This is a genomic window from Pedobacter sp. KLB.chiD (assembly GCF_047040275.1).
In the GTDB taxonomy this organism is placed as follows: Bacteria; Bacteroidota; Bacteroidia; order Sphingobacteriales; family Sphingobacteriaceae; genus Pedobacter.
On sequence record NZ_CP178207.1, the window covers coordinates 4,093,457 to 4,151,127 of the forward strand.

Genomic DNA, 57,671 nt, shown 5'->3' on the forward strand with positions numbered 1-57,671 from the left:
TTCGTTGATAATTTTATAAACATCAGCTTTTTTCTTGCCAAAAAGTTTACTCAAGAATCCCCTTGATTTTTGTTCCTCTTCAGGTGCAACTGTAGTGGTTGATGTGGTCGTTTCGGTGGTTAATACCGCACTATCTGCTTGCCTGCTCCGTGTAGCCACCAATTCATTCAATTTACGAACCTCTTCAGAAAAAGATTTGGTATTCACCAATTTCTCCCTCACCTTAAGGTAGTTTACAAATTGTTTATCACGTTCTGACAGTAAACTTTTAATGGATTTTATCCTTGCCAACTGTGCAGAATCACCACGGTACAATTTACGCAAGGTATCTAAACTTGACCTTAACCTACGCGATTCTTTAAGAAAACTGTAGGAACCTTGCTTATTAAAAGCTTCATCACGCTGCAATTGATCTAATCTCGCTATCTTATGTGAGAGATCGTTTACGATCCTGAGGCGATCGTTAGGGGCAGAGATTTCTTCAACGGTATCCAGCATGCGCGTAAAGGCAAACTTACTGATACCCCATGCCAAAAGCAGCGCAAAACAGGCGAACAAAAAACCTATGATCACTTTGCTTTTGATTGCCCGGAAGAATCTTTTCTGAATAACAGCCGCCATTGATTTAGATTGTATAGGTTATCCATTATGATAACGGTTTAACCTTAAGAATTGATATGCATTTATCTTTTACAAATAACGTACCACAAGAAAAATTGATTAAAAAACTTTAATTTTAGTCGCCTCAAAAAACAAACCATGAACCGTATCGACCGCCTTTTCGGAATGTTAACCCTGCTTCAATCCAGAAAATATATTACTGCGGAAAAAATTGCGGAAAGGTTTGAGATAAGTATACGCACCGTTTATCGTGATATTAAAGCATTAGGCGAACAGGGAATACCGGTAAGTTTTGAGCAGCATAAAGGATATTATCTGGTACAGGGTTATTTTCTGCCTCCTGTTTCTTTTAACATGGACGAAGCAAATGCCTTGCTACTGGTGGAGAGTTTAGTAAATGGATTTGCAGATCATTCTATCCGAACACATTATGCTACGGCTTTGACAAAAGTAAAGGCGGTATTAAAAACCAGCCAGAAGGAAAAACTCGAAACCCTCAATCAACATATTAAACTACAGATTCCGGAAAGATTAAATTTTAATTTCGAATACCTCTCGGTTATTCAGCACGCGATTGCTGAAAAACACCTGGTTGAACTGAATTATAAGAACAATAAGGAAGAAGTAAGCAAACGGGAAGTTGAGCCGATCGGACTGATTTTCTACGCGTTTAGCTGGCATTTAATCGCCTGGTGCCACTATCGGAATGAATACCGCGATTTTAACCTTACGAGGATCATCTGTCTTAAAAACCTGGGCATTCCGTTCAGAAAAACACCGCATATGCCATTGAGCGATTACATGCATCTGCTACCCGTAAATTACTAAAAATATTTTTTCTACGCTGCCATAGGGCTGTCAGTGGGCATCATTTTCTTTGTGTAAACAAACATCAAAAATCATGAGCATCGCTGATTTATTACTTATGGAATTGCACACGGCAGAAAAAACAAACCGGAAAAATATGGAAATTATTAATTTATTATTGAAAGAATTAGAGGATGAACTTAACATCACGAAAAAATTCCTGGCTATTGTACCAGTAGAAAAATTTGATTGGGCACCCCATGAAAAAAGTATGAAAATGAAATCTCTTGTTGTTCATATTGCCGATTTACCAAGTTGGATTTCACTAGCCTTAACAACTAAGGGGCTGGATTTTGAAACTGCACCTTATACTGAGCCTCTGGCAGAAAATATAGATGACTTGCTTAAAATCCTGGAAAAAAATTATGAGCAGGGAAAAACTGAATTGGAGAAAGCAACAGAAACAGATTTAAATGACCGTTGGGTTTTAAGGATGGGGAAACAGGTTTTGGCCGATTATTCTAAATATGAAACGATCCGCCACACCATTAGCCAAATCATTCACCACAGGGCGCAATTAGGCGTTTATTTAAGATTACTTAATATCCCGATCCCGGGTAGTTATGGCCCGAGTGCCGATGATCCAAATTTTTAAATCTGATCATTCAGAACAGGTTATTGAAACTTGTTACGTTTGATAATCTGTTCGCTTAGAAAGCCTCGTTCATTCTTTTATTGCCGGTATGGAATAGAGAATGAATAACATAATTTATTTCCGTAAAATTGCAGTATGAACAATAATACTGCAACCCGTTTAAATAAATTTATTAGTGAAAGTGGATTGTGTTCACGCCGAGAAGCGGACCGCTATATTGAAAAGGGAACAGTTTTCATCAACGGAAAAAGGGCTAAAATTGGCGATCAGGTTTTCGCCGGTGATAAAGTAATGGTAAACGGCCATCATATCGAACCAAAAGAAGAAAGTAATTTCATCCTTCTCGCCTTTAACAAGCCTGTTGGGATTACCAGTACCACAGAAGGCAGTGTACGTGATAATATTGTTGATTATGTTAATTACAGTGAAAGAATATTTCCGATTGGCCGGTTGGACAAAGATTCATCTGGCCTGATCTTCCTTACAAACAATGGCGATATCGTTAACAAAATTTTAAGGGCTGGGAATAAACACGAAAAAGAATACGTAGTAACGGTAAACAAACCGATTACTGAAGATTTTATTTTCGAAATGAGTAACGGTGTTCCGATTTTAGGGGTGAACACCCGTAAATGTAAGGTAAGGCAGATCAGTACCTTTGTTTTCAATATTATCCTAATCCAGGGTTTGAATAGGCAAATTAGAAGGATGTGTGAGCATTTTGGTTACGAAGTAAATAAACTGGAGCGTATACGCATCATGAATATCAGCCTTAAAGGTATTCCAACGGGAGAATTTAGGGAACTTACCGATGAAGAGATGCAGGCCATTACGAAAAGTGTAGAAAATTCGTCTTCAGAAGCTAAAACAAAAAGCACTGCCAGGAAAAAAACAAATACCTGGGAGGAAATCCCGGAACTGAGAGAAGAACAGCCCAAAAAAGCGTTTAAACCTAAACCCTCTGCGCGAAAATCTACTGGCAAAAAAACAGCTGGTCATCCAGGCACAAAACCTACTGGCAAAGGTAACAGCGGCAACAGAAACTCGAGACCAGCAAAAGGTAAAACTGCAAGTAAGCCAGGCACAAGAGGCAGAGGAAGATAGCTAAAAAATTGTAAAATTTGACCTGATTTATCTAGCGTATACCTTACGCCTTTAACCTTCTACCTTTTTTAAGTACCTTTGCAACAAATGGTAACAGTTAAAAAAATCGATATCCGTGCATTAGATCTGCCACAATTGCAACAACACCTTACTGCAATGCAACAGCCTGCTTTCAGAGCCAGGCAGATTTACCAGTGGCTTTGGGAGAAATCGGTTACAAGTTTCGAGCAAATGAGTAATCTTTCTAAAGATCTCCGTAAAGTATTGGACGAAAATTTTGCCATAAATGCGGTGCAGGTTAACAACTCTCAGTTTAGTAACGACCATACCATTAAAAATACTTTCAGGTTAGCAGATGGTAATATTGTTGAAGGGGTACTAATACCGTTAGAAGATCGTATGACTGCCTGTGTAAGTTCACAGGTGGGCTGTAGTTTAACCTGTAAGTTTTGCGCCACTGGTTATATGGACCGCAAGCGTAATTTAAATGCTGATGAAATTTATGATCAGGTAGTATTGATTGATAAACAGGCAAAGCAGAATTATAACAATCCCCTCACCAATATCGTGTATATGGGAATGGGGGAACCGCTTCTAAATTATGCCAATGTATTAAAGTCTATCGAACGAATTACTGCGCCCGATGGCCTGAATATGAGCTACAAGCGTATTACCGTTTCTACTGCCGGTATTGCCAAAATGATTAAAAAACTGGGCGATGACGGGGCGAAATTTAACTTGGCACTATCTTTACACGCTGCTGATGACAAGAAGCGTAATGAAATTATGCCGATTAACGAGGCCAATTCGTTAAAGGCATTGGCAGAGGCCTTAAAATACTATTTTGCCAAAACCAAAAATCCGGTGACTTACGAATACATCGTTTTTAATCATTTTAATGATGAAATTTCTGATGCCATGGATTTGGCTAAATTTTGTAAACATATCCCCTGTAAAGTAAACCTGATTGAATATAACCCTATTTCTTTCGCCGATTTCACTAATGCAGAAGGAGATAAGATTGATGCCTTTTCTAATTATTTAAAAAGCCAGGGGATCAATACCAATATCCGCCGTAGCCGCGGTAAAGATATTGATGCCGCTTGTGGGCAATTGGCAGTTAAAGAAGAAGCGAACGCTTAAGCCATCTGTTACAACATTGTTAATACATTTTTCTTGTTATTTAAGAGCGCAGGTTTCTGTGCATTTGGGCCGGCTCCGGTCCTGCTGTACGCTGTATCCTTTTGGGAAATTTTATCTGTTGAACAATTTTTTCTTTGCCCAAAAGGGATGCCGCTCCCATCAGGGCTATCGTGAAGCGAGGTAAGATGGACGATGGAAAAGGGAGGGTGGAACTGATCTGTACCATCTGCGGGGCAATACTTTGAGTTTTTACTTCGTATGGTTAAAAGAGGATCTGCTTTTCCCGGAGCGCAGGTTGCTGTGCGTTTAGCTCGGCTCCGGTCCTGCTGTACGCTGTATCCTTTTGGGAAATTTTATCTGTTGAACAATTTTTTCTTTGCCCAAAAGGGATGCCGCTCCCATCAGGGCTATTGTGAAGCGAGGTAAGATGGACGGTGGAAAAGGGAGGATGGAACTGATCTGCGCCATCTGCGGGGCAATACTTTGAGTTTTTACTTCCTATGGTTAAAAGAGCATCTGCTTTTCCCGGAGCGCAGTTTCCTGTGCATTTAGTCCGGGTCCTGTCCTGCTGTACGCTGTATCCTTTTGGGAAACCTTATCTGTTGAACAATCTTTTCTTTGCCCAAAAGGGATGCCGCTCCCATCAGGGCTATCGTGATGAGAGGTAAGATGGAAAAGGGAGGATGGAACCAATCTGCAGAGATCAGCATTATGTGCGGGCTCAAAGCTTTCTCTGCCAGAGGGAAAAAGCGCTATAAACGAAGAAAGCCCTCCAACATTGCTGCTGAAGGGCTTCTCTTTAAGATCTGGCACCGACCTACTCTCCCACGTGTTACCGCAGTACCATCGGCTCTGGTGGGCTTAACTTCTCTGTTCGGAATGGGAAGAGGTGGACACCACCGATATAGGCACCTGAATATTTTTATTTAAGTCGAAAGGTGAAAGCCTAAGGACTAAAGCTGTCTATAATCCGCTTTGGTCTTTGCTCTTTTAGCTTTGCGCTTAAATGACATATTATTGAAAGAAGTTAGTTGGAAGAACAAACAACAGTCTGTCTTGCTTTGAAAGCTTCGGATGATTAGTACTACTCGACTGTGCTGTCGCCAGCTTTACATCTGTAGCCTATCAACGTAGTAGTCTGCTACGGTCCTATATGGAATTCTCATCTCGTGGCTAGTTTCGCACTTAGATGCTTTCAGCGCTTATCTATTCCCAGCGTAGCTACTCTGCAATGCCCCTGGCGGAACAACAGATTCACTAGAGGCTGGTCCAACCCGGTCCTCTCGTACTAAGGTCAGCCCCACTCAAAATTCCTACGCCCACAACAGATAGGGACCGAACTGTCTCGCGACGTTCTGAACCCAGCTCGCGTGCCACTTTAATCGGCGAACAGCCGAACCCTTGGGACCTTCTCCAGCCCCAGGATGTGACGAGCCGACATCGAGGTGCCAAACCTCCCCGTCGATATGAGCTCTTGGGGGAGATCAGCCTGTTATCCCCAGCGTACCTTTTATCCTTTGAGCGATGGCCCTTCCATGCAGAACCACCGGATCACTATATCCGTCTTTCGACCCTGATCGACCTGTATGTCTCACAGTCAAGCAAGCTTATGCTATTGCACTCCGCGTACGGTTACCAAGCGTACTGAGCTTACCTTTGAAAGCCTCCGTTACCTTTTTGGAGGCGACCACCCCAGTCAAACTACCCATCAAACAATGTCTCCCAAATGATGGGATTAGACACCGAATACAGAAAGGGTGGTATTTCAACGTTGGCTCCACGATGCCTGGCGACACCGCTTCATAGCCTCCCACCTATCCTACACATCCTGTACCCAATGTCAATGTTAAATTGTAGTGAAGGTGCATGGGGTCTTTCCGTCCCGTTGCGGGTACCCGGCGTCTTCACCGGGACCACAATTTCACCGAGCTCATGGCTGAGACAGCGCCCAGATCGTTACACCATTCGTGCAGGTCGGAACTTACCCGACAAGGAATTTCGCTACCTTAGGACCGTTATAGTTACGGCCGCCGTTTACTGGGGCTTCGATTCAATGCTTCTCTTGCGATGACATCCCCTCTTAACCTTCCAGCACCGGGCAGGTGTCAGGCCTTATACCTCATCTTTCGATTTTGCAAAGCCATGTGTTTTTGTTAAACAGTCGCCTGGGCCTTTTCACTGCGGCTGACATTGCTGCCAGCGCCCCTTCTCCCGAAGTTACAGGGCCATTTTGCCGAGTTCCTTAGCCATGATTCACTCGAGCACCTTAGAATCCTCTTCCCGGATACCTGTGTCGGTTTGCGGTACGGGTTTTTATAACCTGAAGCTTAGCGGTTTTTCTTGGAAGTCTGATTACCTGCACTATCCAGTCCCCCGAAGGTTCCCGGTACTATCAGCTCTCAGCATCAATCACGGATTTGCCTGTGTTTGATATACCTACAGCCTTTAACGATCTATTCCGTCAGATCGCGGCAGTGTCACTACTCCGTCCCCACATCGCAGTTATAAAAAGTACTGGAATATTAACCAGTTGTCCATCGAATTTCCCCTTCGGGTTCTCCTTAGGTCCCGACTGACCCTGATCCGATTAGCGTTGATCAGGAAACCTTATCCTTTCGGTGGGCGGGTTTCTCGCCCGCCTTATCGTTACTTATGCCTACATTTGCTTTTCCAATCGCTCCAGCACCCATTACCAGATACCTTCACCGCAATTGGAATGCTCCCCTACCGATATATTTCAATCCCATAGCTTCGGTGTACAGTTTAATGCCCGTTTATTATCCATGCCCGATCGCTCGACTAGTGAGCTGTTACGCACTCTTTAAATGAATGGCTGCTTCCAAGCCAACATCCTAGCTGTCTGTGCAATCGGACCTCGTTAGTTCAACTTAACTGTAACTTGGGGACCTTAGCTGATGGTCTGGGTTCTTTCCCTCTCGGCGCGTGACCTTAGCACCCCGCGCCTCACTGCCGGTTATATTATATAGCATTCGGAGTTTGTCTGGATTTGGTAGGATTTGACTCCCCCGCACCCAATCAGTAGCTCTACCTCTATATAACTAAACACCGACGCTGTTCCTAAAAACATTTCGGGGAGTACGAGCTATTTCCCAGTTTGATTAGCCTTTCACCCCTACCCACAGATCATCCGGAAACTTTTCAACGTTTATCGGTTCGGTCCTCCAGTACGTGTTACCGCACCTTCAACCTGTCCATGGGTAGATCACAAGGTTTCGCGTCTACCTCCTCTGACTATACGCCCTGTTCAGACTCGCTTTCGCTTCGGATCCGTGCCTGAAGCACTTAACCTTGCCAGAGAAGAGTAACTCGTAGGCTCATTATGCAAAAGGCACGCCGTCACGCCACCTGGACGCTCCGACCGCTTGTAAGTACACGGTTTCAGGTTCTATTTCACTCCCCTGTTCGGGGTTCTTTTCACCTTTCCCTCACGGTACTGGTTCACTATCGGTCTCTCAGGAGTATTTAGCCTTACCGGATGGTGCCGGCTGATTCCCACAAGGCGTCTCCGACCTCGCGGTACTCAGGATACTGCTAGGCTAGCATTCTATACGTGTACTGGGCTATCACCATGTATCGCCGGGCTTCCCATCCCGTTCCACTTCTGTTTGCTAATGCCACGTTGCAGTCCTACAACCCCCACTTTGCCGTAACAAGGTAGGTTTGGGCTCTTTCCCTTTCGCTCGCCACTACTCAGGAAATCATTGTTATTTTCTCTTCCTCTGCTTACTTAGATGTTTCAGTTCGGCAGGTTTGCTCATTATATGTGACATGTCTTCAACATGCCGGGTTGCCCCATTCGGAAATCTCCGGATCTAGTTCCTATTTGCAGATCCCCGGAGCTTATCGCAGCTTATCACGTCCTTCATCGCCTCTGAGAGCCAAGGCATCCCCCGTGTACTCTTTCTTACTTTCTTCTACTCGTGCGCCTTTTGCGCCGCACGGTATGCTTTTTTTTGCTCTTGTTATGATGTCTCATTCCCGACGTAAAGTCGGGAGAGCACAAACACAACAGTCGCCTATTGTTGTTTGCTCTTCTTTTTTAACTTCTTCCAATATGTCAAAGAACTTTACTGAGGCTGAAGGCCGAAGGTATAAAGGCGGAGGGTTTCATTCTCCCCAACCTAAGCTTCGTTTCAGCTTCGTTAGTAAAAAACTGCGGTCTCGAACCGTTTCATACCTTTTTTGATATGTGCCCCGTGGCGTTTCTTCTTTTTCTTAATCTTTATGTCAATGTAGATTACCGATCCAGGTAAAATCTGTATTATCCTGTTTTTTGAAAGCTTTCTGCTTTGGTCCTTAAGCTTTATGCTTATAGTGGAGAATAACGGAGTCGAACCGTTGACCTCCTGCGTGCAAGGCAGGCGCTCTAGCCAGCTGAGCTAATCCCCCAGAGTATCAGTTTTGAGTTCGGAGTTTTCAGTTTGGAGTATCCATCACTCCAGGCTCTTTTCTCCCAACTCCCAACTTCAATGGTAGTCCCGTCCAGATTTGAACTGGAGACCCCTACATTATCAGTGTAGTGCTCTAACCAGGCTGAGCTACGGGACTGTATTTTCAAGGCAGGCTTTAATTAGTCGCAGTACATAGTATCTTACCGCTACTGCTTCCCTTTTTTGGCTTACCCTTTTCGTCTCCGTTGCGCTATACCTCTATAGTATGCCCACCGTTGTCTTCTGGGTGTTTCTTTTTTCTCTTGTCTTTTTTTGTATAAAGTACCAGGTATTCAGTATCAAGACCTTAAGCCTTTTACCTCTTTACCCTCTACCTTATTCGAAATATCATGTTGCGTGGCGGGTAGGCGGTGCTACTCCAGAAAGGAGGTATTCCAGCCGCACCTTCCGGTACGGCTACCTTGTTACGACTTAGCCCCAGTTACCGGTTTTACCCTAGGACGCTCCTTGCGGTTACATACTTTAGGTACCCCCAGCTTCCATGGCTTGACGGGCGGTGTGTACAAGGCCCGGGAACGTATTCACCGCGTCATTGCTGATACGCGATTACTAGCGAATCCAACTTCATGGGGTCGAGTTGCAGACCCCAATCCGAACTGTGAACGGCTTTATGAGATTCGCATACTGTTGCCAGCTAGCTGCCCTCTGTACCGTCCATTGTAGCACGTGTGTAGCCCCGGACGTAAGGGCCATGATGACTTGACGTCGTCCCCTCCTTCCTCTCTGTTTGCACAGGCAGTCTGTTTAGAGTCCCCACCATTACATGCTGGCAACTAAACATAGGGGTTGCGCTCGTTGCGGGACTTAACCCAACACCTCACGGCACGAGCTGACGACAGCCATGCAGCACCTAGTTTCGTGTGATTGCTCACTGATCCATCTCTGGATCATTCACTAACTTTCAAGCCCGGGTAAGGTTCCTCGCGTATCATCGAATTAAACCACATGCTCCTCCGCTTGTGCGGGCCCCCGTCAATTCCTTTGAGTTTCACCCTTGCGGGCGTACTCCCCAGGTGGAACACTTAACGCTTTCGCTTAGCCGCTGACCGTGTATCGCCAACAGCGAGTGTTCATCGTTTAGGGCGTGGACTACCAGGGTATCTAATCCTGTTTGATCCCCACGCTTTCGTGCCTCAGCGTCAATAAGACCATAGTAAGCTGCCTTCGCAATCGGTGTTCTGAGACATATCTATGCATTTCACCGCTACTTGTCTCATTCCGCCTACCTCTAGTCCATTCAAGCCCATCAGTATCAAGGGCACTGCGATAGTTGAGCTACCGTCTTTCACCCCTGACTTAACAGGCCGCCTACGCACCCTTTAAACCCAATAAATCCGGATAACGCTTGGATCCTCCGTATTACCGCGGCTGCTGGCACGGAGTTAGCCGATCCTTATTCTTCCGGTACATTCAGCTATTTACTCGTAAATAGGTTTATTCCCGGATAAAAGCAGTTTACAACCCATAGGGCAGTCTTCCTGCACGCGGCATGGCTGGTTCAGAGTTGCCTCCATTGACCAATATTCCTTACTGCTGCCTCCCGTAGGAGTCTGGTCCGTGTCTCAGTACCAGTGTGGGGGGCCATCCTCTCAGATCCCCTAGTCATCGTCGCCTTGGTGGGCCGTTACCCCGCCAACTAGCTAATGACACGCATGCCCATCTCCATCCCATAAATGTTTGATCATTGGATAATGCCATCCTGTGATTTTATGCGGTATTAATCCGGATTTCTCCGGGCTATCCCCCTGATGAAGGTAGGTTGCATACGCGTTACGCACCCGTGCGCCACTTTCTCTCCCAGCAAGCTGGAAAATATCGTTCGACTTGCATGTATTAGGCCTGCCGCTAGCGTTCATCCTGAGCCAGGATCAAACTCTCCATTGTAAAATGTGTTGTTCAATTCTGACCAGTTTTTAACCATGTTAAAAATGGTCTTCTTTTTTTATGTTGTCTGTTAGACACCACCTCTAAAATAAAGCAGAATAATCATGTACTTTGATCAGTACTCCATTAACCCCGCTACGCTACATTGACATCTCTTTTAAGAACTTATCGACTGTTGTTGCCTCTCGGCCCGTCTTTATATATTGTGATTCGCTTTTTGGTTGGGGTCGTTTTCCTTCCCTTGTTTTCAAGCTCATTTCAATCTTTTTTTCTCTCTTCCCGGCATCCGCCGTTCCGGTCTTTTTTCCCCTTCGTTTCCGTTGGGAGTGCAAAGGTAAGCATCTTTTTTAAACTTCCAAATAAAATAATTTTTATTTTTTCGTTTTCTTTTTCCGCTATTTCTTTATTTCAATATGCCGATGTTACTCAGCTTTCCCTCCTTCCGGACAGGGCTGCAAAGGTAGCAATCTTTTCCGCTTCCGCAATATTTATTTTAAAATAAATCCTGCCATCCTTTCACCAAAACCCCTTCCTCCGAAGCGGGATGCAAAAGTAGAAAAAATATCTGCAACGGCAAAGGATATCCAGGGAATATTTATTGGCTTTGCGTAAGTAGATGGTTTTCAGCGGGAAAAATTTTAAGTCGAAACAAAACAATTATGCGTTTTTAGTGTTTTGGACTGCCCTAAACAGCTACAGTATCTGATGACGTCCGCTTGCTGATCTGTCGAAAAGATCCTTCGACTACGCTCAGGATGACCGACAGGCTGGATAAACCCGCTAAACTTCCGAAGTTCCTCTACGCTAAATCCTTTGAAACTCCGGAAGACTACCGCCACCTAAACCCGATAGCAGCGGAAAACCCGGAAGCGAGGAACGAGCTGAGGATTTGGAGCGGATAGCGGGAACATACCTATATAGCAGCACTGAACTTGCTTTGTTGAAAAAAGATAAATAAAACATATGTGCAAAGTATTCCTACGATACATCATATCTTCATAAAAATTGCATAAATTAGTTATATGCTACAGGTTAAACAATGGTGCAGTGATTTAATTGGTTTGCTATTTCCAAACCTCTGCAATGCCTGTGGTGTAAAGCTATACCGAAGCGAGCATTTGATCTGCACGAAATGCCGGTATGACCTGCCTTTTACCGATTACCACCAACATACAGAAAACAGAGTAGCCAAACAATTATGGGGCAGGGTACCACTACATGCTGCAATGGCCATGTTGTATTTTAGAAAAGGGGCAAAGGTTCAGAACCTGGTCCACAACCTGAAATACAATGGCAGAACCGATGTTGGCGTACTGCTGGGCAATATGCTGGGAGAACGGTTAAAAACCGTTAATCATTACCAAGATATTGATCTGGTTATACCGGTCCCGTTACATCGCAGAAAATATAAAACCAGAGGATATAATCAAAGTACTTTTATTGCAGAAGGAATTGCAGCACAGATGGGGATTGATATCAGCGAAAAGCACCTGATCCGGAGTACCTCCACCGAAAGCCAAACTAAAAAGAGCAGGTATAACCGTTATGAAAACATGAAGGATGTTTTCCAGGTATCTACTCCTGAAGATATCATCGGCAAACATCTTTTGCTGGTTGATGATGTAATTACCACCGGCGCAACTTTGGAGGCCTGCGCAAATGAACTGCTAAACAGCGGGGCGGCAAAAGTAAGTATCGCCGCACTGGCCTTCGCGGAATAACCTGGTTATATCCGGGCATAGTTGCAAGTACCCTGACATTTTTCTAAGTTTGATTTATGCGTTTCAATACTGGTTTAGTGCTACTCATCCTATTCATCGCTTCGGCTTGCCGGAAGGGTGAACACATTACCACAGATGCAGCAGCAAAACTGACCATTGCCGATACGGAATTGCGTTTCGATACCATTTTCACATCAATTGGTTCTGTAACTAAACGGCTGACCATTGTAAATAATAATAAGGACGCGGTAAAAGTTTCAGAGATTACACTGTCCGGAAGGGGCGGTTCTGCCTTCAACATTAATATTAACGGAGCAAATATCTTTAACCAAAACGACCTGGTTATAAACGGAAAGGATTCTATTAATATTTTTGTTAAGGTTACCATTAACCCCAATATGGAGAATCTGCCATTTTTAGTACAGGACTCTATTATATTAAATACCAATGGGAATAGACAGGTTGTCAATCTTATAGCTTATGGACAGAATGCAGTATTTATTAACGACCAAACTATTGCTTCCAGTACCACCTGGACAAAATCACTTCCCTATGTTATCGATGGCGCTTTAACGGTAAAAAATGGATCATCGCTAATCATCCAACCCGGCGCCAGAGTCTATTTTCATAAAGACGCCAGCTTAAACATAGAAGGAAATTTGGTAGCTAATGGAACGGTTACCGACCCGGTATTGTTTTGTAGCGACAGATTGGAAAAGCTATACACTGAAGAGCCGGGGCAATGGAAAGGAATCTTCTTAAAACGAACCGGATACGGAATGATTAAAAACGCAATCATTAAAAATGCATCAGTTGGCATCACCTCCGATTCTTTATCGGTTAACAACAGCCCCAAATTAATTTTGAGCAATAGCATCATCAAAAATATGCAGGTAGCAGCCTATATGGGTTATCACTCAGAGCTGTTTGCCTTTAATAATCTGATGTATAATTGTGGCAATTACCTTATACATACTGTTGGCGGAGGGAATTATGACCTTAAACAAAACACCTTTGCCGGTTACAACCTAAACTTTCCGCGTAAAACTGCCGCGCTAAGCTTTTCAGATTATCTATCAGCAAATGCTTATAATAAACTTCAAATCAATTTAACCAACAATATCATTTGGGGGACTTTAACCAATGAACTGGATATCCAAAAGAAAACTTCTGCAGCGCTGCAGCTCAATTTATCACATAATCTGATCCGATCTACCAATAATGCTTATAATATTAATGGTAACATTTTGAACATTGACCCATCCTTTATCAATCAGGAAAATAAAAATTTTGAACTTACAGCGAATAGTCTGGCCAGAAAGAAAGGTACCGATTTAAGTGCCGATCTTTATTTTAATGCTTATCTAAATAAAGATATACTGGAAAACAAAAGATTTTATCCCTCAACCTTAGGTAGTTACGAGAAATAATAAACTTTTTTATCTTTTCTCAAAACCAAACCGCATGAAGCTGCGTTTATATATCCGAGAGCGTTAATTTAGATGGTAAGGGTCGATTTCTTCTGAAGAATATCGGCCCTTTACTTTTTGGTTTTTACAGTCGGTCTTATTTTTTTAGAAAGTGAACATTAGTGCAAGTGGCGGCTACCTGCCCCGCTTTTCCTCCTGCCGTTTTAATGTGTCGATACGAAAAACTTGTAGCTAAAAACGGCATCCGTTCAATCGGGCTTAGTGAACAAAGGCAGTAATTAAATACTCCCGATCATCAAAAAAGCAGCTACACATTCGTGCAACTGCTTTCTCTGTTTATTTTGTTGTAAATTATTCTACGGTAACTGATTTGGCCAGATTTCTCGGTTGGTCTACGTTACAGCCACGCATTACCGCAATATGATACGATAACAACTGAAGGGGTATAGTTGCCAGGAGTGGTAAGAAAGCTTCATTGGCATCAGGAATTTCGATACAATAATCGGCCATTTTTTTCACCTCGGTATCGCCCTGGGTCACAATGGCAATTACCTTTCCTTTTCTTGCTTTTACCTCCTGTATGTTACTGATTACTTTTTCATAGGATGAATTTTGGGTAGCAATAAACACTACTGGCATTTCTTCATCAATTAGGGCAATAGGACCATGTTTCATTTCCGCAGCCGGATAACCTTCTGCATGGATGTAGGAAATTTCCTTCAGTTTTAATGCACCTTCCAGGGCTACAGGGAAACCGCTTCCTCTACCTAAAAACAAACAGTTGGTAGAAGCTTTAATTTTTTCAGAAACTTCTTTAATCAGATCGTTTGATTCCAAAGCAATCTCTATTTTCTCAGGTATATGATCCAGTTCGGTTAAAAGCTCTATTAATTTCGAAGTGGTGATGGTTCCTTTTTGTTGCGCCATGTAAAAGGCCATCAAAGTTAAAACGGTTACCTGTGCGGTAAATGCCTTTGTAGAAGCTACCCCGATTTCCGGACCGGCGTGGGTATAAACACCCGCATGCGTTAAACGAGGAATAGAAGCACCCGCAACGTTACAGATTCCGAAAATAGTTGCACCACGTTCTTTAGCCATCTCGATAGCCGCCATGGTATCAGCTGTTTCTCCCGACTGTGAAATGGCAATCACCACATCTTTTTCGGTAATAATCGGATTTCTATACCTGAATTCTGACGCATATTCAACTTCAACAGGAATGCGGGCATATTCTTCAATCAGGTATTCGCCAACCAAACCGGCATGCCACGATGTGCCGCAGGCCACAATGATGATACGATCGATATTTTTTAATTTCTCTGCAAATTCTTTGATCCCACCAAGCTGCACCTTACCCTCTTCAGGATAAATCCGGCCACGCATACAATCTTTAATCGAACGCGGTTGTTCGTAAATTTCTTTGAGCATAAAGTGATCGAAACCACCTTTCTCCAGCATTTCTAACTTTAACTGCAGCTCCTGGATTAATGGCGTTTGCACAACATTATCCAATCTTTTAACCAAAAGATCATCTTTGGTAATCAGTGCAATTTCATTATCGTTGAGATAGATTACATTTTTGGTATATTCTATAATCGGAGTAGCATCTGAAGCAATAAAGTACTCTCCCTGCCCCACGCCAATTACCATCGGACTGCCCTTTCTGGCCGCAATTAACCGATCGGGATGATCCTGATCCATAATCACGATGGCATAGGCACCGATTACTTCCTTCAAAGCCAAACGAACGGCTTCCAAAAGATCTATATTTTCAATTTTTTGGATTTCTTCAACCAGATGAATCAAGACCTCTGTATCGGTATCACTTTTAAATTCATGCCCACGGCTAATCAACTCTTCTTTTAGCGTGGCATAATTTTCGATGATTCCGTTATGGATAATGGAAAGTTTACCATTATTGGAGGTATGTGGGTGGGAGTTACGGTCAGAAGGAACTCCATGTGTAGCCCAACGGGTGTGGCCCATGGCAATCGTACCAGACTTATCCTGATCTTGAGCAAACTCTTCTAAAACGGCTACCTTTCCCGCTTTTTTATAAATATGCTTCCCGCTTTCATTCATTACTGCGATACCAGCACTATCATAACCACGGTATTCTAATCTTTTAAGTCCTTTAAGTACAATTGGCCAGGCTTCTCTATAGCCTATGTAGCCCACTATTCCACACATAATTTATATCTAATTAATTTGGGATAAATATATAAAACAAACGTTTGTTTTGCTGTATTAGGGAACAAAGAACTTTGTTAAATGAAAAAGCAGTTACCAATTTATGTAACTGCTTTTAATATGTTGATTACTAAATCGAATTAGTTAAATTCTATTTATAAAGCGGGAATGCACTTACCAAATTAATCACTTCGTTTTTCACTGCATTCAGGTTCGTTTCATCTTCCGGATTGGTTAAAACCCTATCAATTAACTCAACAATCTGTTCCATTTCGGCTTCTTTTAAACCGCGGGTGGTAACAGCTGCTGTACCTACCCGGATACCAGAAGTTACAAATGGTGATTTATCATCAAAAGGAACCATGTTTTTGTTTACTGTGATTTCAGCTTTTTCCAAAGCATTTTCGGCTACTTTACCGGTGATGTTTTTATTACGCAGGTCGATTAACATCAGGTGGTTATCGGTACCGCCAGAAATAATACCATATCCTTTTGCTACAAATGCTTTAGCCATGGCCTGTGCATTAGCCGCTACCTGTTTAATGTATGTTCCATACTCCTCACTTAACGCTTCGCCAAAAGCAATTGCTTTAGCTGCGATAATGTGTTCCAAAGGACCACCTTGCGTACCAGGAAAAACAGCCATATCTAATAAGTTGCTCATCATACGGATTTCGCCCTTCGGGGTTTTCAATCCCCACGGATTTTCAAAATCATGTCCCATCATAATCATACCGCCACGTGGTCCGCGTAAAGTTTTGTGGGTAGTAGTGGTTACAATATGGCAATGTGGAAGCGGATTGGCCAATAATCCTTTCGCGATTAAACCTGCCGGGTGAGAAATATCAGCTAAAACCAAAGCACCAATTTTATCAGCTACCGAACGGATAAAAGCATAATCCCACTCACGTGAATAGGCAGATGCACCACAGATAATCAATTTTGGTTTTTCTGCTAAAGCAACTTCCTCTAATTTTTTATAATCAATCCGTCCGGTTTCTTTCTCTACGCCATAGAATAAAGGCTGATATAATTTACCTGAAAAGTTAACAGGAGAACCATGGGTTAAGTGTCCACCATGAGAAAGGTCAAATCCTAATATTTTATCGCCTGGTTGCAGAATAGCGAGCATTACCGCCGCATTGGCCTGTGCGCCAGAGTGCGGCTGCACATTTACCCACGCTGCTCCAAATAATTCCTTAGCCCTATCGATCGCAATCTGCTCTACCACATCAACCACCTGGCAACCTCCATAGTAACGTTTTCCCGGTAAGCCTTCGGCGTATTTGTTGGTCAATACCGATCCGGCAGCTTCCATCACTTGTTTGCTTACAAAGTTTTCTGATGCAATAAGCTCTAAACCATGTTCTTGGCGGTTTAACTCTTTATCGATAAGTTCAAAAATTTGGTTGTCGCGTGTCATTGTCTATTTTAGGTTTGTATTTTTTTGCAAAAGTAAGGATTTCAAATTTAATTCGGGCCTGTTTAAGACAATGCTTTCACATTAAAGTTGTTAAAGCCGCTCCCAATGGTTATCTCTACGATTTGTTGCTGCAACATTTCTAAAATGGCCAGAAAATTATAAACGAAATGAACTTTATTTTCAGAATTTTTAAGCACCAGGGCAAAATCGATCTGTTTATTGATATCGAGCAAATTGGCAATAAAGTGTTTTTGCTGTTCAATGGTGTAGGGATATTGTACAACCGTATGTTTAACTTCTTCACTGCGCAGTTCATATTTCTGCATCGTGCGATGATAAACAGTTAAAAGTTTATACAAGTCCAGAGATAAAAGTTCATCCTGATGGGTAGAAGATTCCGCAGCAAGTGTGAGGTCAAATGCAATATTACCTCGATGGTTTTGCTTCAATCGCTCCTCTTCATAAACCTTCATTTCTTCGGCGGCAGATTTAAACTGTTTATAGGCAATCAGCCTGGCAATAAGGTCCTGCTCCGAGCTGATTTCGTTGCTGGTTTCATCCAGCTCAATCCTTGGCAACAACATTTTAGATTTAATCCGCATCAGGGTGGCCGCAACCAGGATAAATTCACTGGCAACTTCTACATTTAAAGCCAGGAGCTGGTGGATATAGGCCAAAAAGTCGTTGGTAATTTTCGAGATCTCCACATCCTGTATATTCAGTTCATCCCGCTCAATAAAAAACAGCAATAGGTCGAAAGGACCTTCAAATACGGGAAGTTTTATTTCAAAATTCTCTGCCTGCATGTGTAGCAACAAACATAATCAAAAAATTTAGTACATCAACCGCTAAACCCTTACGGCTCACCGCTAAACGACCGCCACTCATCCCGCTACAATAATGCACTATTTTTCTCTTCTATATTAAAACAAATTTCCCTTACTTTGTATCTTGTTTTTTACCACAAATTTCGAATGCAAGTAAAAGCTGGCCCCCTATTATCTAAAATCAACTATCCTGCTGACCTAAAGCAATATAGCGAATCTGACTTAGAACAAATAAGCCAGGAATTACGACAATATATTATTGATGTAGTAAGCGTAAATGGCGGCCATTTTGGTGCCAGCTTAGGTGTTGTTGAACTCACAGTAGCCTTACACTATGCCTTAAATACACCCTACGATAAGTTGGTTTGGGATGTAGGGCATCAGGCATATGGACATAAAATATTAACCGGTCGGCGGGATTTATTTCACACCAATCGTGTATATGGTGGCATCAGCGGTTTCCCAAAGATTTCAGAAAGTGAATATGATACCTTTGGTGTGGGCCATTCATCTACATCTATTTCGGCGGCTTTAGGTATGGCTGTGGCTTCGCAATTAAAAGGTGAAACCAACAGGCAGCATGTTGCCGTAATCGGCGATGGTGCCATGACAGCTGGTTTGGCTTTTGAAGGCTTAAACCATGCCGGCATTGAAAATAGCAATGTATTGGTGATTCTGAATGATAACTGCATGTCTATCGACCCTAATGTGGGTGCACTGAAAGAATATTTAACCAGCATCACCATTTCGAAATCGTACAACCGTTTCCGCGATGATATCTCTCATGTGCTCACCGGGCTATCTAAACTCGGCCCCAATGCACATAAGTACGTGAAGAAAATAGAGAAGAGCATTAAAGGTACTTTACTTAAACAAAGTAATTTATTTGAAGCTTTAAATTTCAGGTATTTCGGCCCGGTTGATGGACACGATGTAAAACGCCTGGCGCAGGTAATCAAAGATCTTTCTGCCATTCCGGGCCCGAAACTCTTACACTGTGTTACCGTTAAGGGTAAAGGTTTTGCTTTGGCAGAAAAAGACCAAACCAAATGGCATGCACCTGGTCTTTTTGATAAGATTACGGGCGAAATCAAAAAAAGTATTCCGGATAAACCTCAACCACCAAAATACCAGGATGTTTTCGGGCATACCATGGTTGAACTGGCAGAGGCCAACGATAAAATAGTCGGTATTACACCAGCAATGCCTTCCGGATCATCATTAAACATTATGATGAAAGCGATGCCAAAACGGGCATTTGATGTGGGTATTGCAGAACAACATGCGGTAACGTTCTCTGCCGGCCTGGCCACACAGGGATTGGTTCCATTTTGTAATATCTATTCCAGCTTTATGCAAAGGGCTTACGATCAGGTGATCCACGATGTTGCCATCCAGAAACTCAATGTGGTATTTTGTTTAGATAGGGCAGGACTTGCCGGAGCTGATGGGGCTACCCACCATGGCGCATATGATATTGCTTATATGCGCTGTATCCCAAATTTAATCGTTTCTTCGCCCATGAACGAAGAAGAACTTCGAAACTTAATGTTTACCGGACAGCAGGAAAATATGGGTCCATTTGTTATCCGTTATCCGCGTGGTAATGGAGTAATGCCCGATTGGAAGCGGCCTTTTAAAGCATTGGAAATTGGTAAAGGGCGTAAAATCTGTGATGGCGAGGATGTAGCCTTGCTAACCATTGGCCATGTGGGGAATTTTGCGGTTGAAGCCTGTATAGAATTAAATAGCGAAGGTTTCTACCCGGCGCATTACGACTTACGTTTTGTAAAACCGTTAGATGAAACTTTATTACATGAAGTTTTTGCTAAATATAAACATGTGATTACGGTTGAGGACGGTTCCCTGCCGGGAGGAGTAGGATCTGCAGTATTGGAGTTTATGGCTGATCATGGGTACAAGTCCAATGTAATCCGCCTGGGTATACCAGATCAGTTCATCGAACATGGCGAACAGGCAGAGTTATGGGCAGAATGCGGTTATGATAAAAATGCAATTATTGAAGCTGTAAGAAAGGTTGCAGTGAAAAGTACAACTAATAGTATGGCCGGGTAGAGGCCTGTCGTAATTGTTGTTATTCTGATGCATTCATTAAGATAAATCGTCATTTCGACCGCACAGTGGAGAGATCTTTTAACCTGGTACAAAGATCTCTCCACTACGCGTTGCTCCGGTCGAGATGACGCTGATTTTTGATAACGTTAAATGGTAGCACAGCGAAGAATCTTCAAAAAAAAAAGATCCTTCCTATCGTCAGAATGACAGATAAAAGGACTAAAAAGCCTCAGCTATAATCATAGCTGAGGCTTTAATTTTTTAGGAGGCCTTTTTTAAAAATCAGAATATAAATTCCTGAACGAACTACGCAAACCGAAAGTGATTAAACCGGTATTGTTTTTACCCAGGCTGTTGCTTTCACGTCTTAATATACCACCTAGTTCAAAACGTAAGTTATATTTCGGATTAATGACGTAAGCCACCCTGCCTTCTGCATAAAAAAGATCAGTACGGATACCCTGAGTGGTGTAATTTCCGGTAGGTTGTACCGCATCCGTATAAGGCTCGAAAATATTCTTGCCATAATTTTGTCCGGCAATGTCCAGGCCGTATTTGGCGTACATCAATTCTCCACTAAAATCGAAACGTTTGTAAGAGTAGTTTAACAAGCCTACCACTTCTCGAAAGTTTGCACCCATGGGGTGTGCTAAAGGCTCGTTATAATTGGCGTAATTGCCGATACGTGTTCTTGACGAAAAGGTATAGGGTTTCGCAGTGTTGTATTCTAACAAATAATTTAGACCATCAACTTTAAAAACATCTGCTCCTCTTACCCCTAACTGCCAGCCATATTTATTCCTGGAACTACCTGAACTCGAGAAGAAATTTTTAGCTTCAAACTCATCTAAGGAGAACTGTCCATAGGCAACCAGTTCTTTCATAAATTTATATTTACTTGTAAAACCGATTAAAGCATTATCAGGAGAGCCACTTGATGCTTCAACTGGTCTTAAAAAGATGATTGGATTAGCATATCCCCAGTCAAATCCCCGTCGGTTTCCAGCTTCATCGGTTTGGGCCCAAACGATGGAATCAAAAAAACCTATTGATAATCTATTATTTACATTCCAATCCAAATAGTGGAAAACACCGCCTTTTTTACGGTTACCTGCATCGTAAGATAATTTAGTTGCCCCAGGATCCTGCATAGATGTCCACATAGCCATGTACTGCACATTCCCTAAATTTCCTGTAAGTTTCAGAAAGGGTGTTGGAGAAGAAAAATCGGATAATAGTAATGATCGATATCCGTCACCGATAAAGGTTTTATCATAACCCGCCGTAATGTTTAAATATTTAATCGGTGTATAAGATATTGTAGCCGTTACATACGACCAATCCTTAGTGAGTTTACCAAAACTTCTATCATAAGATTGCCCCGGTACTACTTTGTTTTTATTGATATAATCATCATAGTAAGATGCAAAACGGCCCTGATTTTCAAAACCACTGGTATAAAAAGAAAATTTCTTTCCAATTGTACCACCAACCTGATAGCCGCGCGTATTTAAATAAGTAGTCTTTTTACCTGAAGCATCACGACCGATCTGAAAGTCCGGTAAAAAATCAGCATATACGGTATAATCTTCTTTCCTTATGTCTAGTAAATGTTCCTGGAATAACTTTCGAGATACCCATGATTGTCTAGTCGAATCTGCTCCCATACTTAAGAGTAAAGTACTTTTGTCGCGCAGCAAGCTATCATCAATAAAAAAAGGTTTTAAAGAACTGTGGATTCTGGTATTGGGGTTATAGACCTCGCCACTTAATTTCTGATAGAATTGATAAGAGTAGGGTTGATAGACAGCCTGAGCGCTCAGCTCATGAATAGATACGACTAAAAATAAAAGGAATAAGATTTTCTTCATCTGCTATATTTTAATTCAAAAGGCAAAGAACGTTAATAATTATGAATTAAACGATCCCGTTTTAAAGTTCAAAAAGAAAAGCCCTTTCGGGCTTCAGATTTTTATTCATTAAAAGGCATTCTCTTCACCCTTAACCATATTAATTACGGTCATAAAAATAATCTTGACGTCCAGCATGGCACTCCAGTTTTCCAGATACCAGATATCGTGCTCCACCCGCTTCACCATTTTGTAATCTTCCTTAGTTTCTCCACGATAGCCGTTTACCTGCGCCCAACCCGTAATGCCTGGTTTTAAAAAGTGTCGCACCATAAACTGATCTACAATGCCTTTGTATTGTTCGGTATGACTCAGCATATGCGGCCTCGGACCAACTACGCTCATATGTCCCATAAATACATTGAAAAACTGCGGAAGCTCGTCCAAACTCGATTTTCGAAGGAATTTTCCAATAGGTGTAATACGGTCATCATTTTTGCTCGCCTGTCTTTTATCACTATCTGCATTCATGCGCATACTCCTGAATTTAAAACACCAGAAAGGTTCATCATCCCTACCACTCCGCAGTTGTTTGAATAATACAGGGCCTTTACTCTGCATTTTGATCAATAATGCGATGATAGGATACAACCAGCTTAACACAAACAAAATCACAAAACCACTGAATAACACGTCAATTACTCTTTTCTTAAATCGGTTGTGTATTTTCTCCAAAGGCTCAGAACGTAACGAAATTACGGGGAATTCGTTCCCTAAATAACTTACCGTGTAAGGAGACAGTAGGGCTCCGCTAATATCCGGAATAAACTTAAGTCGTACACATTGACGTTCCGCTTCTTCTGTGAGTATAGCCATATCAGCCATACGCTCTGGTGCAATGGTGACATAAATATCTTTAATCCCCTTATCAACAGCCATTTTAAATTGACGACCGACCATATCTGAAATCTGGCCGTTCCGATCCAGGTAATCTTCAGGCACATCATTAATAAAGCCATGAAATTCAATATAACGTTGCTTTTCGAAATAACTGGCTAGTTGTAAGCCGGTTGCATTATTACCCATTATCGCTACCGATTTAACCCCCCTCAAATGGTTAAATAACAGAAATTGAAAGGAAGTACCTATAAAGCGATTTACTAAAAATAAAATGGCTAACATGCCATAAAAAATCACCAGGAACGATCTGGAGAAATCATTCTGTTTAGAGAAGAATAGATAAATGGAAAACAATACTGCATGTAAAACCACACTTTTCCAGGTTCCACGGTAAATCCGCTCTATTCTTCTTGAGCCATACTCACTATAAAGGCCGAAACTGGTGGTGCTCACAATCCAGATTAAATTGCACACCACTACATAATGCCATTGCAATTCAGAACTTACCGCCTTGCCCATGTATGCCGTAAATTCGTAGGCAAAAAAGTACACAATATTGACCATAATGAGGTCAGTGATTGGCAAAATATATTTCAGAATAAATAAGTAACGTGTTTGCATAGGCCTAAATAGCGGACATAAACATTTATATATCCTTTTTGTTTTAAATGAATCATTATGAGCAAAATTGATGCCCAAATATTGAGTTCAAAGTTAAATAATCGCTATCAATACAAAAACCAATAACAATGATGCAATATATCCCTAATATCTTCATTTAATAAATCGAGTATTTATATTCCAATAAATAGTCGAATAACGAACCAATTGAGTAGAAACAAAAAAAGTTTACATAAATGCAAACTTTCTCAACTTAGCAGTACTTAAGCATATTTGCTTCCATGTTCCTCAACTATCTCTTTAGCCACCTGTTTAATTTCCTGTTCTTCTGATTTAGGATAGATTAAGAGAACTTCGAGATCATCTACAACGATATAATTATCCAGTCCCCTGATCACAGCAACCTTATCTTTAGGCAGATGGATAATACAATTTGAGGTATCTTTTAGATTAATTTTATCTAAATTAACCATATTATTAGCCGCATCCTTTTCGCCAACAGCATGTAACGATGCCCACGTCCCCAAATCAGACCAGCCAATATCAGCAGGAATGGTGTACACATTATCTGCCTTTTCTAAAATGGCATAATCAATAGATATATTCGGACTGGTTGGATATTTTGTATTAATAAATTCACTTTCCTGATCGGTATTATAACAAGACAAACCGCTTCGAAATAAAGCAGCAATCTCTGGTGCATACTTTTCAAAAGCTCTTTTGAGCGACGCTGCCGACCAAATGAATATGCCTGCGTTCCAAACATAATTACCACTTGCTAAATACTCCTCAGCCTTCGCTAATACAGGTTTCTCCATAAAAGCATTTACCTTTTTCACTTCTTCAAATCCATCCTGGTACTCAATACTTGAATCCTGATACTTAATATACCCATATCCGGTATCAGGTCGGGTCGGGCTAATCCCTAAAGTTAACAAAGCCTCATTTGCTGTACTAAAACCTAAAGCCACCTGTATTTTATCCAAGAAAACGTCTTCTTTTAAAATTAAATGATCAGATGGGGCAACCACAATATTAGCATCTGGATTTAATTGTGCAATTTTATAGGTCGCATAAGCAATACAGGGCGCCGTGTTGTTACGGCTAGGCTCCAAAAGAATATTCTTTTTTAAAACCGCAGGCAATTGCGCAGAAACCAAATCAAAATAATTTTGATTAGTTAGTACGAAGATATTTTCATTGCTACAGATATTCAAAAAGCGTTCATAAGTGAGCTGTAACAAAGATTTACCAATTCCTAATATATCGATAAACTGTTTCGGACAATGATTTCTGCTTTTCGGCCAAAAGCGTGAACCTACACCTCCGGCCATAATTAATACATATGTATCTTTGTTCATGTAATTTAAGTAATTAGTAAAGCCCTATTTTCCCACAATCCTGATACCAGTCTTCTAGTGCCTCTTTTAATGAGAATTGTAATTTATAAGGTGATAAACTAAGTTTTTCACCTGAGATGTTAGTAGAAATCATTAACTTCTTTACACGGTCAGGGTGGATGCCACTAATATTTTTACCCAATACTCTGGCACCAAAATACGCTGAACCAGCTGCAGATTTTAAGGCCCAACCCGGAACCAAAATTTTAGGCGCTTTAGTATGGGTGGCTTCAGCCATAGTAGTGCAGATCTCCTCTATAGTAGGTGCAGGAAAATAAGTTAAATTATAAGTAACATGCCCCGGTTTTTCCTTTTGACCAGTTTCATACAGTATCCTGGCTACATCCTTTACATACACACTTGCCTTTATAGTGTCCTTTCTGCCTGGATAAAAGAAAAATCCTTTTTTTAGCGAATTATATAATCTGGTAAAGTTACCGCCTTCCTGTTTTCCAAAAACCACGCCAGGTCTAACTACAATAAGTTTTCTGTTTTCAGGATCTTCAGCCTGCCATAACTTATGAATATATTCTGCCGTTAATTTGGATATGCCATAAGGTGTATTGGGCATCGGCAAAGTTTCTTCCGTTTTAAATTCCTCAGACGCACCATAGGGAGCAATTGAGCTTGTAAAAACAATTGTTTGAATATTATTTTTCCTGGCAAAATCACAGATGTTTTGGGCACCAAAGATATTCGCTTCGAAATACTCATGATCAGGATGTCCAGGGGTCGTATGTACTGCAGCTAGATTATAAACAATACTATTGCTAACATTATCTAAATCTAAGAAAATCGGCTTACGGATATCAAGCTCGGTAAATCCATCACTAACCTTTTTACGGATGTCGTAGCTATTTACCTGGTCCGGAAGTCTTAAAGTCTCTGTTATGTACCTTTTTAGGTGGGTCCCTATAAAACCAGATCCACCGAATATTATATGATTCATTTATTTATTTTCTAATTTGTCCCAATATCTGCTATGCATCGAAAAATTCTTTTTATGTTTTAATGATATTTTATCATGGATCATTCCTAATTTATATCCTAAAAATTTTGCACCAATAGACATGATCATTTTAGGAAAAATCAAAGGGTTATGCTTAAACACATACTTTAGTTCAGATTTTAAGTATTTAAATCCTTCCCCCCCTGCGGACCCAAATTCCTTTAGTAGCCACTCATTTGTTGAGTGAAATACACCAATATCAAAATATCTTTTAAATTCCTCCTTCGTTGTATAATTGTGCGAATGATAAACTTCTGCATCTGCCACATAAGCAATCTTCCACCCTTTAATTAGGATTTGTCCACCAACAATAACATCTTCAGCAAAAATAGTATGGCTGGGAAACCCACCAACCTCTTCCAATGCAACTCTCCTATATGCGGCATAAGAGTTTGAACAAGATGCCGTTTTAATTCCTAATTCATCTTTATCACTTAATTGCTTAACCCTAGATACCGCATTATAATTAAATAACCGTGCATGGGTTTCTAGTGTTTTAGCACCCTTATGCGGCAACTGCCTTCCATAAGAAAGTCCAACGGTCGAATCATCAAATGCAGCGACAAGCCGATCAAAAGAATCTTTTCCTTTTAAAATGCAATCCTGAGTAAGGTAAATCAATATATCGCAATCTTGGGCAGCATTAGCTAACAATTGCCGCGCATATCCATGATCAAAATCTGTCTTCTTTATATTAATAATTTCAAAGCCGGAGGATTTAGCCTCCAACTTAGTATTATCAATAGACCCTGAGTCAAGAATTATTTTCCGGTCAATCTTTGTTGTTTGAAGATTAATTGAATCTAATACTTGATACCATAATTCTCCTGCGTTCAGTGTAGGGATTAACAACGCTATTTTATGCACGTTCATTAAATTAAATTTTATATGCTGATGAATGAGCTACAGCAAATTTATAAGAATTAACAAGCTCAAAAGTGTTAATAAATAATGCTGAAAATACTTTGGTAAAAATAAATTTTCTTTGCAGAAAACCAACCCCACTAGGGTATCTAGCTAAAACATTTATACCTACTCTCTTCTTTACCTCATCAAATGTTTCATTATGACTATGCTTAACATTAAACATATGAAAATAATAGATTCTTCCAAACTTTTCCACAGTCTCATCAGCCCAGAAAGCATCCTCACTTGCTATAACAGGTTTAAATTTAATTGTCTCCCAATGTGATCTGGAAACAATCGAAGCTGCGTTAGAAAATCGATGATTATCTACTTTCATTTCTGGCTCGGTACTGTTGCTCGCTGGAAAGTTGTATTTCAAAAACACTTTATCATATATAGAACATCCAACCTGTTCATTAGGTATTTGCCTAAAATATCCAGAAAGGGTTCCGATTTTATCAATAAATTTTTGAACCTCCTCGACTAAGTATTGACTTTCCAATTCGACATGGCCTGAAAAAAACAAAACATGATCTCCTTTGGTTAGCTCCATCATTAGATTACACGTCTCTCCAAAGGAAAATTCTGAACTAGCTATGCTATATAAATTACAATTTTCTTTTTCTAAGAACTCCAACGTACCATCTGTACTGCCACTATCCAAAAAAACGACATCTAAATATCGATAGTATGTCTGTGCCTTTAGTGAATCAAAAAAAAGCTTAATCCACTTGAACTCATTTTTGACGCGTGTTGCAATCGAGAATTTAATTTCTGATGTATTATCCTGCGATCTGATTTTTCTAAGAGTTTGAAACTGCTGCATTATATTTTTTTATAATTCATAAAAAACAAAATAAACCAAACATATTGGAATGCTACAGGTAAATAGAAAAAGTGATTGTAAAAAATTGAAAGTATTATACATTGAAACGTAATGGCGCGGAAAAAAAATCTTTTGGAACCAGTAGCCCACCAGGTTAAATTACTTATTAACCCTATCACAAAAGCAAATATACCTAATCCATATTTACCCATATCCATATATGAAGACATAAATGCACTGCTAACATTAAAAGCGGGTGTAACAAGATTACCAGATACAGTATCTTGTTGGCCGAAAACAATATCTCTAATAAAACTAGGTAATAGCAGTGATAGTGTATTGGGAAATAGGTAACTTAATTCTCGAACTTCAAACTGAAAGTTGAAGATTAAGTTATTAATTGGTGTAGTAAGATAAACGTAAACCCATAGAAAGCCTGAAGGCAGCCAATTAGGCCAATTATCACTTGGTTGTGCTAACTCATAAAATGCATCTGCCCCACTTCTCATGTCTCCAACTATTCCAAATAGAAAAATAACTATAAATCCATAAATAGCAACGGTCTTGATTAATGAGAGTTTATTTTTTGCCATAATGAAAAAGATAAAAGTTATCTCCATTAACATAACTATTATAACTTGGCGACTTATCACGATTACATACCAAAAAATTAAAAAAAGCATGTAATATAAATACTTTTTGTCTTTATATTTTTTGAATAAATAGAATGACAAAACACAAAGCATCATTCCTAATGCATTTAACAATCCATGAACAGATTGTATACCAAAATCAAAGTATGTTTTGCCATTTTTTAAAAGTAGCCAGACTAGAGGTACCCCTCCTGAAACGATAATTTCTATAATGGTTAAAAATACCCAGATCTTGATAAATAAAAAATATCGATTTTTTAGTTTTAAGCTTAGATCTACAACAGATACACCTATCTTTATTTTTTTCTTTGGGAGAAATCCAACTAAATACCCTGCAGTAAAACAGGCAAAGACCATTAAGAAAAAAGTTATTGCATCGTTTACTGATGATTCAAGCAAATTACTTAGCCTTAAAGACAGCAGGAAAATGACAAATATCCATGTGCCAGCAAATAAAAGCACTGGCTGGAAATATTTCATTATGACATTATCGGTAAGTCTTGGCATATATAATGATTTAGTTCGAGTCTAAAATATGATTGCTAACAAAGCACAGTTGCCTTTCAAAATCTTTCGATATATTTTCGTTCAACAATTGAGTTTGTGCATTTTTTAACTTTTCTAACTGCTCAAAATATTCTTGTTTTTTTCCCCCTTTAATTATTGACCTTATTAGTTCAGCCATATCATCTATACTTTCACACAGATATCCAATATTACCTAACTTATCAAAATAGTACTCTAAATAGCTATTTTTTATTGCAATTATTGGTTTAAGGTATTTTATCGCATCAAAAAAAGTACCACTTGGGCAAAGTTCATAGTATCCTCCTGTTTTAAAAAAGTATATAAAATAGTCTGATTTAGCTAAAGATTCTTCAAAAACTGAATTAGGAATAAAGCTTCCATCTCTTTTTAACACATCTACAAATTCATTTATAAATGGTTGAAGTTCGGTTGCTACACTTCCAATTTGAGTTAGCTTTAATTCATTATTGGAAATATTAGTTCTAAGTATTTGAGCCAAATCAAAAAGAGATTCTGAATTCTTAATTAAAGTTGCCGTACCAATATTTGACAAAGTTAGAATTTCTCCCTTAGCTTTATTAAAAAGGTTATTACCATAATATTCATAAGGGTGATCAATTACAATAAAAGAATTGTCACAAATGGATGGGATTGTAGCTATTAATTTATCCTTTATACTTTTCCCATAAATTAAAGAATTGTTAAACTTTAAATTTCTATTAACCATCATTTTTTTAATAAAATAGCGGAATATCTTTGTAACAAGCTTATTTTTATCCAAAAGTAGCACGCCCAAATCACCATGATGGCAAATGATAATTTTTTGTTTATATAGACCCGCTAAAAAATTCACAAACAATGCAGTAAATGGGAAACATGAAGTAAAGACAATGAGTTTCGCTTGATGTTTTTTTGCTTGTCTGAACATTTTACAGGATAATCTTGCCTGTCTGAAAAGCTTCAGAGCAATGTTAGTCTTTTTATCTTCTTTGGGTTTATACTTATAACTACTTAAGACCAAATTTTGTTTGCTCAAATACGGCTTTTCAAGTAGTCTTTTAGAATGCAATTCATCCGCGTATAAATGCATTGTATCGCCAGGAAATGTGATTTGCAATATTTCCAAAATACCGGCATTTACTATTACATGTTTCTCACCCTGCATCTGTGGCTCAACTACTATAATCATCTTTTTGAAGTAAATTAATTAATCAAACCATGGTAACCATGTTGGGTTATAATCCAGCTCTTTTGATCTATCCTTTATAAATTTAGCAGGTACACCACCAACCATTGTATATGGTGCAACATCTTTTGTTACAAGAGCACCAGCGCAAACAATAGCGCCTTCCCCTATAACTACTCCAGGTAAAATTGTCGCCCGTGATCCAATCCATACGAAATTACCAATGCTAATATCCTTAGATCTAAAAGCAAAATTTCTAGAATTTATATCGTGATCACCTGTAATAATGTGTACATGAGGAGAGATAGATGTAAAGTTGCCAATCTTTAATTTTCCTCGACCGTCCAAAAAACATTCTCGATTAATAACGCATCCATTACCGATCTCAATATTTCTGCCATAAATAAAACAATTTAAATGAATGCTTGATTGCTTCCCTAACTTGATTTTTATCACTTTTCGATAATAATAATGCCTTAACGAATAGAAAGGAATTTTATTAACCCAATAGTTTGGGAAATAATCAAATATTAACGCTTTAAAAATAGTATAAAGGCCTAATAATGGTGAATTACTTAAAGAAATAAGTATAACCATTTTTAAATATGCAAAAGTTACTAAAGGTGTGATTTTTTTATGCACCCGCAAGACATTCAGCCTTTTTTTTAAAAAAACAATACTTTTCTTAAAATTATCATCAGTAACGGTTATAGTTCTATCATAAAACTTTATATTAGTTTCATATTTAGATAAGCGCACTAGCAAGTCGTAATCAAATAAATAATTTTTATCAAATCCAATTGCAAAATTTTCTTTTAATATAAAATTTCTCTTCACAATTATTTCACCGAATAAGGTAGGGTTGCCTTCTAAAGGCTTATTTATATTATATGATGAAAATTTGTCAACAAGAGCCCCGTCTGGAAGCCTAATTTTTTGTCTGCAATAAAGTAAGTCTAATTCCGTAGTTACAAGATAGTCCAAAAGATCTTTGATAGACTCTCTTTCATAGAATTGTAGACTAGATGGCAGAACATATATATATATACCTGTAGACACCTCTATTGACTGTTTTAAACTAAACCCAAAATCAGTTTCCTCATCGTCAATATGAATATATTTCACTTTGTCAATCGTGGAAAATGTTTTAGCTACAGAAGCTTTAGCGCCTACCACAATTAACTCGATTTTTCCCTCAGACATAAGTATACTTTCAACCAAATGGTCAAAAATTAACGAAGTTTTCTCTTCAAGTATTAAAACAATTGATAGAATTACTTTGCTTTCCATGTTAAATACTCAACTATAGCTTGATGTTTCCATTAAGTCTCTTTTTAAGTTCGATTGAATTATCAACCACTCTCTCTGAAGTGTTAAAGTAACCTTTTAAATAACTTTTTATGTAGTAATATTTAATCATTTGCTGTTGATAAAAAGCAAATATTAAAACTTTAAAATTATATTTTTCAGATCTAAATCGGAGCCAATTCAAAAAAGTTGAAATATATGATTTAAATCCTATTGCAAGCATCAAGTTGATAACAATAGCACTAATATTTACATCCTTTTCAAGGATATAAAATGTTATATTAAAAATTAAAAGAACAATAAAAAGAAATTGAAAGGTTAGAGATATTAAATGCTTAAATAACATTGATACGTTTGATTTAGCCTCTCCTTCTCCCAAGCCATATCTTCCAGCTTCTTTCAAAAAGCCTATAGGCAAAACGTGACGTCCCCAAAAAACATTAGCTTCATCAACCATTAAAATTTTGTACCCTGAAGCTTTCACCTCCAATCCAAATATAAAATCATCTCCTGCTAAAGTTAACCATTCGCAATATCCCCCTATTTTATCAAATACTTCTCGTCTGTAAGCTATTGATCTAGATGAAGGTATAAAATTGGCAGCTTTAACATTAATATTATAACCATTATTATTAATATATGCAGCTTTAGCTGCTAGTGAATTTTGATCGGCCTCAATAACACTGAAGCTTCCACCTACAACCATTACTTCAGGATTTATAAGAGGATTAGTAATTGATTCAAGCCATTTATTAGTAAAGCGGCAGCCAAAATCAGTACTTGCAATGATATCATGCTTTGCTGTTCTAATGGCAAGATTACGGCCCTCTGCTACATTACAGCGATGTTTCTGTAATACAATAATAGGAATGTTTGAGGTATCTCTCCATTCTAAAAGTTTTTCGTAAGTTCCATCAGAAGATCCAGCATCGGTAATGATAATTTCGGAAGGTTTTACAGTCTGACTTTCCAGGTCAGCTATAGTTTTTTCTAAACGACTGCTTTCATTAAACACTGTTGATACTAAACTAATTTGCATAAATAATTTACTTTTTAAACTTCAAAATATTAGATACTATTTCCTCAACAAACTTATTTCTAAACAATAGTAACTGGAATAATATAAAACTAATTATATATACAAAAATTGATAAAGTCATCATTGATAGAGATGATAAGTAGTTCTTGAGGCCAAGAGTCAATAAAAAACTTGGTAGTAAAGATAAAACAATTAGAGACAATAGTTTATAGTCAAAAGTTATAGCTATATTCTTTCTTGCCCAGATATAGATGTATATGCAAACGGTTAGTTCTGCTAATAAACAAGAAATTGCTGCCCCTGTAAAACTGTAAATCGGAATTAATATGAAGTTAGCCGTAAGACTTACAACAAGTCCTAAAATAGTGGCGTGTAGTATTTTTCTCTCTTGCCCAATAGGTAATAGATATTGTGTTCCAAAAACATTGCATAACCCGATGATTAGAGGAATTAAGGATAGAATTCGTAATACATTGATAGCTGGCAAATATTTTTTTCCTGAAATTATAGTTAAAATTTCTGTAGGGAAAACAACACAAAAAAAAGAAAAAGGTAAAGCGATTAAGAATATTACATTAATTGACTTCGCCATTAAATCCTTGATCGCTTCATTGTTTTTATTTGCATGTAACACTGACATCCTTGGAATTAATACTGTTCCTATACCAGCGATCAGTAACCAAAACATCTTTACTAATTTTAAGGGTACATTATAAAAACTAACCGCCACTGGTGTTGTAAAAAAACCTAAAATAACTGTATCTAAAACAGTATATACGCTTATAGAAACATTTATACTGAATAGCACTAATAGTGGTTTAAGATGAATTGACAAATTTAATTTCTCAGGCCATCCTTTATAGAAATGTTTATAAAAATTGTAAAAATTAAGAAATGAATTTGAAAATACTAGCAATGAAAGAATTAAAAAATAGAGAATATAATCGTCTTGCTGTTTAACCAGTACCAATATTGCTATTACGCTAAGGCTTTTGATTATTAATGATCTTTTGGTTATATAACTGAAATTTTCTATTCCTTGATAGTACCACTCGATCAAAAATGAATTTGACAAGATTGATAAACATGCAATCTGTATTAAACTAATTTGAGAGCCCAATTTTGGAATAAAAAAATGTAGGGCAAAAAAAATACAGCAACAAGTAAGCGCCAAGAAAAATTGTAATATTACAAGCTCTACAACTAGATCAGAATTTCTTTTTACATCATGTTTATGTTTTGCAATTTCTCTAACCCCATAAAAGGGTATACCTAAAGAAGACAAAATTATGAAATATTGCGAAAATGCATCAATAAAGAATATACTGCCTAAACCATTACTTGAAAGAACCCTTGTTACATATGGAAACGTAATTAGAGGAAATAATATTGTTGATGAAGTAAGTATAAAATTACTTATTACGTTCTTTTTTAAACTCATTTTATCATTTAGGCCAAATTTATTTTTTGTGCCAGGTCTAAACTGCTTTTAATGCAAACATCCATATTGTAATACTGCCATTCACCAAATCTACCAAGGGTATGAAGGCCAATATCTTGAAGATATTTTTTAACAGTAGTTGTCGCTGAATCATAATTTTCATCAAAAACAACATAGGCATGTTCTGAAACATTATAATCAATAGGTCTTTTCAAAAAACTATCTTTTTTACCATTATCTATCATCTCTTCCCTGGTCTTCTCTCCCACAACCTCTGACATTGAGTAATTTTTCTTTGGCTTGAAGAAACTTCCAATATGAATATATCTATGAAAAAAATTATACGATTCAGGTATATAAGTCCAGGTTCTATTTGTCTCTTCAGTTTCCCAGAACATAGTAGTTACTTTATTATAACGTAATTTATCTGCTGCATTTAAAACTTCATGAGGAGTACCCTTTATTAAATGTGGTAATATGTTTAAAGGGAGTGTACTTATCACTAAATCGTATTCTTTCTCCCCGTTTACAAGCCATTTATTTGCTTTCTTTTCTATTGTATGTACCGTAAAATCTGTTAAAATTGTTAGACCCTCTGCTAACTTGTCTATAAAAGTATTTTGATTATTAGTATCTGGGTAGTAAAAACTTGCATGTGGCATTTTGTCACTCTCATTACTAATTAAACCCTTAAAAAATGATTCCTTATTAGGGATAGGCAATTTCCCATCTACCCAAGCAGGGCTCATTTCACTCGGAGGCCTATTCCAAATTTTGGAGTTATAAGGGATAAAGTACGTTTCCGCTAATGTATTACCGAATTTTTTTCTAAACCAATCTTCCAAATTTTCATACACATTATCGTCCTCTGCGCTCAAAAAATCTTTAGTAATATCAATTGCTAGCTCTGGCGCAAAGTTATGAATCTGTTGTATTGCGTATTCTATAGGATAAGAAACCTCTTCTCCCTTTAATTTTATTACGGCATTACGCTGAACCTGATGCCAGCTGTCTTTGGGCAAAACTTCATTAAAAACAAAGTCCATTACATCAGAATATTTAGAGTTAAAGCAATGTCCACCTACAGGATGATATGCAACACCTTCGACAGTTTTCGTTCTCGCAATTCCGCCATGTATTGAATGCCTTTCAAGTAATTCAACATCATGTTGCTTAGATAACATCCTTCCAATACTCAGGCCGGAAATACCAGCTCCTAATATCCCAATTTTCATTTTAGTTAATTGTTTTTGTTTTTAAAATCTTCATAGGCCAATCTTAGCCCTTCTTCTAAAGTGGTTGCATAAGTCCATCCAAGATTAGTTAATTTAGAAACATCCATTAGCTTTCTTGGTGTACCATCTGGTTTACTGGTATCAAAATTAATTTCGCCATTAAAGCCTACGATATCCTTAATGACAGAAGCCAACTCTTTAATACTTAAATCTTCACCACAGCCTATATTTACTAAACCAGCATCATTATAATTCCTCATTAAATGAATACATGCATCTGCAAGATCATCAGCATACAAAAACTCTCTTTTTGGAGAGCCACTACCCCATATGCTAACAGATGATAGATTGTTAGTTTTAGCTTCATCAAACCTTCTGATTAAGGCTGGTAACACATGTGAATTCTGCGGATGATAATTATCGTTCAAGCCATAAAGATTCGTGGGCATCACAGATATGTAGTTACAGCCGTATTGCTGGCGATAGGCATCACACATCTTAATTCCTGCGATCTTCGCAATCGCATAAGGTTCATTGGTGGGCTCCAATTCACCTGTTAACAAATACTCTTCTTTGAGAGGCTGAGGAGCCATTTTTGGATAGATACATGATGAGCCTAAAAACATCAATTTTTTCACATCAACACTTCTTGATGACTCGATAATGTTACTCTGAATCATGAGATTTTCATAAATAAAATCTCCTCGATAAGTATTATTAGCAACAATGCCGCCTACTTTAGCAGCAGCTAAAAAAACATAGTCAGGCCGCTCATCTTCAAAAAAATTCTTTACAGCGCGTTGGTCTCTTAAATCAAGTTCTGCTGAAGTACGGAAAACAAGATTTGTAAAACCTTCTTTCTGTAACTTTCTAAATATTGCCGAGCCAACCATTCCTCGATGTCCTGCAATATAGACCTTTGCATTTTTATCTTGAAAATACAATTTAGACATTATTCGTATTGATTTTTAATGGTATAACCATGAGATTTCAATAGTGATTCTTTCCTGAAATGATCCACGTCAGCCGCCACCATTTCTTTTACTAAAGCAGCCAAATCATATTTAGGTTCCCATCCTAATTTAGTTTTGGATTTGGTAGGGTCTCCAATCAATAAATCCACCTCCGTAGGGCGGAAATATGCCGGATCAACCCCTACAACCTCTGTTCCAAGCTCAACTTGAAATGCAGGATTTGAACATGCAGAAACAATACCTTTTTCTTCAATGCCTTCTCCAATAAAATCAATTGTTATCCCAACTTCAGCAAAGGCCAAAAGCACAAATTCACGAACTCTCGTAGTTATTCCAGTAGCAATTACATAATCTTCTGCAACATCTTGCTGTAATATTCTCCACATGGCCTCAACATAGTCCTTAGCATGGCCCCAGTCACGTTCTGCATCCAGATTACCTAAAAATAATTTTTTCTGTAGACCTTGAGCTATTTTAGCAACCGCACGTGTGATTTTACGAGTTACAAAAGTCTCACCCCTTAATGGACTTTCATGATTAAATAATATTCCATTACAAGCAAACATATTATAAGCTTCGCGATAGTTCTTAGTAATCCAAAATCCATAAATTTTGGCTACACCATATGGGGAACGTGGATAAAAAGGTGAATTTTCATCATAAAATCCCTTATCATTTTTGTTTTCTGGCATACCGCCATATAATTCAGAGGTAGATGCCTGATAAACTTTAGTTTTTTTTTCTAAGCCTAAAATCCTCACGGCCTCCAATATCCGTAAGGTTCCGATTCCATCTACATTAGCAACATATTCAGGTGAATCAAAAGACACTTTTACATGACTCATTGCACCCAAATTATAAATTTCATCTGGCTGGATTTCTTGAACAAGTCTGATTAAATTCGTTGAATCGGTCAAATCTCCATAATGTAGTTTAAACCTAACATTATCATCATGCGGATCTTGGTAAAGATGATCAATACGATCTGTATTAAACAAAGAACTTCTTCTTTTAATTCCATGAACCATATAACCTTTATCTAGCAAAAGTTCCGCTAGATATGTTCCATCTTGTCCTGTTATACCCGTAATTAGTGCAACTTTCATTTTTTCTACGAATTTTTAAATATATTTTTAAGCTTTGTTAATGAATTAGGCTTTTTAGTTTCTCCATAGGTACCATAGCCATAGCCATAGCCATAAAGTTTGGTATCGATATCATTCACAACTATACCTAAGTTTTTCATTTTACCGCTTGTAAACAATTCTTCAACTATGTTAAGTTGATCCTTTTGCGTAACCTTTTGACGTACTAGGTAAAGTGTTACATCGGCGTATATTGATAGCAATTGTGCATCAGTTATAATTCCGATAGGTGGGGCATCCATGATAATATAATCAAATTGAGTTTTTAATTCTTCGATCAGCCCAGGTGTATGTTCACTTAATAATGTTTCAGCAGGGTTTGGCGGTAATGGACCAGAGGATACGATGAACATATTCTTATTTATCGCTAATGGCTTTACAATGTCAGTAACTTTGATTTCAGGGCTAATTGTATAATTACTAAAGCCAACCGAGTTATCAATGCCCAATTTTGCAGAAAGACCAGGTTTTCTAAGATCAAACTCCATTAACAATACCTTTTTACCTGCTAGCGCAAGAATATTACCAAGATTTATTGCCGTAAATGATTTACCCTCTCCACTCATACTAGATGTAAGCAGAATAACCTTTTCATTATTATTCTTTAAATAGAATGAAAGATTGGTCCTTAATGCCCTAAATTGCTCTGATATGGCCGATCTTCCCTGATTTGCTACAATTAAATTGTCATCACTTTCGTTATGACTTATTTCGCCAATTACTGGTACTTGCGTAAATCCACCAATTTCATCCTTAGTTGTAACAGTAGTATTTAATAATGCTTGACTAAAAACTAATATTATAGGAAGTAGAATGCCAATAATTAATCCAATGGTATAAACTACATTTTTTTTAGGGGCAATTGGAAGTAGTTCTGATTTTGGCGGATCAATGGTTTTTGCGATTGAAATATTAGCTGTTTTTGAAATATTTGTTTCTTCCGCCTTCTGCATTAGGAAGATATATAACTCTTGTTTGATTTGTTGATTTCTAGCTAGTTTAAGATAATTTTTTTCAATTTCGGGAACTCCCGAAATTTTACCCTCTGCCTTTAACAATTGACTTTTAAGCCTATTTCTAGTCAGTATTGCTGAATTTTTACTACTTTGAACATTTGAAAGTATATCACTTTTCAATCCCTTTATTTGAGTATCGATATTTTGAATGAATGGACTTTCTTCAGTTACACTTAAAAGCTGTTTCTCTCTTTCAATTAACAGCGCATTATATTGGCTCATTAAATTAGAGAAAACCATATCAGTTGGTATTAGTGCTGACGGAAAAACCCGCTTTACGTTACTGTCATCAGTCAGATATTTCTCAAGATCATTAAGCACGCTTACCTGAGTCTCAGCTTTTGCTAGATCAGAACTAAATTCGCCAGTATTCTGCACGAGAAGTTTACCCTGTTCACTCATGTCTGCCAACTGGTTCCTTTGTTTAAAGCTTTCCACATTATTTTCAACATCACCTAATTCTGAGGCAATAACATTAAGACGTTCCTTGATAAAACGGTAAGTACTATCAGCTACCGCATTTTTATCACTTAGATTAGATTGGGTATATCTATTAATGAGTGTATTCAAAATATCCTCTCCCTTCGCCGGCACAGGATAAGATAAACCGAGGTCGATAATGCTGACTTGTTTGTTACTTACTGTAACACTAAGCTGTTTCATAAGTGATGCAACCCGAGCATCAATAGAGCTAACTTTTATAAAGTATTCACTTTCATCCATTTTAGCACCGGAATTTTCTACTAGTTGGATTATCCCTACTCCTGGAACATTAAATTTTTCACCAAATGCGACTGTTTTTTCAAAGTCATGGCTGTTAATTTTTAGTTTATTCGCAGCAAGTTTTATTACCTTAAAATTCGTAGCATTAATTGTATCAACACTTTTAATGAAAACTAGGCTAATAGGAGATCTATAAAGTTCACGAATAAAAAACTCAGTTTTTTTTGAATAAACAACGTTTAATTGCATATCCCTAACAACCTGTTCCATTAAAAAACGAGTTTTTAAAATTTCGGCTTCATTATCAACAGAATTTTTTGATCCCATAAGCCCTCCTAAATCCATTAAAGAACTAGCTTGTTTACCTAGATTACCCCCCTTTTCATCGTCGTTAACGATAAGCTTAGCTCTAATCTGATAGGTTGGAGCTGTATATTTGCCATAAATAAAGGCGATAAATAAACACACAAAAATACTGATAACAAACCAAGGCCACTTATTTAGTAATTTGTTTATTATCTCTTTAATATTGATGCTATCGTCTTCTTCTACACGGGAAACCACATTGCTTTCGGTTAGATTATTCATTACAATTTATACAGGATCTATTTAAAATTAGAAATGGCTAGCACAATTACTGAAACAACAGAGGCGATTACGCCAATAGTTTGAATTTGAGCAGAATTTGAGGCAGATACCTTTCTTTTATTAGGTTCTACATATACAACGTCATTTTGCTTTAAGTAATAGAATGGGCTATTAAATATTCTACTGGAATTTAGATCCAGTCTAACAAACTCTTTTTTTCCATTATTATCGCGGACGATTAATACATTATCTCGTTTGCCATAAATCGTTAGATCCCCGGCCAAACTGAGTGCATCCAATATGCTTACTTTTTCATTTGGTAAAGTATATGTAGAAGGTGAATTAACCTCACCAAGAACACTCACCTTGAAATTCGCAAATCTTAATTGAACATTCGGTTCTTTGTAAACAGCAGCAGCTTTTTCTCTAATTAATTCACGTGCTTGATAAGTTGTTAAACCAGCTACCTTAACTTTTCCTATTAGAGAAAGCTCTACATCACCATTTCTATCAACTAAAAAACCTGAAACCTGCTGAGCTGCAACTGCTGTGTTGGCACCTCCACCTAAAACAGTATTATTGGCCGCTTGATTCACTATCGCTCCACTTTGCGGATTAAGCGTAAAAATATTTATACTTAAAATGTCATCAGACTGAATTACTGGTTCAGTAAAAACGGCCGCACTGTCTAATTTAGCTTGTTTAATAGATTGGATATCCTGAAAATATGCTATCTTCTTATTGCTCACACAGGATACATTAAGGGCTACCACTAAAGAGAATATTAAATATTTCAGCCCTTTTATTACATTATTCTTATTACTCATAGGTATATATCCGTTCAAAACGTTATAATCATTTCAAACCGGTGGCAAACTTAATCATTTAATTGTAAAACAAGAAAATCCTAACAAAGGATAATCCTCTGTTAATTTAGAATTAGTAACTTATAATCCTCATTATAAGATATCTTCAGTTGGAAATTAGTTAAGCAAAACAGAAGAAAATATTTGCTGATTTTTAAATTCATAACTGCCAATTAGGTCATAAATCCTACCTGAGTGAACCGCTTCCATTAACGTGTTCAGATGTTTATCATGGTGTAAGTCCGTTGCAGCTAAATCATACATCTTTTCTTTTATCAAAATTTCGGCCAATTGCTTAACCTCTTTGCCATAATAGCCCAATATGGACAATAAATTTAATTGTAAGAGACAGCCTTTTTCTTTAAACCTTATTAGTCGGCTTCTATCCTTAAAGTAAAAAGTATAGCGTTCAGGATGGGCTAGAATCGGCTTATATCCTTTAATTTCTAAATCAAAAATGGTTTGACTAATTCCTGGGCTTTCATTTAAATAAGACATTTCTATTAACAAATGTTTATGATCTAAGGTGCATAATGCCCCATCCATCTTAAAATCCTGATCCACCATATATTCTGCACCAGCGCTCAATTTCAAAGAAATATTGGCTTTATCCATTTCTTTTTGTAGTAAATTTTTTGCCCTAAAGATCGTTTCGCTTGTGTTTGGATACAACTCTTGGTAGATGTGGGGTGTAGCAATTAGTTGATCAAAACCCAGTTCTTGTAATGATTTAACAAAACGCAAAGAAGTAGCCAGATCTTGAGAACCATCATCAATACCCGGCAAAATATGCGAATGTATGTCTACCCCAAGCCAGGAAATATCAGTAATTTTATTTTTTTTATTAAAAAAGTTAAACATTATTATAAGGTAATATTAAATCAGTTGCTTGATCAAAAGTTTACAAATCACTACAATTCATTCGACGACACCCATTAAACGAATTACTCTGCAAAAAAGTCTATTTAGATGAGGTAAATCTAGCCTAATTCATTTGAATTATCAATAAGCAGTAGAGTAAAACAGACAAAAAGTAGAAATAGTGTCGAAAAAACAACTCGTAACTATATAAGAGCAAGACTTACTAATTATGATTTAATCTATAATTGCCAAAGTTTCCAAATTATTTTGATTCTCACCATCATCCTACCGATGAACCTCATACCTTCCTGGCCCATTGTTACCGTATTCACTAATTTTTATTCGACCTCTCTTTACTGTTCCTTTACCTTTTAGGTAATAAACAGGTAAAGAATAGGTAAGCCAGGGGTAACTATGGGGTTAACGTGGTGCCTGGAAAGGGTAAACAAAGGGTAAAGGATGGGTAAGCAAATTATAATATTAAATAGCGATATTATAACCTTGCATCAGCCAGATGCCTGTTGATAAATGACTTTGTATCGAAAATAATAGTACCCTGTTCCCTGAATCGTTGGTAATCAATTTCCAGAAACTGATGATGAGCTACGGCTAAAATAACTACGTCATAATGTTTGAAATTGTTATTTTCCAGCATCTGGATATGATATTCAGCCTTCACGTCAGTTGGGTTGGCCCAAGGATCATACACATCTACCTGCATACTGAAAGATTTAAGTTCTTTATAGATATCGATTACCCTTGTATTCCGGGTATCAGGGCAGTTTTCTTTAAAGGCGATGCCCAATATAAGGGCTCTGGAACCATTAATTACTTTATCTCTGGCCACCATCATCTTAATCACCTTATTGGCCACAAACATGCCCATATTATCATTTACTCTTCTGCCAGACAGAATTACTTCAGGTTTGTACCCCAAAGCTTCTGATTTATGGGCCAAATAATAAGGATCAACTCCAATGCAATGACCGCCCACTAAGCCGGGTCTGTAATTTAAGAAATTCCATTTGGTAGCTGCAGCTGCCAATACATCAGCCGTATCGATTTCCATTCGATCAAAAATTAAGGCGAGTTCATTGACGAAGGAAATGTTGACATCCCGTTGTGCATTTTCTATCGCTTTGGAGGCTTCAGCCACTTTAATACTTGGTGCCAGATGCGTGCCAGCCGTAATAATGGAAGCGTAAAGTTGATCGATCTCGGCCGCAATGGCAGGTGTAGAACCTGAGGTGACTTTTTTAATTTTGGTCAGCGTATTGATTTTATCTCCCGGATTGATCCGCTCCGGTGAATAGCCACAGAAAAAATCTACATTGTATTTCAAGCCAGAATGCTCCTCCAAAACGGGTACACAATCCTCCTCGGTGCAGCCAGGGTAAACAGTAGATTCGTAAATCACCATATCACCTGGTTTCAACACCGTGCCTAACATTTTACTGGCTGCCAGTAAAGGTTCCAGATCTGGCCGCTTAAGATGATCAATGGGCGTAGGAACAGTTACAATATATATTGTACATATTGCCAGATCAGACAGCTTAGCACTCAAAGTTAATCCATTTCCCCGATCCTTTGAAGAACAGACCAATTTAAGGTCATCTAAATTTGCTTCATGAGTGCGGTCTTCTATTCGTTTTAGTTCTTCGACACGATTTTCATTCGTATCGAAACCAACTACTTTATATTTTTTTGCAAATTCGATAGCCAAGGGAAGCCCAACGTAACCTAAACCTATAATCCCAATTTGCTTTTTTGTAATCATTTTTCTTTCGGTAATTGGGCAAATATAAGATAAATCAATAAAGCTTAATTCTTTTAACCACAGCTAACACAAAGAGAAGGCACGAAGAACACGGCGTTGGATGGAGCGTAATGCTTAAATGAACTTAAATTCTTATATGTTAAGATTGCATGTGTATTTATGGATCCTTCGCTGGCTACCATTGACAGATTCCACACGAAAACTCGTCATCTCGACCGAAGCACAGCGAAGTGCCTGTCCGTACAGGCGGGGAGAGATCTACCTCGACAAAGATTTCTCGACTACGTTGCACTCCGCTCGAAATGACGATACGTAGAGGAGAATTAAAATTAACCGAAGGGCATAATGCACTAAAAAAAATCACCATTCAAGACAGGAGCATTGAATAGTGATTTATCAGTTTAAGATATTAATTGAAATAAAATTTTTTACTTAATCTGTTTCAATAGGTAACTGCCATAACCACTTTTAACCAATGGAGTAGCAATAGCTTTAAGCTCTTCCGCATCGATAAAACCCATGCGATAGGCAATTTCTTCGATACAACCTATTTTTAGGCCCTGACGCTCTTCTATGATACGCACAAATTCACCAGCTTGCATCAAAGAAGCAAAGGTTCCGGTATCTAACCAGGCCGTACCACGGCTTAATACACCTACTTTTAATTTACCACGTTCCAGATACACACGATTTACATCGGTAATTTCATATTCACCTCGGGGTGAAGGTTTAATATTCTTGGCAATTTCGACTACTTCATTGTCGTAAAAGTATAAACCGGGTACAGCATAATCTGATTTTGGGTTTAGTGGCTTTTCTTCGATGGAAATGGCTTTTTTGTTTTCATCAAACTCAACTACACCATAACGCTCCGGATCAGCCACCTGGTAGGCGAATACGACTCCCCCCTCTGGATTGGCACTTTCCTGTAATAATCTGGACATCCCATCTCCGTAAAAAATATTATCGCCCAATACTAAGGCTACTTTATCTTTTCCGATGAAATCGGCACCAATGACAAAGGCCTGAGCAAGTCCGTTCGGTTCCGCCTGTACGGCATAACTGAATTTACAGCCCAGCGACGCGCCGTCACCCAATAATTTCTCAAAATTAGGAAGATCGTGCGGGGTAGAGATGATCAAAATTTCCTTTATCCCAGCCAACATCAGGGTAGATAGCGGATAATAGATCATCGGTTTATCATACACTGGCATCATTTGTTTGCTACAGGCAAGGGTTAAAGGATGCAAACGGGTACCGCTGCCACCGGCTAAGATTATACCTTTCATATTTTTGTCATTCGTTCATTGGTCATTGGTTCATTGGTCATTACAGACCTAAATGAAATAATGATGCCTATTATTATATTTTAATTTGTTTTATACACGCTACCAAACTGTCTCTCCAGTAAGGGATTTTGATATTAAACGTACTTTTTATCTTCGATTTATCCATTACCGAAAATGCCGGCCTCGTAGCTTTAGTGGGATAGGCAGAACCCGGAATAGGATTTACCTTCACTCTTGTCTCACTAATATCAAAAATGGCTTTGGCAAAATCGAACCATGAGGTTACGCCTTCGTTACTGTAATGATATACGCCATAAGCTGTGGATGAAGAGGCAATGATATCAAAAATAGCGTTAGCTAAATCTATAGCGTAAGTAGGGGTGCCTACCTGATCGGCTATGATATTCAGCTCATCTCGTTCGGCACCAAGCTTTAACATCGTTTTTACAAAGTTGTTGGCATATTCTGAATACAACCAGCTGGTGCGGATAATGAAATGAGCGGGTAATACTGAAGTAACTGCTTTTTCACCTCCTAACTTAGTTAACCCATAAACATTGATTGGTTTGGCTTCATCTTCTTCTTTAAGCAATTTCACCACATTTCCTTCAAAAACGAAATCCGTTGATACATGCAAAAGCGTAACACCATTGGCTAAACAAGCGGAAGCCAGATAAGCAGCTCCGGTTTCATTAATGGCTTTTGAAAGATCTGTCTCATCTTCGGCTTTATCAACAGCCGTATAGGCTGCGCAATTAATTACATATGCGGGTTTTTCTTTGGCTAAAAGATCATTTAAACCTGCTGCATTTAAAATGTTGGCATCCTGCTCTGCCGGAAAAACAATTTCTGTAATCCCTCTTCGTTCTGCAACTGTTTTTAAACACTGGCCTAATTGTCCGCCAGCACCGATTACTAATATTTTACTCATATATGTTGCAATTCTGCGAAGGGTTTTAAAAGCATGTCTTTTTCCGAAATTGATTCCATTCCGACTGGAATGAGCCAGTCGATATTCAGGTCAGTGTCATTATAGATCACCCCTGTCTCCGATGCTTTGTTATAAAAATTATCGCATTTGTAAAGGAACTCTACCGTTTCGCTTAATACCGAAAAACCGTGTACAAATCCACGTGGGATATACAATTGCAATTTATTTTCGGCGCTTAAACGTACCGCCACATGCTGCCCGTAAGTTGGAGAACCGGGACGCACATCAACTGCTACATCCAACACTTCTCCCTTGGTTACCCGCACCAGTTTCGCCTGTGCGAAAGCGCCGGTTTGCGCGTGTAAACCACGGATTACGCCATAGGAGGAGTAGGATTGGTTATCCTGTACGAAGGCTCCGGAAAGGCCGGTTTTATCTTCGAAAGTCTGCTGGTTGAAGCTTTCGAAAAAATAACCCCTTGCGTCATCAAAAACCCTGGGTTTTAAAATCAGGCAGTCTTTTATCCCTGTTTCTGTAATCTCCATTATTTATTGCTGTACTGTTGCTCGTAATAAGATTGATAGTTACCTGAAGTAACATTATTTAACCAGTCTTCATTTTGCAAGTACCAATCAACCGTTTTCGCTAAACCTTCTTCAAATTGCAAACTTGGTACCCAATCCAATTCCTTTTGCAATTTGGTAGAATCAATGGCATAACGTAAGTCGTGGCCGGCACGGTCGGTTACATAAGTAATCAATTTGGCTGATTCACCTGCTTCCCGACCCAGTTTCTGATCCATGATGGTACAAAGCAGATTGATCAGATCGATATTTTTCCATTCGTTATGGCCACCTATATTATAGGTATCACCTGTTTTAGCATTATGGAAAATCACGTCAATTGCTCTGGCGTGGTCTTCAACCCATAACCAGTCGCGTACATTTTCGCCTTTACCATAAACGGGTACAGGTTTGTTGTTTTTAATATTGTTAATGGCTAAGGGAATCAGCTTCTCGGGGAAATGATGCGAACCATAGTTATTTGAGCAATTGGAAATGACGCAATCCATACCATAAGTATCGTGATAAGCACGCACAAAATGATCAGAGCTTGCTTTTGATGCTGAATATGGGCTATGCGGATCGTAAGCAGTAGTTTCGGTGAACATGCCTTCTTCACCTAAAGCGCCATAAACCTCATCGGTACTTACATGATAAAAACGTTTTTTGTCATAATCACCTTTCCAGGATTCGCGGGCGGCATTTAATAAGTTTACCGTACCAATTACATTGGTCATTACAAAAGCGGTTGGATCTGAAATAGAACGATCTACATGGCTTTCTGCGGCAAGGTGAATCACCGCGTCGAAATTTTCTGCTTTAAACAGCTCAAACATTACCGTAGCATCGGTAATATCTTCTTTTACAAATCTGTAATTTGGCTTATTTTCGATATCAGTTAAGTTAGCCAGATTACCTGCATAGGTCAGTTTATCTAAATTGACAATCTCATATTGAGGATAATTATTAACAAAACGGCGAACAACGTGAGAGCCAATAAAGCCCGCACCACCAGTGATTAAGATTTTTTTCACAGTTATCAAATGAATTTCAGTCGGCTAAAATAGGTTAGATTTAGCCAAAAAACAACTTAATTCTAACATAAGCACTAAACTAGACAAAATTGACTGACATTAATTGATCCGTCTTTTTAACCTAAAGAGCTTAATAGATAGATGATCTCACTCATGCAATAGATCAGCATATCCAAATTATAGATGTAGCAAATGACTGCATAGCCGTAAAACTACATCGCCGCCACCGAACTTTCCAATTCCTTATACCACTCTTCTCCATATTTTCGGATCAGCGGTCCTTTTAAAAAACTGTATACCGGAACCTTAAGTTCGCGGCCAAAGGTACAGGCATCATGGCAGATATGCCAGCGGTCGTAATTCAGCACTTCAAATTCCGGATATTTGGTGATACGGATAGGGTATAAGTGGCAGGAAATCGGCTTCTGCCAATCTACAATACCTTGCTCATAAGCTTTTTCTATCGCACATTTGGTAATGCCACCCTCGAACAGCACATAAGCGCATTCTTTATTTTTATCAACACAAGGCGTGGTCAAATCGCCATCTTCATCCACTACGCAAACGCCTTGTTCCTCAATCGCTTTAATGCCCTTCTCGTTTAACAGGTGTTTTATTTTTGGATAAATCTCTTCCAAAACAGCTTTTTCGTCATGATCCAACGGTGCACCTGAATCGCCTTCTACACAGCAGATCCCCTTGCATTTGCTTAAATTGCAAACAAAATTTTCCTTTAATACATCTTCGTGCACCAGCACCTGTTCAACTTCTATCATCATTATTCTTTTGCTAAAGCATATTTCAGCCCATCGGCCGACTTTAATTCCATTGTAACTGCGCCTACCAATATTTCAACCTGTGCCTTCACGGGTACCCGGTTCCCATCATCAGTTACCCAAAGGTATAACCGGCTATCTTTTTTAAAGATACGTCCAGGTTTAATAGACGGGCTAAATTTCAAACAGCGGATATTGCCTAATTTACTCTTCACTGTTTCCTTACCGATATACTCTACCTCAAGCGCTGAAATTTCATCGCCCAGGAAATAATTCAGCTTAAATTTATCCCCAACTTTGATTTTGCTCATATCCAGGCTCCGGGCGAAATAATAAGCCGAAACCAGATCAAAGGTCTGGTTGGTAGGTGTGGTAAAGGTACCTCTATTCGAAACAACTTTCTTTCCATCCTGATTAAAACGAGCCTTATCCTGTCGTTTATAACTGGCTTCACGGATATTCTCCTGATAGAAATAAGGTAAAAGATCAGTTCTATCAATGTAGGAATCGTAATGATCCCTTATTTTATAAAAAATATCAAACGTCCCCGAAGTCTGAGCATCAACCGTAAGTTTATAAGTCGGTTTATTATCAAACTTTAAATCAGAATTGGTTACTTTAATCGTAGCTTCTGCCGCGGTAATAAACCCATACCTCAATTTATATTGTAATACTTCACCTTCCTGAAATACAGGCTCTTTTTTCAAAGGGAGCTGCTGAGCCACTGATAGGAAACTACACAGACCAGCTGTAACCGTTATCAATAATTTTTTCATTGCTTTTGTACTCATTTGTGTGTGTTACGAGGGAAAAACCTTTTTTTAATCATATGGTTAAATTTTCCCTCTATGAAGATATACAAAAAGCCAACCAAAATTTAATCTTTCTTATATTCATGCTTACGAACAAGAGATCGATTAATAATATCCCGTTTGAAGCACACTTCTGATACTTAAGCTTAGAGTCGTCACCCTGAATTCATTTCAGGGCCTATTTTGAATAGAAGATGCTGAAATAAATTCAGCATGACGATCGCTTAAGGCTAGGAGCTTAACATTTAATCTTTTCTTTTATAAACAGGTACAGTAGAGCATGGCTCACCAAACATAATACTTTTTACTACGGGAGTTAGCAGATTAGTAACTTCTACATATGCCGCAACCGGCACCTCGATATCGCCGCATCCTTTTACCACCACACGTTCGTTTGCATAATCCTGAGGATTGATTTTAGCCAATGCTTTGGTAAATAATACAGCTTCTAATGTATTTAAATCGCCAAATACAACTTCGTTTGCATAGGGCTTTAACTTATTCGCTAATAGCATGTAGGCCCAGGTGGGCACAATGGCATCTGCAGAGCAGGTAATGGCTACATTCTTATCCTGATATTGTGCCCAATCGTGATCCTTTATAAACGCCCGGAAATCTTTTTCCCTTAGCATTAAACCGTGAAAGAGATTATCTGCAATATCATAAACAACCCTTTCGCCTTTATGATAAAAATCTTCAAGGTTTAGGGTAATTAAACCACTATTGGCTACTTTATTGATGATGTTTTCCTGAATTTCCATGACCTTAAATAAAAAAAACCGTCCCGATTGATCATCGGAACGGTTACAAAATTACGTATTTTCTGATTAATAGAATTTCACACGATTGTCTTTTATCTTGGCATTGTCCTGTAAAGCCTGAAAAGCTGCGCCTAAAGAACGCTGACCCAAACTTAACAACATGCTTTCTTTTTGTTTAAACATATTTGCAATTGGCGCAGGGTTTGTAAATCCATCAACAGTGAATACATATACACCCCGCTCGCCCTGAACAGGAGCAGACAATTTACCTGGCTGTGAACCGAATACACTACCTACCAGGGCATTTTCCTGTGCTACACCTGGAATTACAGGATTAGCAAATACCACATTCTGAACCGGATTAACCGGACGGGCAACTTTAGCCGCAACCTGATCAATACTTCCTTTACCTGCATTGGCTAATTTTTCCTTTAATTGTTTTGCTTTAACCGCGTTAAGTACCATTGGTTCGATTTCTTTCTTCACATCGGCTAACGGTAAAATGCCTTTCGGACTAATGTTGGTTAAACGTGCTACCACATAAGCATTGCTCATAGTATAGATTTCGGGTAAAACATCACCTTTATCTGCTGCGTAAGCATCCTGGATCAGTTTACGCGGATTATCTAAACCTGCAGCAAATCCTTGTGTTGCGGTAACTTTATCAGCTACGCCTACTTTTAAACCTTTTTGGACTGCAAATTTACCGAAATCTTTACCTTTTACATCCGTTAAGAAACTGCTCGCCGCTTTGTAGGCAGCTGCCTTTGTTTTGCTACTCGCTGCCAATGCTTTTTCTACATAGGCTAATTTAGCTACTTTAGATGAACCGATCTGTTTTTCGATTTTGATTACATGAACGCCAAATTGAGATTTTACTACTTTAATATCTCCGGCTTTACCGTCGAAAGCAGCATTTTCAAATTCAGGAACCATTGCACCACGCGCAAAGGTACCCAACTCGCCACCTTTATCTTTCGAACCATCTACACTGTAGTTTTTAGCCAGTTCGGCAAAATTGCCACCTTTTAAAATTAATCCTTTTAATGAATCAGCTAATTTAAGTGCTTTTTCTTCTCCGCCAACTTTAGCCGGATCGATTAAGATATGGCTTGCTTTTACCGAATCAGGAGACATACGGGTAGCCACCACTTTTACAATTTTATACGAGTTACCGCTTAATTTGGGCCCGTAGAAACTACCTGCAGGTAAAGCAAAAACTGCCGAGTCAACAGCCGGATCCAATTTACCTTTTGTGATATAAGTGAAAGGAACTTTTACGTCTGAATTGATCGCTGCGAAAAGTGAATCGTTTTTAGCTACCTGGAAATCAGCAGCAATTTTATCTACCTGAGCTTTGATGGCCAATGAATCTGCTTTGTTCGGGCTGATACTGAAAGTTACATACTCAAAAGTACGGGTTTCCTGCGGATTGTTGAAACGCGCTTTGTTCTGATCATAATATTCCGAAAAATCAGCATCTGTTAATTTAACCGATTTATCTGGAACAGAAGCATAATCTAAACTCACATATTTGAAATTAGCCAGTTTGTTACGGTTGTTATATTCATCTGTAGCTTCTAATGAAGTTACATAAACCGAGTTACGGATTAAGTTGGAGTATTTGGTTTGTAATGCCTGGTTTTTAATCTCCTCCTGTAACATATTAGATTGTTGCAAAGCCTGAGGATCTTTTGATTTCAAAAAGTTCATCAGGGTAGCACGGTCTAACTGTCCGGTTTGCGGATTAGAAAAATATTGCTTGATCAACGGGCTCGGGTTTTGACCTTGTAACAAATCTAACATTTCGTCTTCTGATATGGTTAAACCTAAACGATCATACTCTTTGGTTAACAAAACTTTTGCTAATTCTGCATTCCACGCCTGGTCAACAGCCATAGCCGTCATCTGTGCATTGGCACTGCCACCATATTGTTGTTTCATCTGGTTTACACCCTGATCAACCCTTGGCCCGAACTCATCGATGTTGATGTCGTTACCATCTATAGTTCCTACAACCTTTTGATTTGCAGACCAAAAAGGCTTACCCACGTTAATTGCATCACCTACTAAAAATGCAACAATTGCAAAACCGATTGCAAAGACCAGAATATAGCCTGCACGGTTGCGCAAAAATGTCATTAATCCCATATTGTATTTATAATTTATTTAGTTCTTTTTTAAGAGGGCGCAAGATACAAATTTGCCTTAAAAAAGAAAACACAAAATTTTATTTATCAAGCACCTAATTATTAAGGGGATAAAGAAGAAGCTTTGGGTGGGCATCATATTTTTAATGAATTCTGATCAACTTTAGATAATATACTTAAAGGGATATTTACTATTTTTTTACTGTTAGATTAATTCCTTGAATAATCCCGAGCTAAACTATTTAACATTAGATAATATGGCTATAAAAAATTTGTTTATATCGACTTATATGACTAATTTGGAAACTATATATTTAAACTTAAAGCTTTTAAGATGAGAAAATTAACCTTAAAATCAAATGCCTTTAATAAAGGCGAAGTGCTAACACGTGAGCAACTAAAAAAAGTAATGGGTGCTGGTACATGTCAAGTATTTTTACCTAATACTCCATCAGGAGGAACGAATTTAGGCGGAATGAATTGGGGGGGATCAAATGGCGCTCCTTACAGCTCAATGGTACACGGAACCAGCGGAACTGTAATCTCTGGTGTTTCATCTGCTGATGCCCAGCGAGCGGTTTCAAATGGCGGACGCTGGTGCTGTGATAGCTGCGGTTCAGCTCCATGGGCACTACCAACCCCAGTTTAATTATAAACGAAAATTAATTCTAGGGGTAATTATAGATTACCCCTAGAATTAATTTCCCCACTACCCTGACCCATTTCGTAGGTACTGAAATCTTGGGGGGCTTTAAAATCCTTCGCCCTAGTGAAGTCACCATTTACAGATAAAATATCAACCATCTGATTCGAATAAAATATTTTCTTCGATTCATCCCAGATCAGTTCCTGAGAAGAAAACGTATCGCCTTTACTGTTCTTCACCACTACATTCTTCCGGAATTCGGTTTTGAGTTCATTATCCTTCCTAATGGCATAATCGCATACCAAGTTTCCATCAATGGTACCATTAGGATTATAAAAATCAATGTTAACCCCTTTGATCATTTCCTGATAAGTGCTACCATTAGCGGGCGTAACCTTATCTAGTATAGGGGCAAAACCTTTGGCTTTGACCCTTGCAGAATCGCTGTAAATAATATCCACACCTAAAGTTCGGTCGCGGGAAAGGATGGTCTTATTGATCGAAACTGCATCAGCTTTTTTTAGATCGTCGTCTCCACAGGAAGCCAGAAAAAAAGGCAATCCCAAAAACAGACCATATAAAAATGCTTTCAATTTCATTAATCTACGCGGTACTTACGGAACCAGGTATCGTTCAAAGTAAAACCTAAGTGGAAATTAATATACTGCTCTTTAACAAGGTTATTGTTTATTGTTCCCCTTTGTCCAAATTCTGTTGTAAAATTAATTTTATAAAATGCGGTACCACCATTAGCGGTAGGCAATGGGAAGCCAAAACCTAAAGATGCACCCATTTGTTTAATATCCTGATTACCGATTTTAATATAAGTTTTATCGTAATTAAAACCAATACGGTAATCGATCCGTTTCATATAACTGTTATAAGAAAATGCATCTGGCGTCCACTGGCCACCTAAAGATGCTCCCCAGCTATCCTGCAAACCCTGATTTACATCGTTGATACTGGTTTTAGACCATTTACCCATTCTAAAATCAGCACCAATCAACCATTTATCATTCTGTTGGATAGCGATCCCAAAATTATGTGTTAGGGGTAAAGTAAGATTAGATTTTCCATTGTTCACTGTATTCAGGGTATCTGCTGCAGTACTTTCATTCCCATCCTGATCCCTGGTGTAGAGTGTAGCATAAGAAGTTAATGTTGAATTCACTTTTCCTGAAGTACTTCCGGAGTAACCCAGGGTAACAATCGTTTTCTTCCCTAATGTAAAATCGTACTGGATACCGTAAGAATAACTTAATCCGGCAACACTGTTTTTGGTCTGCAATTTTGCATTATAAGAACCTACACTATTAAATTCTGTAGCGCGGGTAGTTTGAAGGTTTCCAAAAATATATTCGAGATTACCACCAATCCTTAAATGGTCGCCAAAACGATAACCATAACCCAAATAAGCTTTTGATAAACCACCTTCTCCCTCATAGAGCTGATTTAAGGTGGTGGTATCAACTTTCACCGTATTTCTGTAATTATAACCCAGATCGGAATATGGCAAAATGCCAAAGCTCAATGCCGATCTTCTGGTAACAGGAGATGCAAAAGCCAGATGACTGAAAGTAGAGTTAAAACTTGATTCGCTTAAGTTGTTCCGCGTAAGGTTAGTCACACTTGCACTCATACCAATATCAATAGTAGTTAACGAAATACCCGCATATGATGCCGGATTCTGCATATTGATGTTATTAAAGCCGGTAACTTTGCTTACCGCAGTGGAAATTCCGCCCATTGCCCTAAACTGGGGCAATAACGATCCTTTTATATTCCCAAGTCCATATCTTGAATATGGTGATGAAGTGGTAACCTGTGCCTGAGCATTTAAACCACAAACTAGAACGAGTATGGCTGCAATATAATTTATTCTTTTGTACATTTTAATCTGCAATAGCTTCATTTAATCCTTTTAATACTAAGTAAGGATCTTTTATAATTTGAGGCGCAAAGATGCTGTTTTGTAATTGTTTATACAAAAAATTAGCATCTCCTCCTGTTATAATTACCTTCAGAGCACTTTCTTTTTTATTATTTAGGGCAATAAAGCCTTCAATTTCATTTATTATACCTTGTAAAACACCGTTTTTAATAGCCGATAAAGTGTCGGCCCCTTCCGGTATATCCTCACTTTCGTCCCAGTCTACCAACGGTAAACGACCTGTAAATTCGTGCACCGACTTAAAACGCATTTTAATACCCGGACTTATACTTCCTCCAAAATATTCCCTGGAGCTACTCAAAACGTCGTAAGTAATACAGGTTCCTGCATCAACCACTAAACTTGCATTTGTTGAATATAAACCATTTGCGCCCAATATAGCAGCCCATCTATCTAAACCCAAAGTAGCTGGCGTTTTATATCTGTTTTGTACGCCATTTGTTAATAAGGTTGAAAAACGGATATATTCGGTATGCTTTTTTAAAAATACTTCTAATGGCCCGATTTCCTGGTTAACACTACTAATGATAGATTTAGCTGGCGAAAACTTCTCGATCAATTGAGCCAGATCCAATATTCCAATCTTATTGAAACGCTGATGGTGAACAATTTCTTTATTTTCAAAAACACCAATTTTAACCGCAGAATTTCCAATATCGATGCTTAAACTACGCATTTAAAATCTCCCGCCGCAGATAATATGTTCTTAGAAATTCCAATGAGCCCATTTTTTATCCATCTTAATTAAAACTAATAAGCTTTAACGCTAATCATCCACAAAGCTATTAATCTTTGTTAAGTTTCGTTCTAGTTATTTGTTAAAAAAGGTTAAACAAAAAGGAAATACTGTATAGAAAGCACAAATAAAACAAACAATGTTTCATAAAACCAACGTTTTTTGGCATTGCTAAAATAGTAGGCCAACAACACCGATCCAGGAGGCACACATAGCAAAAAATGCCAGGTCCTGAAATCTGGCTTAAGATAAAAGCTGGCGGCAGCAATTATAAACATGAAAAACAACAGCTGAAAACTTTTTCTTGTACTGATAAAACTCCTGAAGAAATTTTCCCGGAGTTGTAGCGAGGCCAATATCATGATTACCGTTACCGGAATGAGTACCAGATAATCATTATAATTGATTTTAAACACAGAAGGGAACTTATTGGCCAGTGGCCTCCAAATCTGATAAAATGAGCTTAAATTGTCATTCCAGTAATAAAATACCGCCAAAAAAAAGAACACTGTAATAAAGCCGATTAAACCTGCCACCCACTCGCGCCAGTTAAATGATCTAAAAAGCAACAGTGCTAAAAAGATCATGATCAACATGGCCATAAAGGGAAAATAGATTAACGTTCCAACCCCAATAATCATCCCGATATCAAAAATAGTGGTAATGGAATTCGCACTTTTGCCCAGTTTTAAAAACTTATCAATGATCCATATTAATAAAAAGTTGCATAACAATGCCGGACTCAGGATCATAAAAGGCATAAACAAACTTGTTCCGGTAATAAACATCAGTCCTGGCAGGAAACTGGGTTTCGTCAATAAATTGTGGTTGTTTACCACCCGGTTGAAAATTAAAGCCTGTACATAAACCAAAAGTGCTGCAATAAAAATATTGGTATATGGAGTAAAGGTATGATCTAAATCAATGTTAATCAGCAATCGGGCAAAGGGTTCCAGAAAATCAAAGTTCAGCTGATCATGCGTTTCCTGAAAAATGGCAATACGTAAAAAGAACGTGTACGCCAGCAAAAATACGAGGTTAACTGGATTTAGTTTTCTAAACTGATTAATCATGCTTTTTAAAGAGTAGACAAAGTAAAGAAAATAATTTTATAGTAGGACAGAAAGATGAAAGCAGATAAGCTAAAGCGGAAAGGTAAAAGACCAAAGCTTAAAGAGGAAAGCATTAAAGGGAGAATTTATCGTCAGATAATTATAGAATTGTCAGTCTGAGCGGAGTCGAAGGCTGATTGATAGGTAAAAAGCAAAAATGATAAAAAAGATTCTTTTGTTTTTTGAAAAGCAGGTTCTCGTTCGTTTCGGCTCCGGTAGTCCTGCCATCCGCTTTATCCCCAAATCCTTCAACTACGCGCAGGATGACGGAACCCGCATAACAGGACTGTCGACTTTGGACTACAGACTCAGAACTCCAGACTTAGGACTATCAACTAAACCCTCGCGTACTTCCTCACCATATCATCAATAATCTGAGCGGTTTCGTCCGGAAAATCAAACTCATGTGTTTGAGGATTTTCTACCCATTTTTTCACAATCGGCAACCAGTTACGGGTACTTCCCCAAATTACGGGCAGGCCAAACTGTTTTAAAGCATAAGCATTACACTGTTGCTCAAACTGGAAACGCATGGGAGCAACCAACAGTTTTTTCTTTAAATAAAGTGCCTCTGCCGGGCCTTCAAAACCACCACCTGTAAATAAACCTTCGCAGGTAGCGAGGCTTTTATTAAATTTCTCGTTATTAACGGGCTCTACAAAAACGTTTCGCTCCTGATAAGCAACTTTGCTGTGTTTCGAAAAAACCTGCCAGGTAACTTCAGGGAGTTGTGTAAAAAGCTTTACCAGGCGTTTATCGTCAACGGCGGGAAGATAGACCGTATAATGCCCTAAATTTTCATTTTTCAGGTTCCGGATTTCTGCCCTGATTACCGGTGTATGGATAAAGCTATCGTAACGGTCGAAATGGAAACCAATGTGATATTTGGTAGGTGCATAACGGCTCAGGATAAGCTTGCCCCAATCTAAAGTTCTGGGACGGGGTACTTTTTTTGATTTAAATGCAGCCTGATGGCTTAATGATACACATTCTATGCCCTGCAATTTACAGGCCCATGCACTCACAGGTTCAAAATCGTTTACGATTAAATTGTAGTCTTTAAGGGGCAGTTGCTTCATATCTTTCCTGAAGCGGAAAAGGTTCATATTCAACCATGTTTTATAATGGTCTACGCCACCTTTTTTGCCAAAAATGAAACTGAAACCATGTAACTGGTACTTTACGGGCTGACTCAATTTTACATCGGCCTGCGTACCGCTTACCAAAATATCCAGTTCGCCATATTTCTGAAGTAAAGGAATAATCTCCCTTGCTCTGCTGATATGACCGTTACCCGTTCCCTGTATTGCGTAAAGTATCTTCATTTATGGCCGAATATCTAAAATTATTGGGCAATTTCATATTTTATATTCTGCAAAAGAATATTGATGTCCAGTTTGCTTTTTAAATCTTCTGCATCCGAAAGCATTCCTTCATCCAACTGATCTTTTGTAAAATGCTGATGTTCATACTTAAACACCGTCCAGGTTTTATCCTGGTATTCCAAGGCCGTTAAACTTTCTACCCAGTCACCGCTGTTCAGGTACGTTACTTTTCCGGCCGCAGTTGCAATTTCGCGTTGCTCGGCCTGGTGAATATGGCCACATACTACATACTCATAACCCTTTTCAATAGCCAGTTCTGCAGCAGTTTGTTCAAAACTGTTGATAAACTTAACGGCATCTTTAAACTTGGCTTTGATTTT

43 protein-coding genes, 2 tRNA genes, 3 rRNA genes and 1 pseudogene (2 of these 49 running past the window's edge) are annotated in these 57,671 nt (G+C 38.5%); 8 read left to right on the forward strand and 41 right to left on the reverse strand.

Annotation, left to right across the window (positions count from 1 at the left end):
* On the reverse strand, positions 1 to 621 hold the start of the coding sequence (locus ACK1I8_RS16770) for an ATP-binding protein (protein WP_412466445.1). 1,872 nt of this gene lie to the left of the window's left edge; 621 of the gene's 2,493 nt are visible here — the first part of the coding sequence; the start codon lies at positions 619 to 621; the stop codon falls past the left edge of the window.
* Between the two features lie 138 nt (positions 622 to 759).
* Here ACK1I8_RS16770 and ACK1I8_RS16775 point away from each other — a divergent pair, with 138 nt between their 5' ends.
* The 4 genes from ACK1I8_RS16775 to rlmN all read left to right on the forward strand — a co-directional run bounded on the left by ACK1I8_RS16775 (position 760) and on the right by rlmN (position 4,330).
* Positions 760 to 1,449 (forward strand): helix-turn-helix transcriptional regulator, encoded by a 690-nt coding sequence (locus tag ACK1I8_RS16775; RefSeq protein WP_412466446.1) that lies wholly within the window; start codon positions 760 to 762, stop codon positions 1,447 to 1,449.
* Positions 1,450 to 1,585: 136 nt separating this feature from the next.
* Positions 1,586 to 2,083 (forward strand): DinB family protein, encoded by a 498-nt coding sequence (locus tag ACK1I8_RS16780; protein ID WP_412466447.1) that lies wholly within the window; start codon positions 1,586 to 1,588, stop codon positions 2,081 to 2,083.
* A gap of 135 nt (positions 2,084 to 2,218) precedes the next feature.
* A complete protein-coding gene (gene rluF, locus ACK1I8_RS16785; protein ID WP_412466448.1) occupies positions 2,219 to 3,187 on the forward strand; it encodes a 23S rRNA pseudouridine(2604) synthase RluF in 969 nt (322 codons plus the stop codon).
* A gap of 87 nt (positions 3,188 to 3,274) precedes the next feature.
* Positions 3,275 to 4,330 carry a 23S rRNA (adenine(2503)-C(2))-methyltransferase RlmN gene (gene rlmN, locus ACK1I8_RS16790; RefSeq protein ID WP_412466449.1) on the forward strand — a complete coding sequence of 352 codons (1,056 nt, stop codon included), beginning with the start codon at positions 3,275 to 3,277 and terminating at the stop codon, positions 4,328 to 4,330.
* Positions 4,331 to 5,134: 804 nt separating this feature from the next.
* Here rlmN and rrf read toward each other — a convergent pair.
* The 5 genes from rrf to ACK1I8_RS16815 all read right to left on the reverse strand — a co-directional run bounded on the left by rrf (position 5,135) and on the right by ACK1I8_RS16815 (position 10,686).
* Positions 5,135 to 5,246: ribosomal RNA gene (gene rrf / locus ACK1I8_RS16795) — 5S ribosomal RNA — on the reverse strand.
* 143 nt (positions 5,247 to 5,389) lie between these two features.
* Positions 5,390 to 8,265, reverse strand: a 23S ribosomal RNA gene (locus ACK1I8_RS16800).
* Between the two features lie 401 nt (positions 8,266 to 8,666).
* Positions 8,667 to 8,740 (reverse strand) — tRNA-Ala (locus ACK1I8_RS16805).
* 81 nt (positions 8,741 to 8,821) lie between these two features.
* Positions 8,822 to 8,899, reverse strand: a tRNA-Ile gene (locus ACK1I8_RS16810).
* A 265-nt stretch (positions 8,900 to 9,164) separates the two neighbouring features.
* Positions 9,165 to 10,686 (reverse strand): 16S ribosomal RNA (locus ACK1I8_RS16815).
* The 16S, 23S and 5S rRNA genes sit together here with 2 tRNA genes alongside, the layout of an rRNA operon.
* A gap of 1,022 nt (positions 10,687 to 11,708) precedes the next feature.
* On the opposite strand from ACK1I8_RS16815, the gene ACK1I8_RS16820 reads away from it, so the two are divergent.
* Positions 11,709 to 12,407, forward strand: a complete 699-nt coding sequence (locus tag ACK1I8_RS16820; protein ID WP_412466450.1) for a ComF family protein — start codon at positions 11,709 to 11,711, stop codon at positions 12,405 to 12,407.
* Between the two features lie 56 nt (positions 12,408 to 12,463).
* Positions 12,464 to 13,837, forward strand: coding sequence for a hypothetical protein (locus tag ACK1I8_RS16825; RefSeq protein WP_412466451.1), 1,374 nt, complete (start codon positions 12,464 to 12,466; stop codon positions 13,835 to 13,837).
* A 351-nt stretch (positions 13,838 to 14,188) separates the two neighbouring features.
* On the opposite strand, the gene glmS is transcribed toward ACK1I8_RS16825, so the two are convergent.
* From glmS to ACK1I8_RS16840, 3 genes are all read right to left on the reverse strand, one after another.
* Entirely contained in the window at positions 14,189 to 16,027 is a 1,839-nt protein-coding gene (gene glmS / locus ACK1I8_RS16830) for a glutamine--fructose-6-phosphate transaminase (isomerizing) (protein WP_412466452.1), read from the reverse strand.
* 151 nt (positions 16,028 to 16,178) lie between these two features.
* Positions 16,179 to 17,450 (reverse strand): serine hydroxymethyltransferase, encoded by a 1,272-nt coding sequence (glyA, locus tag ACK1I8_RS16835; RefSeq protein WP_412466453.1) that lies wholly within the window; start codon positions 17,448 to 17,450, stop codon positions 16,179 to 16,181.
* Positions 17,451 to 17,512: 62 nt separating this feature from the next.
* Positions 17,513 to 18,256, reverse strand: a complete 744-nt coding sequence (locus ACK1I8_RS16840) for a segregation and condensation protein A (RefSeq protein WP_412466454.1) — start codon at positions 18,254 to 18,256, stop codon at positions 17,513 to 17,515.
* Positions 18,257 to 18,424: 168 nt separating this feature from the next.
* On the opposite strand from ACK1I8_RS16840, the gene dxs reads away from it, so the two are divergent.
* Entirely contained in the window at positions 18,425 to 20,353 is a 1,929-nt protein-coding gene (dxs, locus tag ACK1I8_RS16845) for a 1-deoxy-D-xylulose-5-phosphate synthase (RefSeq protein WP_412466455.1), read from the forward strand.
* 275 nt (positions 20,354 to 20,628) lie between these two features.
* Here the strand turns inward: dxs and ACK1I8_RS16850 are convergent, their stop codons facing one another.
* The 26 genes and pseudogenes from ACK1I8_RS16850 to ACK1I8_RS16975 all read right to left on the reverse strand — a co-directional run bounded on the left by ACK1I8_RS16850 (position 20,629) and on the right by ACK1I8_RS16975 (position 51,522).
* Positions 20,629 to 22,224, reverse strand: coding sequence for a gliding motility protein RemB (locus tag ACK1I8_RS16850; RefSeq protein ID WP_412466456.1), 1,596 nt, complete (start codon positions 22,222 to 22,224; stop codon positions 20,629 to 20,631).
* 108 nt (positions 22,225 to 22,332) lie between these two features.
* Positions 22,333 to 23,724 carry an undecaprenyl-phosphate glucose phosphotransferase gene (locus ACK1I8_RS16855; RefSeq protein WP_412466457.1) on the reverse strand — a complete coding sequence of 464 codons (1,392 nt, stop codon included), beginning with the start codon at positions 23,722 to 23,724 and terminating at the stop codon, positions 22,333 to 22,335.
* A gap of 263 nt (positions 23,725 to 23,987) precedes the next feature.
* A complete protein-coding gene (locus tag ACK1I8_RS16860) occupies positions 23,988 to 25,085 on the reverse strand; it encodes a mannose-1-phosphate guanylyltransferase (RefSeq protein WP_412466458.1) in 1,098 nt (365 codons plus the stop codon).
* A 13-nt stretch (positions 25,086 to 25,098) separates the two neighbouring features.
* Complete coding sequence (locus tag ACK1I8_RS16865; RefSeq protein WP_412466459.1) at positions 25,099 to 26,073, reverse strand: NAD-dependent epimerase/dehydratase family protein; 975 nt, start codon at positions 26,071 to 26,073, stop codon at positions 25,099 to 25,101.
* Positions 26,074 to 27,006, reverse strand: coding sequence for a glycosyltransferase (locus ACK1I8_RS16870; RefSeq protein ID WP_412466460.1), 933 nt, complete (start codon positions 27,004 to 27,006; stop codon positions 26,074 to 26,076).
* A gap of 4 nt (positions 27,007 to 27,010) precedes the next feature.
* Positions 27,011 to 27,865 (reverse strand): glycosyltransferase family 2 protein, encoded by an 855-nt coding sequence (locus ACK1I8_RS16875; protein WP_412466461.1) that lies wholly within the window; start codon positions 27,863 to 27,865, stop codon positions 27,011 to 27,013.
* Positions 27,865 to 29,025: an O-antigen polymerase gene (locus ACK1I8_RS16880; RefSeq protein WP_412466462.1), complete on the reverse strand. Its 1,161-nt coding sequence runs from the start codon at positions 29,023 to 29,025 to the stop codon at positions 27,865 to 27,867. Before ACK1I8_RS16880 ends, ACK1I8_RS16875 begins: the two co-directional genes overlap by 1 nt.
* 10 nt (positions 29,026 to 29,035) lie before the next feature.
* On the reverse strand, positions 29,036 to 30,235 hold the full coding sequence (locus ACK1I8_RS16885; RefSeq protein ID WP_412466463.1) for a hypothetical protein: 1,200 nt from the start codon (positions 30,233 to 30,235) through the stop codon (positions 29,036 to 29,038).
* A 66-nt stretch (positions 30,236 to 30,301) separates the two neighbouring features.
* Positions 30,302 to 30,466, reverse strand: a pseudogene (locus ACK1I8_RS16890) (DapH/DapD/GlmU-related protein); the annotation flags it as partial.
* Between the two features lie 1,069 nt (positions 30,467 to 31,535).
* Complete coding sequence (locus ACK1I8_RS16895) at positions 31,536 to 32,579, reverse strand: glycosyltransferase (protein WP_412466464.1); 1,044 nt, start codon at positions 32,577 to 32,579, stop codon at positions 31,536 to 31,538.
* Positions 32,580 to 32,586: 7 nt separating this feature from the next.
* Positions 32,587 to 34,020, reverse strand: a complete 1,434-nt coding sequence (locus ACK1I8_RS16900) for a flippase (protein WP_412466465.1) — start codon at positions 34,018 to 34,020, stop codon at positions 32,587 to 32,589.
* 8 nt (positions 34,021 to 34,028) lie between these two features.
* Positions 34,029 to 35,255 (reverse strand): protoporphyrinogen/coproporphyrinogen oxidase, encoded by a 1,227-nt coding sequence (locus ACK1I8_RS16905; protein ID WP_412466466.1) that lies wholly within the window; start codon positions 35,253 to 35,255, stop codon positions 34,029 to 34,031.
* Positions 35,256 to 35,260: 5 nt separating this feature from the next.
* Positions 35,261 to 36,208, reverse strand: a complete 948-nt coding sequence (fcl, locus tag ACK1I8_RS16910) for a GDP-L-fucose synthase (protein WP_412466467.1) — start codon at positions 36,206 to 36,208, stop codon at positions 35,261 to 35,263.
* A complete protein-coding gene (gene gmd, locus ACK1I8_RS16915) occupies positions 36,208 to 37,335 on the reverse strand; it encodes a GDP-mannose 4,6-dehydratase (RefSeq protein ID WP_412466468.1) in 1,128 nt (375 codons plus the stop codon). Before gmd ends, fcl begins: the two co-directional genes overlap by 1 nt.
* Before the next feature lie 5 nt (positions 37,336 to 37,340).
* Positions 37,341 to 39,701 (reverse strand): GumC family protein, encoded by a 2,361-nt coding sequence (locus ACK1I8_RS16920; protein WP_412466469.1) that lies wholly within the window; start codon positions 39,699 to 39,701, stop codon positions 37,341 to 37,343.
* A 17-nt stretch (positions 39,702 to 39,718) separates the two neighbouring features.
* Positions 39,719 to 40,528: a polysaccharide biosynthesis/export family protein gene (locus tag ACK1I8_RS16925; protein ID WP_412466470.1), complete on the reverse strand. Its 810-nt coding sequence runs from the start codon at positions 40,526 to 40,528 to the stop codon at positions 39,719 to 39,721.
* 156 nt (positions 40,529 to 40,684) lie between these two features.
* A complete protein-coding gene (locus ACK1I8_RS16930) occupies positions 40,685 to 41,428 on the reverse strand; it encodes a tyrosine-protein phosphatase (protein WP_412466471.1) in 744 nt (247 codons plus the stop codon).
* A 493-nt stretch (positions 41,429 to 41,921) separates the two neighbouring features.
* A complete protein-coding gene (locus ACK1I8_RS16935; protein WP_412466472.1) occupies positions 41,922 to 43,205 on the reverse strand; it encodes a nucleotide sugar dehydrogenase in 1,284 nt (427 codons plus the stop codon).
* A 428-nt stretch (positions 43,206 to 43,633) separates the two neighbouring features.
* The gene (gene rfbA, locus ACK1I8_RS16940; protein WP_412466473.1) at positions 43,634 to 44,494 is read right to left on the reverse strand and encodes a glucose-1-phosphate thymidylyltransferase RfbA; all 861 of its coding nucleotides are present in this window, start codon (positions 44,492 to 44,494) and stop codon (positions 43,634 to 43,636) included.
* A 73-nt stretch (positions 44,495 to 44,567) separates the two neighbouring features.
* On the reverse strand, positions 44,568 to 45,425 hold the full coding sequence (rfbD, locus tag ACK1I8_RS16945) for a dTDP-4-dehydrorhamnose reductase (RefSeq protein WP_412466474.1): 858 nt from the start codon (positions 45,423 to 45,425) through the stop codon (positions 44,568 to 44,570).
* A complete protein-coding gene (gene rfbC / locus ACK1I8_RS16950) occupies positions 45,422 to 45,970 on the reverse strand; it encodes a dTDP-4-dehydrorhamnose 3,5-epimerase (RefSeq protein ID WP_412466475.1) in 549 nt (182 codons plus the stop codon). Before rfbC ends, rfbD begins: the two co-directional genes overlap by 4 nt.
* Complete coding sequence (rfbB, locus tag ACK1I8_RS16955) at positions 45,970 to 47,022, reverse strand: dTDP-glucose 4,6-dehydratase (RefSeq protein WP_412466476.1); 1,053 nt, start codon at positions 47,020 to 47,022, stop codon at positions 45,970 to 45,972. Before rfbB ends, rfbC begins: the two co-directional genes overlap by 1 nt.
* A gap of 212 nt (positions 47,023 to 47,234) precedes the next feature.
* Positions 47,235 to 47,798 carry a DUF3109 family protein gene (locus ACK1I8_RS16960; RefSeq protein WP_412469387.1) on the reverse strand — a complete coding sequence of 188 codons (564 nt, stop codon included), beginning with the start codon at positions 47,796 to 47,798 and terminating at the stop codon, positions 47,235 to 47,237.
* A 2-nt stretch (positions 47,799 to 47,800) separates the two neighbouring features.
* Entirely contained in the window at positions 47,801 to 48,574 is a 774-nt protein-coding gene (locus ACK1I8_RS16965) for a DUF3108 domain-containing protein (protein ID WP_412469388.1), read from the reverse strand.
* Positions 48,575 to 48,855: 281 nt separating this feature from the next.
* Positions 48,856 to 49,371 (reverse strand): DUF2480 family protein, encoded by a 516-nt coding sequence (locus ACK1I8_RS16970; protein ID WP_412466477.1) that lies wholly within the window; start codon positions 49,369 to 49,371, stop codon positions 48,856 to 48,858.
* A gap of 66 nt (positions 49,372 to 49,437) precedes the next feature.
* Positions 49,438 to 51,522 carry a SurA N-terminal domain-containing protein gene (locus tag ACK1I8_RS16975; RefSeq protein WP_412466478.1) on the reverse strand — a complete coding sequence of 695 codons (2,085 nt, stop codon included), beginning with the start codon at positions 51,520 to 51,522 and terminating at the stop codon, positions 49,438 to 49,440.
* 333 nt (positions 51,523 to 51,855) lie between these two features.
* Here ACK1I8_RS16975 and ACK1I8_RS16980 point away from each other — a divergent pair, with 333 nt between their 5' ends.
* Entirely contained in the window at positions 51,856 to 52,170 is a 315-nt protein-coding gene (locus tag ACK1I8_RS16980; RefSeq protein WP_412466479.1) for a hypothetical protein, read from the forward strand.
* A 29-nt stretch (positions 52,171 to 52,199) separates the two neighbouring features.
* Here ACK1I8_RS16980 and ACK1I8_RS16985 read toward each other — a convergent pair whose 3' ends face one another.
* From ACK1I8_RS16985 to ACK1I8_RS17010, 6 genes are all read right to left on the reverse strand, one after another.
* Complete coding sequence (locus ACK1I8_RS16985; RefSeq protein WP_412466480.1) at positions 52,200 to 52,766, reverse strand: hypothetical protein; 567 nt, start codon at positions 52,764 to 52,766, stop codon at positions 52,200 to 52,202.
* Positions 52,766 to 54,079, reverse strand: coding sequence for an OmpP1/FadL family transporter (locus tag ACK1I8_RS16990; RefSeq protein ID WP_412466481.1), 1,314 nt, complete (start codon positions 54,077 to 54,079; stop codon positions 52,766 to 52,768). The genes ACK1I8_RS16985 and ACK1I8_RS16990 overlap by 1 nt, the downstream gene beginning before the upstream one ends.
* The gene (locus ACK1I8_RS16995; RefSeq protein WP_412466482.1) at positions 54,060 to 54,794 is read right to left on the reverse strand and encodes a type III pantothenate kinase; all 735 of its coding nucleotides are present in this window, start codon (positions 54,792 to 54,794) and stop codon (positions 54,060 to 54,062) included. The genes ACK1I8_RS16990 and ACK1I8_RS16995 overlap by 20 nt, the downstream gene beginning before the upstream one ends.
* A gap of 152 nt (positions 54,795 to 54,946) precedes the next feature.
* Positions 54,947 to 55,927 (reverse strand): DUF6427 family protein, encoded by a 981-nt coding sequence (locus tag ACK1I8_RS17000; RefSeq protein ID WP_412466483.1) that lies wholly within the window; start codon positions 55,925 to 55,927, stop codon positions 54,947 to 54,949.
* Positions 55,928 to 56,301: 374 nt separating this feature from the next.
* A complete protein-coding gene (locus tag ACK1I8_RS17005) occupies positions 56,302 to 57,291 on the reverse strand; it encodes a glycosyltransferase family protein (protein ID WP_412466484.1) in 990 nt (329 codons plus the stop codon).
* A gap of 20 nt (positions 57,292 to 57,311) precedes the next feature.
* Positions 57,312 to 57,671, reverse strand: partial view of a UDP-2,3-diacylglucosamine diphosphatase gene (locus ACK1I8_RS17010; protein WP_412466485.1) — the 3' portion only. Its footprint extends 495 nt past the window's final position; 360 of the gene's 855 nt are visible here — the last part of the coding sequence; the start codon falls outside the window, past its right edge; its stop codon occupies positions 57,312 to 57,314.

Coding starts and splice junctions, on each gene's coding strand:
- ACK1I8_RS16775 (WP_412466446.1), top strand. CDS start 760: ATGAACCGTATCGACCGCCTTTTCGGAATGTTAACCCTGCTTCAATCC.
- ACK1I8_RS16780 (WP_412466447.1), top strand. CDS start 1,586: ATGGAAATTATTAATTTATTATTGAAAGAATTAGAGGATGAACTTAAC.
- rluF (WP_412466448.1), top strand. CDS start 2,219: ATGAACAATAATACTGCAACCCGTTTAAATAAATTTATTAGTGAAAGT.
- rlmN (WP_412466449.1), top strand. CDS start 3,275: ATGGTAACAGTTAAAAAAATCGATATCCGTGCATTAGATCTGCCACAA.
- ACK1I8_RS16820 (WP_412466450.1), top strand. CDS start 11,709: ATGCTACAGGTTAAACAATGGTGCAGTGATTTAATTGGTTTGCTATTT.
- ACK1I8_RS16825 (WP_412466451.1), top strand. CDS start 12,464: ATGCGTTTCAATACTGGTTTAGTGCTACTCATCCTATTCATCGCTTCG.
- glmS (WP_412466452.1), bottom strand. CDS start 16,027: ATGTGTGGAATAGTGGGCTACATAGGCTATAGAGAAGCCTGGCCAATT.
- glyA (WP_412466453.1), bottom strand. CDS start 17,450: ATGACACGCGACAACCAAATTTTTGAACTTATCGATAAAGAGTTAAAC.
- ACK1I8_RS16840 (WP_412466454.1), bottom strand. CDS start 18,256: ATGCAGGCAGAGAATTTTGAAATAAAACTTCCCGTATTTGAAGGTCCT.
- dxs (WP_412466455.1), top strand. CDS start 18,425: ATGCAAGTAAAAGCTGGCCCCCTATTATCTAAAATCAACTATCCTGCT.
- ACK1I8_RS16850 (WP_412466456.1), bottom strand. CDS start 22,224: ATGAAGAAAATCTTATTCCTTTTATTTTTAGTCGTATCTATTCATGAG.
- ACK1I8_RS16855 (WP_412466457.1), bottom strand. CDS start 23,724: ATGCAAACACGTTACTTATTTATTCTGAAATATATTTTGCCAATCACT.
- ACK1I8_RS16860 (WP_412466458.1), bottom strand. CDS start 25,085: ATGAACAAAGATACATATGTATTAATTATGGCCGGAGGTGTAGGTTCA.
- ACK1I8_RS16865 (WP_412466459.1), bottom strand. CDS start 26,073: ATGAATCATATAATATTCGGTGGATCTGGTTTTATAGGGACCCACCTA.
- ACK1I8_RS16870 (WP_412466460.1), bottom strand. CDS start 27,006: ATGAACGTGCATAAAATAGCGTTGTTAATCCCTACACTGAACGCAGGA.
- ACK1I8_RS16875 (WP_412466461.1), bottom strand. CDS start 27,865: ATGCAGCAGTTTCAAACTCTTAGAAAAATCAGATCGCAGGATAATACA.
- ACK1I8_RS16880 (WP_412466462.1), bottom strand. CDS start 29,025: ATGCCAAGACTTACCGATAATGTCATAATGAAATATTTCCAGCCAGTG.
- ACK1I8_RS16885 (WP_412466463.1), bottom strand. CDS start 30,235: ATGATTATAGTAGTTGAGCCACAGATGCAGGGTGAGAAACATGTAATA.
- ACK1I8_RS16895 (WP_412466464.1), bottom strand. CDS start 32,579: ATGCAAATTAGTTTAGTATCAACAGTGTTTAATGAAAGCAGTCGTTTA.
- ACK1I8_RS16900 (WP_412466465.1), bottom strand. CDS start 34,020: ATGAGTTTAAAAAAGAACGTAATAAGTAATTTTATACTTACTTCATCA.
- ACK1I8_RS16905 (WP_412466466.1), bottom strand. CDS start 35,255: ATGAAAATTGGGATATTAGGAGCTGGTATTTCCGGCCTGAGTATTGGA.
- fcl (WP_412466467.1), bottom strand. CDS start 36,208: ATGTCTAAATTGTATTTTCAAGATAAAAATGCAAAGGTCTATATTGCA.
- gmd (WP_412466468.1), bottom strand. CDS start 37,335: ATGAAAGTTGCACTAATTACGGGTATAACAGGACAAGATGGAACATAT.
- ACK1I8_RS16920 (WP_412466469.1), bottom strand. CDS start 39,701: ATGAATAATCTAACCGAAAGCAATGTGGTTTCCCGTGTAGAAGAAGAC.
- ACK1I8_RS16925 (WP_412466470.1), bottom strand. CDS start 40,528: ATGAGTAATAAGAATAATGTAATAAAAGGGCTGAAATATTTAATATTC.
- ACK1I8_RS16930 (WP_412466471.1), bottom strand. CDS start 41,428: ATGTTTAACTTTTTTAATAAAAAAAATAAAATTACTGATATTTCCTGG.
- ACK1I8_RS16935 (WP_412466472.1), bottom strand. CDS start 43,205: ATGATTACAAAAAAGCAAATTGGGATTATAGGTTTAGGTTACGTTGGG.
- rfbA (WP_412466473.1), bottom strand. CDS start 44,494: ATGAAAGGTATAATCTTAGCCGGTGGCAGCGGTACCCGTTTGCATCCT.
- rfbD (WP_412466474.1), bottom strand. CDS start 45,425: ATGAGTAAAATATTAGTAATCGGTGCTGGCGGACAATTAGGCCAGTGT.
- rfbC (WP_412466475.1), bottom strand. CDS start 45,970: ATGGAGATTACAGAAACAGGGATAAAAGACTGCCTGATTTTAAAACCC.
- ACK1I8_RS16960 (WP_412469387.1), bottom strand. CDS start 47,798: ATGATAGAAGTTGAACAGGTGCTGGTGCACGAAGATGTATTAAAGGAA.
- ACK1I8_RS16965 (WP_412469388.1), bottom strand. CDS start 48,574: ATGAAAAAATTATTGATAACGGTTACAGCTGGTCTGTGTAGTTTCCTA.
- ACK1I8_RS16970 (WP_412466477.1), bottom strand. CDS start 49,371: ATGGAAATTCAGGAAAACATCATCAATAAAGTAGCCAATAGTGGTTTA.
- ACK1I8_RS16975 (WP_412466478.1), bottom strand. CDS start 51,522: ATGGGATTAATGACATTTTTGCGCAACCGTGCAGGCTATATTCTGGTC.
- ACK1I8_RS16980 (WP_412466479.1), top strand. CDS start 51,856: ATGAGAAAATTAACCTTAAAATCAAATGCCTTTAATAAAGGCGAAGTG.
- ACK1I8_RS16985 (WP_412466480.1), bottom strand. CDS start 52,766: ATGAAATTGAAAGCATTTTTATATGGTCTGTTTTTGGGATTGCCTTTT.
- ACK1I8_RS16990 (WP_412466481.1), bottom strand. CDS start 54,079: ATGAAGCTATTGCAGATTAAAATGTACAAAAGAATAAATTATATTGCA.
- ACK1I8_RS16995 (WP_412466482.1), bottom strand. CDS start 54,794: ATGCGTAGTTTAAGCATCGATATTGGAAATTCTGCGGTTAAAATTGGT.
- ACK1I8_RS17000 (WP_412466483.1), bottom strand. CDS start 55,927: ATGATTAATCAGTTTAGAAAACTAAATCCAGTTAACCTCGTATTTTTG.
- ACK1I8_RS17005 (WP_412466484.1), bottom strand. CDS start 57,291: ATGAAGATACTTTACGCAATACAGGGAACGGGTAACGGTCATATCAGC.